The 53,938-nt window shown below is 71.5% G+C and carries 60 protein-coding genes, 1 pseudogene, 1 riboswitch and 1 other annotated feature (1 of these 63 only partly in view); of the genes and pseudogenes, 46 read left to right on the forward strand and 15 right to left on the reverse strand.

Going from position 1 to position 53,938, the window contains the following annotated elements; translation table 11 throughout:
- The 16 genes from K5O09_RS18710 to K5O09_RS18785 form a co-directional block, all read left to right on the forward strand.
- Nucleotides 1-266, forward strand: partial view of a hypothetical protein gene (locus K5O09_RS18710; protein ID WP_168631439.1) — the 3' portion only. 76 nt of this gene lie to the left of the window's left edge; the window shows 266 of its 342 coding nt (coding positions 77-342); the start codon falls outside the window, past its left edge; its stop codon occupies nt 264-266.
- 16 nt (nt 267-282) lie between these two features.
- Nucleotides 283-678, forward strand: coding sequence for a hypothetical protein (locus K5O09_RS18715; RefSeq protein WP_168631438.1), 396 nt, complete (start codon nt 283-285; stop codon nt 676-678).
- 100 nt (nt 679-778) lie between these two features.
- Nucleotides 779-1,033 carry a hypothetical protein gene (locus K5O09_RS18720; protein ID WP_168631437.1) on the forward strand — a complete coding sequence of 85 codons (255 nt, stop codon included), beginning with the start codon at nt 779-781 and terminating at the stop codon, nt 1,031-1,033.
- Between the two features lie 508 nt (nt 1,034-1,541).
- Nucleotides 1,542-3,143 (forward strand): ParB/RepB/Spo0J family partition protein, encoded by a 1,602-nt coding sequence (locus tag K5O09_RS18725; RefSeq protein ID WP_168631436.1) that lies wholly within the window; start codon nt 1,542-1,544, stop codon nt 3,141-3,143.
- Nucleotides 3,144-3,643: 500 nt separating this feature from the next.
- Nucleotides 3,644-4,468, forward strand: a complete 825-nt coding sequence (locus K5O09_RS18730; RefSeq protein ID WP_222172915.1) for a hypothetical protein — start codon at nt 3,644-3,646, stop codon at nt 4,466-4,468.
- A gap of 395 nt (nt 4,469-4,863) precedes the next feature.
- On the forward strand, nt 4,864-5,763 hold the full coding sequence (locus tag K5O09_RS18735; protein ID WP_222172916.1) for an ArdC-like ssDNA-binding domain-containing protein: 900 nt from the start codon (nt 4,864-4,866) through the stop codon (nt 5,761-5,763).
- 414 nt (nt 5,764-6,177) lie between these two features.
- Nucleotides 6,178-6,507, forward strand: a complete 330-nt coding sequence (locus K5O09_RS18740; RefSeq protein ID WP_222172917.1) for a hypothetical protein — start codon at nt 6,178-6,180, stop codon at nt 6,505-6,507.
- Nucleotides 6,504-6,917: a DUF6573 family protein gene (locus K5O09_RS18745; RefSeq protein WP_255596435.1), complete on the forward strand. Its 414-nt coding sequence runs from the start codon at nt 6,504-6,506 to the stop codon at nt 6,915-6,917. Before K5O09_RS18740 ends, K5O09_RS18745 begins: the two co-directional genes overlap by 4 nt.
- 720 nt (nt 6,918-7,637) lie before the next feature.
- The gene (nrdH, locus tag K5O09_RS18750; protein ID WP_168631521.1) at nt 7,638-7,919 is read left to right on the forward strand and encodes a glutaredoxin-like protein NrdH; all 282 of its coding nucleotides are present in this window, start codon (nt 7,638-7,640) and stop codon (nt 7,917-7,919) included.
- Nucleotides 7,916-8,446, forward strand: coding sequence for a hypothetical protein (locus tag K5O09_RS18755; protein ID WP_168631520.1), 531 nt, complete (start codon nt 7,916-7,918; stop codon nt 8,444-8,446). The genes nrdH and K5O09_RS18755 overlap by 4 nt, the downstream gene beginning before the upstream one ends.
- Before the next feature lie 11 nt (nt 8,447-8,457).
- Nucleotides 8,458-8,799, forward strand: a complete 342-nt coding sequence (locus tag K5O09_RS18760) for a hypothetical protein (protein WP_168631519.1) — start codon at nt 8,458-8,460, stop codon at nt 8,797-8,799.
- The gene (locus tag K5O09_RS18765) at nt 8,796-9,485 is read left to right on the forward strand and encodes a ParB/RepB/Spo0J family partition protein (protein WP_168631518.1); all 690 of its coding nucleotides are present in this window, start codon (nt 8,796-8,798) and stop codon (nt 9,483-9,485) included. The genes K5O09_RS18760 and K5O09_RS18765 overlap by 4 nt, the downstream gene beginning before the upstream one ends.
- Nucleotides 9,482-10,423: a DUF3560 domain-containing protein gene (locus K5O09_RS18770; protein WP_168631517.1), complete on the forward strand. Its 942-nt coding sequence runs from the start codon at nt 9,482-9,484 to the stop codon at nt 10,421-10,423. Before K5O09_RS18765 ends, K5O09_RS18770 begins: the two co-directional genes overlap by 4 nt.
- 537 nt (nt 10,424-10,960) lie before the next feature.
- Nucleotides 10,961-11,410: a hypothetical protein gene (locus K5O09_RS18775; RefSeq protein WP_168631532.1), complete on the forward strand. Its 450-nt coding sequence runs from the start codon at nt 10,961-10,963 to the stop codon at nt 11,408-11,410.
- On the forward strand, nt 11,407-12,405 hold the full coding sequence (locus K5O09_RS18780; protein ID WP_222172918.1) for a zeta toxin family protein: 999 nt from the start codon (nt 11,407-11,409) through the stop codon (nt 12,403-12,405). The genes K5O09_RS18775 and K5O09_RS18780 overlap by 4 nt, the downstream gene beginning before the upstream one ends.
- A gap of 78 nt (nt 12,406-12,483) precedes the next feature.
- Nucleotides 12,484-12,837: a hypothetical protein gene (locus K5O09_RS18785; protein WP_222172919.1), complete on the forward strand. Its 354-nt coding sequence runs from the start codon at nt 12,484-12,486 to the stop codon at nt 12,835-12,837.
- 19 nt (nt 12,838-12,856) lie between these two features.
- Here the strand turns inward: K5O09_RS18785 and K5O09_RS18790 are convergent, their stop codons facing one another.
- From K5O09_RS18790 to K5O09_RS18800, 3 genes are all read right to left on the reverse strand, one after another.
- Nucleotides 12,857-13,606: a Fic family protein gene (locus K5O09_RS18790; RefSeq protein WP_222172920.1), complete on the reverse strand. Its 750-nt coding sequence runs from the start codon at nt 13,604-13,606 to the stop codon at nt 12,857-12,859.
- Nucleotides 13,603-13,797, reverse strand: a complete 195-nt coding sequence (locus K5O09_RS18795) for an antitoxin VbhA family protein (RefSeq protein ID WP_168631513.1) — start codon at nt 13,795-13,797, stop codon at nt 13,603-13,605. The genes K5O09_RS18790 and K5O09_RS18795 overlap by 4 nt, the downstream gene beginning before the upstream one ends.
- Nucleotides 13,798-14,034: 237 nt before the next feature.
- Entirely contained in the window at nt 14,035-14,385 is a 351-nt protein-coding gene (locus K5O09_RS18800) for a hypothetical protein (RefSeq protein WP_168631512.1), read from the reverse strand.
- A 231-nt stretch (nt 14,386-14,616) separates the two neighbouring features.
- Here K5O09_RS18800 and K5O09_RS18805 point away from each other — a divergent pair, with 231 nt between their 5' ends.
- The 4 genes from K5O09_RS18805 to K5O09_RS18820 all read left to right on the forward strand — a co-directional run bounded on the left by K5O09_RS18805 (nt 14,617) and on the right by K5O09_RS18820 (nt 18,622).
- Nucleotides 14,617-15,048 carry a MobC family plasmid mobilization relaxosome protein gene (locus tag K5O09_RS18805; RefSeq protein ID WP_168631511.1) on the forward strand — a complete coding sequence of 144 codons (432 nt, stop codon included), beginning with the start codon at nt 14,617-14,619 and terminating at the stop codon, nt 15,046-15,048.
- Entirely contained in the window at nt 15,048-16,655 is a 1,608-nt protein-coding gene (locus tag K5O09_RS18810; protein ID WP_210732625.1) for a relaxase/mobilization nuclease domain-containing protein, read from the forward strand. Before K5O09_RS18805 ends, K5O09_RS18810 begins: the two co-directional genes overlap by 1 nt.
- 86 nt (nt 16,656-16,741) lie before the next feature.
- Nucleotides 16,742-17,650 carry a hypothetical protein gene (locus K5O09_RS18815; RefSeq protein WP_168631509.1) on the forward strand — a complete coding sequence of 303 codons (909 nt, stop codon included), beginning with the start codon at nt 16,742-16,744 and terminating at the stop codon, nt 17,648-17,650.
- A 156-nt stretch (nt 17,651-17,806) separates the two neighbouring features.
- Nucleotides 17,807-18,622 carry a hypothetical protein gene (locus tag K5O09_RS18820; protein WP_168631508.1) on the forward strand — a complete coding sequence of 272 codons (816 nt, stop codon included), beginning with the start codon at nt 17,807-17,809 and terminating at the stop codon, nt 18,620-18,622.
- On the opposite strand, the gene K5O09_RS18825 is transcribed toward K5O09_RS18820, so the two are convergent.
- From K5O09_RS18825 to K5O09_RS18835, 3 genes are all read right to left on the reverse strand, one after another.
- On the reverse strand, nt 18,608-18,895 hold the full coding sequence (locus K5O09_RS18825; protein ID WP_239073687.1) for a glutaredoxin family protein: 288 nt from the start codon (nt 18,893-18,895) through the stop codon (nt 18,608-18,610). The genes K5O09_RS18820 and K5O09_RS18825 overlap by 15 nt on opposite strands.
- Nucleotides 18,896-18,938: 43 nt before the next feature.
- Nucleotides 18,939-20,252, reverse strand: coding sequence for a peptidoglycan DD-metalloendopeptidase family protein (locus K5O09_RS18830; RefSeq protein WP_222172921.1), 1,314 nt, complete (start codon nt 20,250-20,252; stop codon nt 18,939-18,941).
- A gap of 92 nt (nt 20,253-20,344) precedes the next feature.
- On the reverse strand, nt 20,345-20,566 hold the full coding sequence (locus tag K5O09_RS18835; protein WP_146840867.1) for a hypothetical protein: 222 nt from the start codon (nt 20,564-20,566) through the stop codon (nt 20,345-20,347).
- Between the two features lie 217 nt (nt 20,567-20,783).
- Between K5O09_RS18835 and K5O09_RS18840 the strand changes: the two genes are divergently transcribed.
- Nucleotides 20,784-22,007, forward strand: a complete 1,224-nt coding sequence (locus K5O09_RS18840) for a YibE/F family protein (protein WP_255596436.1) — start codon at nt 20,784-20,786, stop codon at nt 22,005-22,007.
- Between the two features lie 43 nt (nt 22,008-22,050).
- Here K5O09_RS18840 and K5O09_RS18845 read toward each other — a convergent pair whose 3' ends face one another.
- Nucleotides 22,051-22,839 carry a prolipoprotein diacylglyceryl transferase gene (locus K5O09_RS18845; protein ID WP_168631505.1) on the reverse strand — a complete coding sequence of 263 codons (789 nt, stop codon included), beginning with the start codon at nt 22,837-22,839 and terminating at the stop codon, nt 22,051-22,053.
- Nucleotides 22,840-23,030: 191 nt separating this feature from the next.
- On the opposite strand from K5O09_RS18845, the gene K5O09_RS18850 reads away from it, so the two are divergent.
- From K5O09_RS18850 to K5O09_RS18885, 8 genes are all read left to right on the forward strand, one after another.
- Nucleotides 23,031-23,762 carry a response regulator transcription factor gene (locus K5O09_RS18850; protein ID WP_168631530.1) on the forward strand — a complete coding sequence of 244 codons (732 nt, stop codon included), beginning with the start codon at nt 23,031-23,033 and terminating at the stop codon, nt 23,760-23,762.
- A complete protein-coding gene (locus tag K5O09_RS18855) occupies nt 23,759-24,892 on the forward strand; it encodes a cell wall metabolism sensor histidine kinase WalK (protein ID WP_168631504.1) in 1,134 nt (377 codons plus the stop codon). The genes K5O09_RS18850 and K5O09_RS18855 overlap by 4 nt, the downstream gene beginning before the upstream one ends.
- Before the next feature lie 79 nt (nt 24,893-24,971).
- On the forward strand, nt 24,972-25,286 hold the full coding sequence (locus K5O09_RS18860; protein WP_203767597.1) for a glutaredoxin: 315 nt from the start codon (nt 24,972-24,974) through the stop codon (nt 25,284-25,286).
- Complete coding sequence (locus K5O09_RS18865) at nt 25,286-26,257, forward strand: cytochrome c biogenesis CcdA family protein (protein WP_222172922.1); 972 nt, start codon at nt 25,286-25,288, stop codon at nt 26,255-26,257. The genes K5O09_RS18860 and K5O09_RS18865 overlap by 1 nt, the downstream gene beginning before the upstream one ends.
- The gene (locus tag K5O09_RS18870) at nt 26,254-26,880 is read left to right on the forward strand and encodes a peroxiredoxin (RefSeq protein WP_168631502.1); all 627 of its coding nucleotides are present in this window, start codon (nt 26,254-26,256) and stop codon (nt 26,878-26,880) included. The genes K5O09_RS18865 and K5O09_RS18870 overlap by 4 nt, the downstream gene beginning before the upstream one ends.
- Before the next feature lie 25 nt (nt 26,881-26,905).
- Nucleotides 26,906-27,043: a hypothetical protein gene (locus tag K5O09_RS18875; RefSeq protein ID WP_168631501.1), complete on the forward strand. Its 138-nt coding sequence runs from the start codon at nt 26,906-26,908 to the stop codon at nt 27,041-27,043.
- A gap of 45 nt (nt 27,044-27,088) precedes the next feature.
- Nucleotides 27,089-27,706, forward strand: coding sequence for a DUF305 domain-containing protein (locus K5O09_RS18880; RefSeq protein WP_168631500.1), 618 nt, complete (start codon nt 27,089-27,091; stop codon nt 27,704-27,706).
- Between the two features lie 174 nt (nt 27,707-27,880).
- Nucleotides 27,881-28,165 (forward strand): hypothetical protein, encoded by a 285-nt coding sequence (locus K5O09_RS18885; protein ID WP_203767594.1) that lies wholly within the window; start codon nt 27,881-27,883, stop codon nt 28,163-28,165.
- 105 nt (nt 28,166-28,270) lie between these two features.
- Here the strand turns inward: K5O09_RS18885 and K5O09_RS18890 are convergent, their stop codons facing one another.
- Nucleotides 28,271-29,281: a D-alanyl-D-alanine carboxypeptidase family protein gene (locus K5O09_RS18890; RefSeq protein WP_168631499.1), complete on the reverse strand. Its 1,011-nt coding sequence runs from the start codon at nt 29,279-29,281 to the stop codon at nt 28,271-28,273.
- Between the two features lie 604 nt (nt 29,282-29,885).
- Between K5O09_RS18890 and K5O09_RS18895 the strand changes: the two genes are divergently transcribed.
- The 3 genes from K5O09_RS18895 to K5O09_RS18905 all read left to right on the forward strand — a co-directional run bounded on the left by K5O09_RS18895 (nt 29,886) and on the right by K5O09_RS18905 (nt 34,678).
- Nucleotides 29,886-32,591 (forward strand): heavy metal translocating P-type ATPase, encoded by a 2,706-nt coding sequence (locus K5O09_RS18895; protein WP_168631498.1) that lies wholly within the window; start codon nt 29,886-29,888, stop codon nt 32,589-32,591.
- Between the two features lie 85 nt (nt 32,592-32,676).
- Complete coding sequence (lnt, locus tag K5O09_RS18900; protein ID WP_168631497.1) at nt 32,677-34,239, forward strand: apolipoprotein N-acyltransferase; 1,563 nt, start codon at nt 32,677-32,679, stop codon at nt 34,237-34,239.
- A gap of 37 nt (nt 34,240-34,276) precedes the next feature.
- On the forward strand, nt 34,277-34,678 hold the full coding sequence (locus K5O09_RS18905; RefSeq protein ID WP_168631529.1) for a hypothetical protein: 402 nt from the start codon (nt 34,277-34,279) through the stop codon (nt 34,676-34,678).
- Between the two features lie 79 nt (nt 34,679-34,757).
- Here the strand turns inward: K5O09_RS18905 and K5O09_RS18910 are convergent, their stop codons facing one another.
- Nucleotides 34,758-35,471 (reverse strand): C40 family peptidase, encoded by a 714-nt coding sequence (locus K5O09_RS18910; RefSeq protein WP_255596437.1) that lies wholly within the window; start codon nt 35,469-35,471, stop codon nt 34,758-34,760.
- Between the two features lie 77 nt (nt 35,472-35,548).
- Nucleotides 35,549-35,727, reverse strand: a riboswitch (cyclic di-AMP (ydaO/yuaA leader).
- Nucleotides 35,728-36,038: 311 nt separating this feature from the next.
- On the opposite strand from K5O09_RS18910, the gene K5O09_RS18915 reads away from it, so the two are divergent.
- The 5 genes from K5O09_RS18915 to K5O09_RS18935 all read left to right on the forward strand — a co-directional run bounded on the left by K5O09_RS18915 (nt 36,039) and on the right by K5O09_RS18935 (nt 42,013).
- Complete coding sequence (locus tag K5O09_RS18915) at nt 36,039-37,433, forward strand: multicopper oxidase family protein (protein WP_168631495.1); 1,395 nt, start codon at nt 36,039-36,041, stop codon at nt 37,431-37,433.
- Entirely contained in the window at nt 37,430-37,927 is a 498-nt protein-coding gene (locus K5O09_RS18920) for a DUF2752 domain-containing protein (protein WP_168631494.1), read from the forward strand. Before K5O09_RS18915 ends, K5O09_RS18920 begins: the two co-directional genes overlap by 4 nt.
- Before the next feature lie 185 nt (nt 37,928-38,112).
- Nucleotides 38,113-38,391 (forward strand): metal-sensitive transcriptional regulator, encoded by a 279-nt coding sequence (locus K5O09_RS18925; protein WP_168631493.1) that lies wholly within the window; start codon nt 38,113-38,115, stop codon nt 38,389-38,391.
- A gap of 281 nt (nt 38,392-38,672) precedes the next feature.
- Nucleotides 38,673-39,910, forward strand: a protein-coding gene (locus tag K5O09_RS18930) for an IS3 family transposase (RefSeq protein ID WP_239073683.1) whose coding sequence is annotated in 2 segments (ribosomal slippage) — nt 38,673-38,952 and nt 38,952-39,910 — 1,239 coding nt in all. Because the reading frame shifts where the segments join, the coding sequence is not laid out codon by codon here.
- Nucleotides 38,951-39,064, forward strand: a sequence feature (AL1L pseudoknot). It overlaps the preceding gene by 114 nt.
- A gap of 96 nt (nt 39,911-40,006) precedes the next feature.
- On the forward strand, nt 40,007-42,013 hold the full coding sequence (locus tag K5O09_RS18935; protein ID WP_255596438.1) for a heavy metal translocating P-type ATPase: 2,007 nt from the start codon (nt 40,007-40,009) through the stop codon (nt 42,011-42,013).
- 352 nt (nt 42,014-42,365) lie between these two features.
- On the opposite strand, the gene K5O09_RS18940 is transcribed toward K5O09_RS18935, so the two are convergent.
- Together K5O09_RS18940 and K5O09_RS18945 are read right to left on the reverse strand one after the other, a co-directional pair.
- Entirely contained in the window at nt 42,366-42,590 is a 225-nt protein-coding gene (locus tag K5O09_RS18940) for a DUF2188 domain-containing protein (RefSeq protein ID WP_168631492.1), read from the reverse strand.
- Nucleotides 42,591-42,660: 70 nt separating this feature from the next.
- On the reverse strand, nt 42,661-42,936 hold the full coding sequence (locus tag K5O09_RS18945) for a hypothetical protein (protein ID WP_168631491.1): 276 nt from the start codon (nt 42,934-42,936) through the stop codon (nt 42,661-42,663).
- Nucleotides 42,937-43,126: 190 nt separating this feature from the next.
- Between K5O09_RS18945 and K5O09_RS18950 the strand changes: the two genes are divergently transcribed.
- A complete protein-coding gene (locus K5O09_RS18950) occupies nt 43,127-44,590 on the forward strand; it encodes an ATP-dependent endonuclease (RefSeq protein WP_168631490.1) in 1,464 nt (487 codons plus the stop codon).
- Nucleotides 44,591-44,932: 342 nt separating this feature from the next.
- Here K5O09_RS18950 and K5O09_RS18955 read toward each other — a convergent pair whose 3' ends face one another.
- Together K5O09_RS18955 and K5O09_RS18960 are read right to left on the reverse strand one after the other, a co-directional pair.
- Nucleotides 44,933-45,271, reverse strand: a complete 339-nt coding sequence (locus K5O09_RS18955; protein ID WP_168631489.1) for a metalloregulator ArsR/SmtB family transcription factor — start codon at nt 45,269-45,271, stop codon at nt 44,933-44,935.
- 4 nt (nt 45,272-45,275) lie between these two features.
- A complete protein-coding gene (locus K5O09_RS18960; RefSeq protein ID WP_255596439.1) occupies nt 45,276-46,499 on the reverse strand; it encodes an MFS transporter in 1,224 nt (407 codons plus the stop codon).
- Nucleotides 46,500-46,714: 215 nt separating this feature from the next.
- Between K5O09_RS18960 and arsB the strand changes: the two genes are divergently transcribed.
- From arsB to K5O09_RS18975, 3 genes are read left to right on the forward strand one after another with little or no spacing between them, the layout of a single operon-like run.
- Nucleotides 46,715-47,818: an ACR3 family arsenite efflux transporter gene (gene arsB / locus K5O09_RS18965; protein WP_168631488.1), complete on the forward strand. Its 1,104-nt coding sequence runs from the start codon at nt 46,715-46,717 to the stop codon at nt 47,816-47,818.
- Complete coding sequence (locus K5O09_RS18970) at nt 47,815-48,843, forward strand: metalloregulator ArsR/SmtB family transcription factor (RefSeq protein WP_222172923.1); 1,029 nt, start codon at nt 47,815-47,817, stop codon at nt 48,841-48,843. The genes arsB and K5O09_RS18970 overlap by 4 nt, the downstream gene beginning before the upstream one ends.
- 18 nt (nt 48,844-48,861) lie before the next feature.
- A complete protein-coding gene (locus K5O09_RS18975; protein ID WP_168631486.1) occupies nt 48,862-49,281 on the forward strand; it encodes an arsenate reductase ArsC in 420 nt (139 codons plus the stop codon).
- Nucleotides 49,282-49,385: 104 nt separating this feature from the next.
- On the opposite strand, the gene K5O09_RS18980 is transcribed toward K5O09_RS18975, so the two are convergent.
- Together K5O09_RS18980 and K5O09_RS18985 are read right to left on the reverse strand one after the other, a co-directional pair.
- Nucleotides 49,386-49,532 carry a hypothetical protein gene (locus tag K5O09_RS18980; RefSeq protein ID WP_239073680.1) on the reverse strand — a complete coding sequence of 49 codons (147 nt, stop codon included), beginning with the start codon at nt 49,530-49,532 and terminating at the stop codon, nt 49,386-49,388.
- Nucleotides 49,529-50,688 (reverse strand): annotated as a pseudogene (locus K5O09_RS18985) (IS3 family transposase). The gene K5O09_RS18980 and the pseudogene K5O09_RS18985 overlap by 4 nt, the downstream one beginning before the upstream one ends.
- Between K5O09_RS18985 and K5O09_RS18990 the strand changes: the two are divergent.
- From K5O09_RS18990 to K5O09_RS19010, 5 genes are all read left to right on the forward strand, one after another.
- A complete protein-coding gene (locus tag K5O09_RS18990) occupies nt 50,644-51,294 on the forward strand; it encodes a molybdopterin-dependent oxidoreductase (protein ID WP_255596442.1) in 651 nt (216 codons plus the stop codon). The pseudogene K5O09_RS18985 and the gene K5O09_RS18990 overlap by 45 nt on opposite strands.
- A gap of 12 nt (nt 51,295-51,306) precedes the next feature.
- Nucleotides 51,307-51,528 carry a hypothetical protein gene (locus tag K5O09_RS18995; RefSeq protein WP_168631482.1) on the forward strand — a complete coding sequence of 74 codons (222 nt, stop codon included), beginning with the start codon at nt 51,307-51,309 and terminating at the stop codon, nt 51,526-51,528.
- 217 nt (nt 51,529-51,745) lie between these two features.
- Nucleotides 51,746-52,429: a Crp/Fnr family transcriptional regulator gene (locus K5O09_RS19000; protein ID WP_168631526.1), complete on the forward strand. Its 684-nt coding sequence runs from the start codon at nt 51,746-51,748 to the stop codon at nt 52,427-52,429.
- Between the two features lie 130 nt (nt 52,430-52,559).
- Nucleotides 52,560-52,799: a heavy-metal-associated domain-containing protein gene (locus tag K5O09_RS19005; RefSeq protein WP_168631481.1), complete on the forward strand. Its 240-nt coding sequence runs from the start codon at nt 52,560-52,562 to the stop codon at nt 52,797-52,799.
- A 469-nt stretch (nt 52,800-53,268) separates the two neighbouring features.
- The gene (locus tag K5O09_RS19010; RefSeq protein WP_168631480.1) at nt 53,269-53,688 is read left to right on the forward strand and encodes a hypothetical protein; all 420 of its coding nucleotides are present in this window, start codon (nt 53,269-53,271) and stop codon (nt 53,686-53,688) included.
- The last annotated feature ends 250 nt before the right edge of the window (nt 53,689-53,938 follow it).

The following is a 53,938-nucleotide window of genomic DNA, read 5'->3' on the forward strand; positions in this document are numbered from 1 at the left end:
CGCTGTCCTACTGCACGGGCACCGAACGCAGCGGCGTGTCGGCGTGCCGGTCCGTCGAGGACCTCGCGACCTACCTCGCGATCAGCGGGATGCCCTGGGACCCAGAGACGTTCGTGCTCGTCGAGGTCGACGCCGACCTCGCGGACGTCGAGGACGAAGACCACGACCTCGGCGCCCGGCTCGTCATCCCCACCAAGATCATCGCCGTCACGCCCGTGATGGACACCGGCCTGCTCGACCTCATCGACGCGGCCTTCGCCGCCTGACCTCCCGGAGACCACCATGCAGGAACACGAGCTGCGCGCCCTCCTCGGGCCCGCCTACGACGACACCGACATCGAGCAGCGCCTCCGCATCGACGAGGCCCAAGCTGCCATCGCCCGCCGCTGGCCCGAGCCCGACCTCGCGGACACCCGGCGGGAGGCGCTCAACGGGGCAATGCTGGTCGTCCTCGGCGACGCCACCCTGGAGGACGTCGCCAAACAGATGCACACCGCCCGCGCGGCCTACGAGGACGCCCTGGCCGCCCTCACCGGAGCGCTCATCGTGTCGGCCGGCCGGCCCGTGCAGGTGCGCGACGGGCGCGGTGGCGGGTACATCCGCGACGGCTCCGAGGTCGACCTCGCCGCTCGGGCAGGCATCTCCCGCCTCACTGTGCGCAAGGCCCTCGGGAAGTAACCACGCGGGAACGGTGGCAGGCCCGGCTCGAGGAGGCAACGCGGTTCCTCGAGCGAGAGGCCCGGCGTCCGATGTCAGACCCGGAAGGCAGAATCGGCACATGACCCAGGCGGCCGCGGGAACCCCGACGCTCAAGTTCCGGATGCGACGCGTGATCGGCCGGACCATCTGCCGAGTCCGCGGACACCGCCCCGTCCTGATGCTGCAGGGTCGCGTCGTCGCGACCGGACCTGCCGAAGTCATCGGGTCGATCGACACCGGCCCCGGCGCAACGCCGCTGTGGGGAGCGCCCACGCAGACCGTCGAGGACACCGTCGCCGGCTGCCGGCGGTGCTGGTCGCGCGTAGGCGACTAGACAGACACCAGACCTAGCAGCGGATGCAAAGGCCGGCACCACATCGCGTCCAGCTCGAAGATGATCTACGCGACGTCGCGCCTGCCGCCCCTCGTATCCCTCGCAGCGACTCGCGCTCCGCGCTCCTAGCTGCTCGCCTCACCACGAGCTGGTGGGGGAGCGGGGCGCACAGCATTCGCGCGCGCGCCCTGGGGGCGCCCACTGGTGCCGGCCCGCGCCTGCGGCGCGTCTGTTTGATCGGGCGCCCGAGCTGGCCTCCCACCACGCAGCCATCGCGTCCCACCTGGGCCGGTATCAGACCTGCGCTCCCCACCCGATGCCTGCGGGCCATGACGTAGCCCACGCCCTCGCTGCGCTCGGTCATGCGCGACGTCACAGCCCTCCGGCCTCGCGCGGGGGCCCCGTCGCTCCGGCCTGATACCTCGCGCCTGCCGGTGAGGCCCGAAAGACACGGGCGCTCACCGGCCGACCCACCCGGGCCGACCACCCACCGAGCGAGAGGGTCACCATGACCACCAGCACCACCACCCGCCCCGTCGACACCATCGCCGAGGCCCTGGCCACCGAAGGCGCACCCGCCGCCGAGTTCGCCCACCTCAACCCGCGCGACCTGGTCATCGAGGCCAACGTGCGCGGGGACGAGTCGGTCGACCTGAACCCCGGCTTCATCGGCTCGATCCGCCAGTACGGCGTCCTCATGCCGATCTTGGTCGTCCGGCAGGCCGACGGCACCCTGCACGTGCGGGCGGGCAAGCGCCGCACGCTCGGCGCCGTCGCTGCCGACGCCCCGACCGTCCCTGCCCGGATCATCGACGCCGGTCCCGGCGCCGAGCGCCTGGTGCAGCAGATCATCGAGAACGACCAGCGCAAGGACTTCACCGAGGCCGAGCGCGTCGCCGGGTACGCGCAGATGGCCCTCGACTTCGGCATGAGCGCCGGGCAGATCGCTGGACGCCTCGGGCGCACCCGGCGCGAGGTCACCAACGCCCTGCGCGTCGCCAAGAGCGAGCCCGCCCGCCAGGCCGTCGCCGCCGGGCTGACGATCGACCAGGCCGCGACCATCGCCGCCTTCGAGGACCACCCCGAGATCGTGGAGCGGCTGACCGGGATCGCCCTGAACGACCCCGACGACCTCGCCCACGAGGCCCAGGCCGAGCGCGACGACCTCGCCACCGCCCGCGCCCACGCCGCCGCCCGCGCCCGGATGATCGAGGACCTGACCGGCGACGGCATCACGATCCTCGACGCCGGTCCGACCAGCGACGACACGCAGATGCGGCACCTGTCCCACCTGCGCCAGGACGACGGCCGCACGCGGATCAACCCCGAGGACCACGAGGCCTGCCCCGGGCACGCCGCCTACATCGGCACCCCCTACTGGTCCGACGAGCCCGTCACCCACTACGTGTGCACCGACTACCAGGCCTACGGCCACAAGATCCCGTCCTACGAGCAGCACACCATCACCGCCTCGGGCGGTGGCATGACCGACGAGCAGAAGGCCGAGCGCCGCCGGATCATCGACGGCAACAAGGCCTGGCGTTCCGCCACCACCGTCCGGCGCGAGTGGTTGGCCACGTTCGCCGCCCGCAAGAGCGCCCCCAAGGGCGCCGCCGCGATGCTCGGCTACGTCGTCACCCACCGCGCCGACGACCTGATCCGCGCCTCCCGCGAGGGCCACCGGATGGCCCGCGACCTGCTCGGCCTGAACGCCCAGGCCTACGGCGGGCGGCAGGCGATCAGCGACGCGCTCGACGCCGCCGCCCCCGGGCGGCAGCAGGTCATCGCCCTGACCGTGGCCCTGGCCGCGATCGAGGACGCCACCGACGACCACACCTGGCGCCACCCGGTGTCGCACGTCGCCCGGTACCTGACGACCATCGAGTCCTGGGGCTACACCCTCGCCGCGATCGAGCGCGAAGCGATCACCGGACGCCAGCCCACCACCGACGAACCGGCACCCGCCGCCGAGCCCGACGTCGACGAGCCCGACGCGGGCAACGACGCGACCCTGACCGACGACGAGCCGCAGGACGTTTCCGACACCGACGACCTGGCCGACGGGGCGACCGACGACCTCGACCTGGGCGAGTACGAGGACCAGGACTAGCCGCCACGGTCCGGCCCTGGCTGAAGCAAGCAGCCAGGGCCGGACCCAGGGGGAGGGTCGCGACCGCTTGAAGCGACCCGACCCTGAACGTACCCGGCAGCACCCACACGCGGAGGCCGAACGGGCCGGCCGGCTGCGGTGGGTGCCGGGCGCGTCGAGCGCCGGCACCCACCCCGGGGCCCCGGGCCCCGGACCCCGGCCCGCTGGGCGGTCGCGCCTGCGGCGCGCGAGACCCGACCGCGCGCAGCTCGTCGACGTGGCCGGCCGGGCGTGGCGGCTCACCGGGCCGGTATCAGACCCGGCACCCCACCCGATGCCGTCCGCCATGACGTAGCCCACGCCCTCGCTGCGCTCGGTCATGCGCTACGTCACAGCTCCCGGCCCCGCCCGGGGCCCCTAGCCGGGCCCGATACCTCGCGCCTACCGGTGAGGCCGGGCAAGCCCAGCGCTCACCGGCCGACCCACCCGGGCCGACCACCACCCAGCGAGAGGCACCGACCATGACCACCACCTACGCCGACGACTGCGCACGCGCCGCGACCCAGCAGGGCATCGCCGCCATCGCGCTGGCCCTGGCCGTCCGCGAGATCCCCGCCACGATCGAGCAGACCGGCGGGATGACCATGGTCGCCACCGTCCACCTGCCCGACGACACCGTCCTGACCTTCACCCAGGACGGCCCCACGACGCTGGCCGCGCAGTGCACCAGCGCCCAGTGGGAGGGCAGCCAGGACGTCGAGGACCAGCACGTGCACGAGTTCCCCACCCTCGACGACGCGGTCACCTGGGCCCAGACCCGGCGCGCCCACAGCGAGGCCGCGGCGTGGCTCACCCTCATCACCCGCGTGGCCACCGGGATCGGTCTGACCGGTGAGCGCACCCGAACCGGCGCCGACGGCGAGGTCGAGGTCGCGTGGACCTGGCCGTCCGGCAACACCCACTGCGCCGTCACCATGGGCATCGACAAGTGCTGCGGACCGACGTTCAACGTGCGCGCCTACGACGACCAGGAGTACGCCGAGCCGCACTTCGAGCGCACCGTCCACGACCCGCGCGCCGTGCTGCACGCCCTGGCCGACGCTCGCCGCGTCGAGCGGTCCGTCCCGTTCGGCATCGCCAGCGACCACGACGGCGAGCAGACCGTCGTGGTCGTGTTCGACGTGTTCGCCACCACCCACCACGACGCCGCCGTTCACGTCCTGCGCCGCCTCACCGACGCCGAACTCACCGGCCACGACATCGACGCCTACTGGTTCCCCGAGCCGCAGGACAAGCCCATCGACGGCAACGACCGCGACGCGATGACCTTGCGCCCGCTCTCCTAGCCACGACCCCGCCCGGGCCTCGGCACACCCGGGCGGGTCGCCTCGGCTGTGGTGGGTGCCGGGCGCGTCGAGCGCCGGCACCCACCCCGGGGCCCCGGACCCCGGCCCGCTGGGCGGTCGCGCCTGCGGCGCGCGACACCCGACCGCGCGCAGCTCGTCGACGTGCCCGGCCAGGCCGTCGCGGCTCACCGGGCCGGTATCAGACCCCGGCACCCCACCCGATGCCTGCGGGCATGACGTCGCCCACGTCCTCGCTGCGCTCGGTCATGCGCGACGTCACACCCTCCGGCCTCGCGCGGGGCCCCTGGCCGGGGCCCGATACCTCGCGCCTGCCGGTGAGGCCCGAAAGACACGGGCGCTCACCGGCCGACCCACCCGACGCGAGAGGACCCGCCATGACCCGCAAGATCACCAGCACCCTGACCGCCGAGCAGAAGCGCGAGCGCGCCCGCGAGCTCCAGGCGTCCATCGCCGAGAAGGTCGACGCGCTGCGCGACAGCGACCAGTGGCAGGCGTTCCTCGACCTCGCGCGCGGGTTCCACTCCTACTCACTGAACAACCTCATGCTGATCTGGTCGCAGTACCCCGACGCGACCCAGGTCGCCGGGTTCCGGCAGTGGCAGGCGCGCGGACGCCAGGTCCGCAAGGGGGAGAAGGCCATCCGGATCTTCGGGTACGCGACCAAGAAGATCACCGAGGACGACGACGCCCAGGACGGCGAGCAGGTCGAGACCGACGCCACCGGGCAGCGGCGCCGCGTCTACTACCCGATCCTGTCCGTGTTCGACGTCTCGCAGACCGACCCGACCGACCCCGAGCAGCCCTCCGGCGCGCTCACCCGGACCCTGACCGGCGACGACCCGCTCGGCATCCTCGCGGCCGTCAGCGACTACCTGGCCGCCGACGGCTGGGCCGTCGAGCGCGAGTACCTGACCGGCGGCCGGCGCGGCACCGACTTCCTGGCCCGCCGGGTCGTCATCGCCACCGACGTCGAGCCCGCCCAGGCCGCCAAGACCGCCCTGCACGAGGCCGCTCACGTGATCCTGCACACCGACCTGCAGCCGGGGGAGTACCACCAGCACCGCGGTACCTACGAGACCGAGGCCGAGTCCGTCGCGTACGTCGTCGCCGGGATCCTCGGCCTCGACACCAGCGCCTACACCATCGGCTACGTCGCCGGATGGTCCGACGCCGACGTCGACCTCATCCGCTCCACCGCCGCCAACATGCTGCGCGCCGCCCACCAGATCGCCGCCGCGATCACCACCGACCCCGCCGAACCCGCGGCCGCCTGACACCCCACCCGGTGCCCGGCGCGACGGCCGGCGGGCACCGGGTGGGCCGGCCCGCTCGCGGTGGGTGCCGGGCGCGTCGAGCGCCGGCACCCACCCCGGGGCCCCGGGCCCCGGACCCCGGCCCGCTGGGCGGTCGCGCCTGCGGCGCGCGAGACCCGACCGCGCGCAGCTCGTCGACGTGGCCGGCCGGCCGTGGCGGGTCACCGGGCCGGTATCAGACCCGGCACCCCACCCGATGCCGTCCGCCATGACCTAGCCCACGCCCTCGCTGCGCTCGGTCATGCGCGACGTCACAGCTCCCGGCCCCGCGCGGGGCCCCTCGCCGGGCCCGATACCTCGCGCCTGCCGGTGAGGCCCCAAAAGAGGGGCGCTCACCGGCCCGCCCAGGGCCACCGAACAGACAGGAGCCCCACCATGCAGAACACCACCAGCGACGGGTACACCATCGCGACCGTCGACGACCGCGGCGACGTCTCCGTCATCGCCCAGGTCGACCACCACGACCTCACCGGCCCCAGCCCCGAGATCGTCCGTGCGGGCAACCGGATGCTGCTGCTGGCCGCCGTCGCCCGGCAGATCATCTGCCCGTTCACCGACACCGTGCTCGACGTGTCCAGCGCCGTCCTCATCACCGTCCCCGCCGGCCGCTCCTTCGTGATGAACGCCGACCACTGGGACCAGCGCGGCCCCGCCTTCCTCGCCGCCCACCCCGGCACCGAGGTCATCGACGGGCGCGCGCTGTGAGCGCCCCGCACCAGGCGGGCGCCCCGACCGACCTGTTCGGGCCCCCGATCCACGTCTACACGCGCGCCCAGGCGATCGCGGACGGTGTCCTGCACGACGTCACCACCGACGCGACCGAGGCCGGGTTCCGCCACCCGGCCGCGCTCACCGCCGCCGCCTGGGCCGACGCCGTCGAGTGGAGCACCGAGCACGGCGCCCTCCAGGACGAGGCCGGGCGCCTGTGGGACGTGCTCACCATGGCCCGCGTCTACGCCCATCGGGCCCGCACCGACCGCGTGCCGTTCCGGGTGCTGCGGGTGCCGAACCGGCCCCGCGCCAGCCGGCCGCAGTACACCGACCTGGTGCTGCACGTCGGCCCCGGCGACCACGGCGAGCCCGTCCTCACCATCATGCTGCCCGGCGAGGACTGACCACGGCGCCCGCGCACCGCCCGGCGGGGCGGTGCGCGGGCGCGAGCTCCCAAGCCGGAGCGGGCGGCGTGACCCCGGCGGACGGCCGCGCGGGCGACCGGGCGCATCGAGCGCCGGCCGCCCGCACCGGGGCCTCCGGCCCCGGACCCCGGCAACGCCCAGCCCGTGGCCAGCAGCGGTGAGGGCCCCTCGCCCACCTGGGCACGCCGCGAGCTGGCCCCGCTGCGCGGCTCGCGGCGCACACAGGCTGGACGACGGGACCCAGCAGACCGCCCGCACACCCCCCGCGCCCCTCACCTCGAGGTTGGCGGGTCGCCGCGCAGCCGGCGCGGGCGTGCACGGGCTCCCACCCGAACCTCCCGGGCCGGGGTGGGGTCGCGGCCGCCGCGGGCGGCGCACCCCACCCCAGGGCCTCCGGCCCCGGACCCCGGCGACGCACGCGGGGGCCGTCCGCGGCCGGGTCGACGTGGCGTCTCACCGGGGCCTGTCCATCGATCCGAGCCGGCTGATCGTTGTCGCGCCGCCGTGGGCGTCAAGGGCCGATCACCTGCCGTACGGGGTCGGGGACGGTGCTCCGCACCAAGGTCCAAGCCCTGGTCTGTCAGGCCCTTGACCCCCACAGCTCTGCGACATGGGCCTCCGGCTAACGAAGCGATGGCCGGGCCTACCGAGCACAGCGAACACCGCACCAGTGCCCGCCGCAGACACCAGGAGGACGACATGACCACCACCCCCAACCCCCACACCCCGCCGGCGACGCTGACCGTGTACTCCAAGCCGGGGTGCGTGCAGTGCCGGGCGACCACCCGCGCACTGGACAAGGCCGGGGTGTCCTACGCCGTGGTGGACCTCACGACCGACGACGACGCCCGGGCCTACGTGATGGCACTGGGTCACCGGCAGGCGCCGGTCGTCGTCACCGAGACCGGGGACCACTGGTCGGGGTACCGGCCCGACCAGATCACCGCCCACCTCCAGCGCCAGGCTGCGAGCAGGGCATGAGCACCGAGCCGGCCGTCTCCGAGGCCGACCTCGTCGACGAGCTCGCCCACCGTGCCCTGTGGTCGGCCGAGGACGCCGCGACCCTGCGCACCGCGGCGCCGTGGTGGCCGTTCGGAGGACGCGCCCTGCGGCCAGCCCTGGCAGCGCTGATCTGGGACCACGACCTCAACCGCCCGGGCGCCCCCGAGAACGGCGCGCAGCGCCTCGCGTCGGTCTGGGCGTGGATCCAGGACCGCGCGCTCGACGTCGACGCCGCACACACGGCGCACCAGAACTGGCTCCGGGACCAGCGATCGGGAGCGCGCAACGAGCCCGAGCCCGTCGACCCGTACCGCAGCGCGGCCGCGAGCTACCGAGCCGAGCGCGACTGCCTGCCCGACCCCGGGCTGCTGCGCCACGCCGCCACTGTCCTGGGCGTGGTCCCCGACCTGGGATTCCTCGACCCGCACAGCACCGCCACCACCCACGAGCTGCTCGAGCAGCTCACCAGCCTGCGCGCGGCGAACCTCGCCGCGGCACCTCGATGAAGGGAACGACCATGACCACCAGCACAGCGCCCGGCCCGTGGCCGGCTTGCCCCACCTGCGGCTCCACCCGCCGGCGTTGCCGGCGCCCGTCCGGGCACGACGCGCCCGAGTGGCACGCCGCGCGCCTGGCGCTCTGGGAGGCACTGGACGACGAGACCAAGGCGCGCCTCGAGCGGATCGTGGACCGCCCCATCGTGCGCGTGGAGCCCACCCCGGGCGACGAACACCGCTACGCGATGTGGTGCGAGCACTGCACCGGCACCTACTCCAACACCGTCAAGACCGACGTCCAGCAGGCCGCCGCGCGGCACCGCGACCTGCACCGCAACGGCGCGCTCGAGGTGACCCGATGACCGCGCGCCTGGTGCCGATGAACGCCCTGTACCCGAACCCCGACAACCCCGATTCCCGGCTGCGGGGGATCGAGGAGCTCACCGCCTCCATCCGCCTGTACGGCGTGCTGAACCCGCTGATCGTCACCCCTCGTCAGCGCGGCGGGCTGCTCATCCTCGACGGAGGGCGCCGCTACGCCGCCGCCGAGCGCGCCGGCTTGCAGGCCGTGCCCTGCGTGGCCGCCAAGACAGCGACACGCGCCGATCGGCTGTTGCTGATCCTCGCCGCCGGGCTGGGGGAGCGGCTCAGCCCGCTCGAGGAAGCCCGCCTCATGGCCGACCTGCGGTCCGAGGGCATGGCGTTCGCCGACGTCGCGCGGCGCACCGGCCGCTCGATGACGACGGTGCGCGAACGCCTGCGACTGCTTGAGGCCCCGCCCGAAGTCCAGAAGATGGTCACCGCCGGCACCCTCAGCGTGAGCGCCGCGAGCGAGCTCGCGCGCCAGACCGCCACCACCGGATCCGGGGCCGTGGCTGCCCGCACGCCCGCCAGGCCGGCGTGGTTCACCAGGGCCCACCCGCTCGCCGGCGAGGTGCGCCAGGCGTGCACGCACCGCGACACCCGCAAGGTCGTCGGGGGCGCGGGCTGCGGGCAGTGCTGGGAGCAGGCCATCGTCGACCACGCCCGCCAGGGGCAGCCGGCATGAGCGCGCTGACGATCACCCACACCCGCGCCGAGGGCACCGTCCTGGAGGGAACCGCTGCCGGCGACGGCGCCGCGGGGATCCTCACCGCGTGCGGCTGGCGCTGGTCGCGGGATCGGGGCACCTGGTACGTGCCCCGATCCCGGGACCAGCATGCCCGCCACGACCTGATCGAGGCGACCAGGTCTCAGCTGCAGCGCGCCGGCCACGACGTCGAGGTGCACGTCGACGAGCAGCCCCGGGACTTCGCGGACATCGAGGTCGACCTGCTCGCCCGGCGCCGGGCACGCGCAGCCGCGCTCAAGCGACGCGCGGTCACGGCCAAGGCACGAGCGGACGCGGCCGCCGGCGCCGAGGAGGCCGCGGTGCGCGCGCTCCCGCCCGCCGGCGAGCCCATCAAGATCGGGCACCACTCCGAGAACCGGCACCGGCGGTCGATGGACCGGGCCCACCGGGCGACCGGGAAGAGGATCGCGGCGGACGACCGCGCCCGCGAGCTCGAACGGCAGGCGCAGGCCGCGACGCAGTCCGTCGCCGCGCGGTACGCCCCGCGTCCGGTCGCTGCCCGCATCGACCGTCTCGACGCCGAGCTGCGGCAGAAGCTGCGAGCCCTGGCCCGCCTCGAGGCGGGCGAGCCCGGCACGGTCGACGCCCGCACGCGCAGCCTCCTGCAGGAGCAGATCGCCCTCCTCGAGCAGGAGCTCGAGCACTGGACGGCCACCCGTGCCGCCCAGATCGCCGACGGCCTCGCCGTCGACTACGGGCCGCACAACGTGCGCCCCGGCGACCAGGTGCAGATCTCCGGGCACTGGTACCGCGCCGTGCGCGCCAACCGCGCCACGGTCACCGTCGACATGGCCGGCGGCCGCCGAACCGCGACCGCCCCCTGGCGGAACGTCACCGACCACAACCCCGCGAACCAGCAGCAGGAGGACGCATGAACACCACATCCAAGCGCGCGCGGAGCTCCGTCGGGCACCGGCCCGGGACCCCCCACCGCGATGCCTCCACGCCGCCGGCGCCGGCTGCGCCGGCGCAGCGGGTGCGCCCGCACCCCCGCGGGCGCCGCGACCCGCGCACCGCCCACGGGCGCCTGCGCTGACCCGGCACCGCTCGCTGGCCGCCGCGTGTGCCGCGTGCTTGGCGCAGGACACGCGGCGGCCCGGCATAGTCATCGCCGCGCGACGGCGCGATTGCACACGGGGCAGCGCCAGCAGTCGACGTCGTAGACCATCGTCGCCGCATGCTCGGGGCAGTCCGGGACGGTGTTGCCGTGGGTGCTCATCGTTCCTCCTGTTCTGACCGCCGTCCGTCGGCGATCGCGACGGACCGTGCCGGGGGCAGCCGGCCTGGCAGTCGCAGGAGGTAGATGTGCGGCGGCCGTCCTCGCCCTCTGAGGGCAGGGGGCGAACCGCTGTGACCGACGGCCACAGCGGGTATAACCTTGGTTATAGAAGGAGGTGGTCGGCGTGAGCACGATGGTTCCGCACCGTGAGGTGGTCGACCGCGCACGGCGGTCGCGACTGCGCGCGCACCTGGCGCAGTTGGACTACCTGCGCAGCCTGAACGAGGCGCGCGTGCTCGGCGTCTCGCAGACGGAGATCGCCCGCGAGCTGCGTGTCACGCAGCCGGCCATCAGCAAGTCGATGAGCGCGGCGTCCTCGACGCCGCCAGTCCCCGAGGGGTTCCACGGGGGGAGTCCGTACGAGATCGCCGAGCGGTACGCCGCGGGGGAGATCTCGCGCGAGGTGCTCGTCGACGAACTCGCCCGGTGGCCCTACACGCCGCGCGACGCCGGCGACGGCATCGACTGGCTGACGTACGAGCCGGGCACGTTCGAGGACGTCGTGCGTGCGCGCCGTGACGGGCTGCTCGACACCGCGACCTATGACGCGGTGCTGGCCCGTCAGGACGAGCTGGAGCGTTGAGCCGGCCCGACGACCTCGCCGTCAGCCGGCACCGCGACCTGGTCCGCGAGCTGTCACGCCCCGGCGGTCCTCTGGCCGCTGACGGGCCGAACGCCACGGTGAACAACCCGGCCTGGTTCCGGACGCCGAACCAGCCGCGCGGTGCTCGCGGCGAGCTGCACGACCGCCTCGTCGACGCGCACCGCGAACGCTTCGCCGACGTGCTGGCCGACAAGCAGGCCATCGTCCTGGCCGGCCCGCCAGGGGCGGGCAAGTCCACCGTGCAGCGGGCGATCCTGGGTGACCGGGCGGGGGAGTGGCTAGTCGTCGACGCCGATGAGTTCAAGCACGCGCTGCTGCGAACCGCGCTCGAGGATGGGTCGTACCGGAACTTCCTCGTCCCGGACCGCGTCCGTGAGCTCGAGGCCGACGGCGAACGGTTCGCGCCACTCGAGCTGGCGTCCCTCGTGCACGAGGAGTCCTCGCTTCTCGCGCGCCAGCTGCGCGCGGAGGCGATCGCCGACGGGCTGAACATCGTGGTCGACACCGTCCTGTCGAGCGAGCGCGCGGCGCTCTCGCTCGGCGCCGACCTCGAGGCCGCCGGCTACCGCGTGCGCGTCGTCGACGTCGAAACGACCTACGAGATCTCCGCGGCCCGCGTCGAGCAGCGGTGGCGCAACGTCACCCGCGAGTTCCTGGCCGACGAGCGCGCCACCGGACTCGGCGGCCGGTGGGTCCCCAGTGAGTACACCCGCGCGCTGTTCCCGCCCGAACTGGCCGGCACGTCGGTGTGCGAGGGCGTAGCCCGCACCCTCGCAGAGCAGTGCCCCGCGGTGAGCCGGCTCGAGGTGTACCGCGTCGTCGACCCGACGCAGGCGCCGTACCTCGAGGTGGTGCTCGAACGCGGCGCTCGGCGCGGCGCCCTGGTCGATGCCAGTGCCGCCCGCGCTGCAGCGATCGCGGACGTCAGTCGCGCACGTCCGGGCCGGCGCAGCGACCCTGCCGTTGAGCGCTGATGGGTCGCACCCGCTGGGCCCGTAGTCGCGGCTGAATGACCCGCTCGGGGCGTCGCGGGATTGCTAGCGTGCGTGAGCATGGGACGGAACGCGCGGCGACGCAAGGAAGCGAAGCAGGCCGGACGCACGCCGTCGACGGCCGGCACGTCGGGGGCGACCTCGGTTCGATGGCTCGACGACAACGACGTGGCGGCCGCGGTTGCGACACCAGGTGCGTTCTCGCGACTCGCTCGGCGCAAGTGCGATGAGTGCGGGGGGTCCGATCTCGCATGGACCGACCTCAACGGGCTGCGCGAGGCCGTCAGCGATGACCAGCGCGCCCGGGTGGACGAGGTCGCCGGGTTCGTGGGTCCTGCCTCGGAAGCCTGGCTCTGCCGGACCTGCGGCAACTTCGGCGTCCTCGGCGGGTTCGAGGCATCCGCCGGGTGGTGACACCTCGCCGGGCCCGCTCCTAGCGCTCGAGGTCGAGCGCCAGACCGTTCGCGCGGGTGCGCCGGCGATCGGGCGCGCTCACGCGCCCGGCGGCCGACGAGCGACTGAGGTTCGCCAGGCGTAGCGCCTCGGCGGCGTGCGGGTCGAAGTCCCGCACGCCGGCGCGTGACACGACCCGTTCGAACAGCTCGCGCATCGGGGCGCGGTCGCCGGTGCGGGCGGCGTGGCTGACGTAGTCGTTCTGGTCGCCGCTGACGGCGAGCCAGTCGATGTGGTGTCCGGACTCGCGGGCGAGCGACGTCAGGTACTCGCGCTGGGTGCGGCCGTTGCCCTCCCGGAACGGGTGCGCCTGGTTGACGACGGCGTAGACGTCGGCGAGCGTGGCGGGCACGTCGGCCGGCGCGACGTCGCGCAGGTGGTCGGTGGCGGCGAGGAAGTCGGCCACGTCGCGCATCGCGGGCGCGATGCGGTCCACGCGTGCGAAGAACGCATCGCCCTTGCGGATCTCGACGGTGCGGACGTCACCGGCCCAGGCGTAGATGTCCTGGAACAAGTGGCGGTGGATCGAGCGCAGGCCGTCGAGGTCGTAGGTGGCCGGCAGCGCGTGCTCGCGCATCCCGAGTGCGCGGGCTTCGACGAGGGCGTCTTCGATGTAGCGCAGCTCGGCCGGCGTGCGTGCACCGACGAGGTTGCGCAGCGTCCGGCCGTCGGGCATGAGGTAGCCGTGCCACCGCTCGCGCTCGTCGCCGGTCTGCCACGGGTGAGTCACTCGTGGGCCTGCCGCACGACCAGGTCGCGGGTGAGCGCGGCGAGCTCGTCGGCGGTGATCTCGCCGGCGACGTAGCGGTCCTGCAGGGCGCGGACCGCGGGGTCCGTGCCGCCGCGCTCCATCTCGCTGGAGTGGCGGATGCGGGCGGCGTCGGCGGCGCGCTGCGCGCGCTCCTCGTCGCTGATGGGCATGCTGTTCCTCCTGCTGCCTTTCGCTGTTCGGCTTCCGGTCCCCCGACTGGTCCGAACTGGTCGCCGTGCGCGGCGACCGGAAGCCCGTGCACATCCGCGACTTGCGGAGCGTGACCGTTCAGCGTGTGGTGACGGTCGCGGTTGTGCGCGGGCGCACTTTGGGTCCCGTCGTCCACCTGTGGGCGGGCGGAGCCGCGAAGCGGTGGAGCTCGGGCCGTCCACAGGTGGGCGAGGGGCTCAGGAGGCGAGCGGCTCGCCCACCTCACCGGTGCCGCCCTGCGGGACGGCGGCCGGTGCGAGCGGCGTGGCGCTCGCACCGCGCGAACGTCCGGCGCGGCGGGTTCCGGTGCCGCGCGCGGCCGTCGGCGCGGCGAGGCCGGCGTCGCGCAGCTCGCGCTCGGTCCACCCGGCGCTGAGCGCGGCGCGGTACTCGCGCGCGTAGGACGCCTCCGCCTCGTCGAGCGCGACGAGGGCGGCGTTGCGGCTCGCGGCGGCGGTCGCGAGGCCGTCGACGAGGGTCATGCGCGCGTCGATCGCGGCGCGCAGCTTGTCGCGGTAGGTCTGGGTGTCGGTGCTGAGGCTCGCCATGTCGGCGAGCGTAGCCGCGCCCGTCAGGGCGCGGTGGCGGCGTCGCTTCGCGTCACTCTGCTGGCCGTGCCGCGCAGCCGCGCGTCACCCACCCAGCGGAGCCCCAGACGGAGCAAGCTATACACTTAGGTGCCCTAAGTGGCTTGGCCTCTCGACCTGTCGCGGTCGGAGGCTGCACACTTCGTGTGGTCCCCGCAGGGTGCGGGGTCGCTGCGCTGGCCGGGAGGACGCATGAGCGAGCAGGAGCACCGCAGTGTCGGGCGTGCTCGCGTGCTCGGTCGTGCGCGCCGGGAGAACGTCGAGGGCGGCCGGCGAGGACGGTTCGTGGTGAAGTCCACGCCGGAGGAGGAGCTGCGGCTTCGGACCCTGGCCGCTCAGCACGGTGTGAGCGTTCCGCGGCTGCTGGTGGAGTCGACGCTGGCGGCGCACGCCGGGCCGGCTGACGACGCGCCTCTGACGATCACCGAGCGCCGGCAGGCTGCCGCCGAGCTGTTCGGCATCAGCCGCCTGCTCGGCACGGTCGCGAACAACGTCAACCAGATGGCGCGGGCGACGAACGCGACCGGCGAGCTGCACGAGGACCTCGAGGCGACGCTGCGGTACGTGCGTGAGGTGCTCGGCCCGCGCGTCGAGCGCGCGGTCGACGAGGTGGTCGCCCAGTGATGCCGAACGTCACCCGCGGCGGGCGGATGCCCGGCCTGCTGGTGTATCTCGCCGGCGACGGACGGCACAACGAGCACCGCGATCAGCACGTGGTCGCCGGTGACCCTGCGCTCATGGCGTGGCACGCCGACGAGCAGCTGGACCGCGCTTCGGCCCTGGCGATCGCCAAGCACCTGGACGCCCCGAGCCGGGTGTTCGGGACCGAGGTCAACGCCCCCCTGTACGAGTGGAGCGAGGAACGTCAGCAGCGCGTGAAGGTCGGCTACGGCGACGCGCACGTGTGGCACTGCTCCCTGTCGCTGCGCGCCGAGGAAGGCGTGCTGCCCGACTCCACGTGGTCGCAGATCGCCGAGGACTTCGTGCGCCAGATGGGGTTCACCGACGACTCGGGGAAGGCGCCCTGTCGGTGGGTCGCGATCCGCCACGGCGTGTCCCAGGCCGGCAACGACCACGTCCACATCGCGGTGAACCTGGTTCGCGAGGACGGGACGAAGGCCACGACGTGGAACGACTTCCGCCGGGCACAGGAGATCTCGGGCCGCCTGGAGAAGGCGTACGGGCTGCAGGTCCTCGAGTCGCGGGAGCTCGGCCTCGGCAGCCGCGGCGTGCGCCCGGCCGAGCTCGGCCGCGCCGAGTCGCGCAGCGCGCGCGACACGCAGCGCGCCGCACTCGCGCGGCGGGTGCGAGCCTCCGCTACCGCGAGCCGGGACGAGGCGGAGTTCGTGCGCCGGCTGCGGCGCGAAGGGCTTCTCGCGAGGCCGCGCTACGCAGCCGGACGCGACGACGTCGTGCTCGGGTACTCCGTCGCCCTGCGACCGAACGCGGGGGAGCGACCCGTCTGGTTCGGTGGCGGCACCCTCGCGAAGGACCTCACGCTCCCGCGGCTGCGGTCGACCTGGCCCGACAGCCCTCAGACAGCCAGCGACGCCGTCGCTGAGTGGACCGCCGCAGGCCGAGGACAGCGCCCGGTGCGCCCGGGCATCGAGGTCGACGCGCCCGATCCTCGGCTGTGGGACCAGTACGCCGAGCAGATCGGTGAACTGAACGAGCGCCTGCGCAGCGTCGCGCCGGACGACACGGCGACCTGGACCCAGGTCGCCCGCGAGACCTCGGGTGCGTTCGCGGCCTGGTCGCTGCGCACCGAGGCCGAGCCGGGGCCGCTCGCCGACGCCTCCGACGCGCTCGCCCGCTACGCCCAGGTGCGCGCCGGTTCGGCACCGAGCAAGCAGATCACCACGCCGGCGATCCTCGGTCTGTCCCGGGTGCTGCTCGTCGCGGCCGACCGGGGCCAGTCGCGCACGTCGCAGGCGTACATGGTCCGGCAGCTCGCGAACACGCTGCACGCGCTGTTCCAGATGCAGCAGGCCATGCGCCACGCCCAGGCCGCCGCGGTGACCGAGTGGGCGGTGCGCGAGCGGCTCGCCGTCGTCGCTGCACGCTCGGCGGCGCCGGCAGCCGCGCGGCCGGCTCCCGTCCCGGGCGCGCTATCGGTCGAGCAGGCGACCGGAGGCGCCGGGCCGCGACTGCGCTCCCCGCTGCCGAACCCACTGGAGCCGCGGCCGCGCACGACGTCAGCGGCGCAGCGCGACGACGGGATCGAGCGATGACGCGCAGATAGGCGCACGCCGGCGGCCGCGGCCGGCCTCGAGGGCTACCAGTCGGGGGACCAGGAGCCATCACGAGGGAGAACGACATGAGCGAGAGCGACGGGGTCGACGAGACGATCCGCGGCGGCATGCGCACCGCCATCACCGCTGCCGGCTACGCCGGCCAGCAGGTCGCACAGGTGGTCACTGACCGAGCGCGTGCGGCCGCGCAGGAGCGCGAGCTGGCCGCGCGCGACCTGCAGGAGCGCTACGACGCCGAACGCGCGTCCGCACGTGCACACGTCGCGGTGGTCGACCGGCAGGAGTGGTGGGAGACCGCCACACAGGCGAAGGTCGCCAGGGTGTGGGAGACGGCGAACGCATGGCGCGGGCAGGATCCCGACATCGACCGTGCCGCGCAGACCATCGACCGGCAGGTTCAGGAGCGCTACGGCGTCGACCCGGCGCAGCTAGCCGAGCAGGTCCGCGCCGAGCGCGTCGCCGAGCTGCGCGCCGCCGCCGCCCAGCAGTCCGAGTACGAGCACGCTCGCCAGTGGGCCCACGAGCACGACCCTGGCTTGCTCGCCGACCACGACCGCGAGCTGATGGGGTCGGACAACGCGCGCGACGACGCGCGCACGCGCGAGCGGTTCGTCGAGACCTGGCGGGACCGCACCGGCGCCGCCGTCGACGGCGGCGCGCACCGCGCGGCCGACCGGGTCGACGAGCTGTCGGCAGCGGCCGTGCTCGCCGAGCCGGGCGAGGGGCGTGTCGCTGCCAGGACCGAGCTCGCGCGTGAAGCGGAAGTGCCCTACGACTCCGCGGAGCGCCGCCAGCAGCTCGCCGCGCGCCTGGATGGCGCCGGCATCGACAGCGAGGCCAAGGAGGCCCGTCTGATCTCCGATGCGTCCCAGGCCGTGCCGGCGAACGAGGCGATCGTCCGCCGCAGGGCAGCCCCCAAGGCGCGCCGCGCACGCCCCCAGGGCCGGCAGCAAGACAAGTCCCTCAGCCGGTAGTACGCGCTGCTGGCTGCGTTCGGACGGTCCATCTCGGGCAGGCCGAACGCAGCCAGTGCGTACGCATCGTGGTGGCACCTACGACGCGCGCGGCGGCGCTACGAGCAGACTGGCAGGTTCACCTACAGCCAGTTCCGGAACGTCTGGGTGCGCCTGATGGCGGTGACCGCCTTCCTCGTCTGGCTCGACGAGAACGGCGCCGAGCTGGACGCCCTGGAGCAAGCCACGCTGGACCGCTGGCTCGACGACGTCACGAGCGACCAGCGCAGCGCGACCGGGGACTTCCTGCGTTGGGCCGGCCGGCGTCGCCTCGCCCCACGCCAACTGGCGGTCACCTATCCCGAGGCACGTGAGCCGACCATCGTGCTGACCGACGACGAGCGATGGGCTGAACTGCGACGGTGCCTCACCGACCGGACGATCCCCGTCGACGTCGCGACGGCGGGCGCGATGTTGCTCCTCTACGGACTGCCCCTCATCCGCATCGCCGAGCTCACGAAGTCGAACCTCAACTCCGACCCCCGCACGGGCTCCGTCGACGGGTTCCGCCAGACCGCGGGCGGCCACCTGATCGAGGTCCCGCCAAGGCTCGGGCGCATGCTCGCGCAGCTGCCTGCCGACGTGGCGTCGAGGGGGACACCCCTGATCGAGTCGAGGGCGGGCGGTCCGGAGTGGCTGTTCCCCGGCAGGGGCGCCGGCGGCCACGTCACCTACACAGGCCTCGCTGAGCGCCTGCGGCGCCACGGGATCTCGGTGCGACAGTCCCGCAACGCAGCCCTCATCGGGCTCGCCGCCGACCTGCCCGCACCCGTGCTCCACGACCTGTTTGGACTCAGCATCGCCGCCTCGGTGAGATGGGCTCGCCGGGTCGGGCGTGACTGGACCGGGTATGTGGGCATCGTCAAGAAGAGCCAGAGCCAACGAGGAGGTCCGGCCGTCAGGAGTCCGTTCAACGCGTCAGGCGGTCGGTGACCCGGTCCGGTCCCGGAGCGCCTTCGCCAGCTTCTTGCGGGGCAGACGGCCGGAGGAGAAGTACTGCCCGTCGAGCAGGACCAGCGGGTTCATCGCCGGCCGGTGCCCGGCGATGAGTGCGCGCCCCTCGTCACTGTCGATGTCGACGACGCGGATCACGAGCGGGGTCTGCTGGGACATGGCGGTCAGGGCGTGCTTCGCGTCGTCGCAGAAGTGGCACGCGGGGGCCTGCACGACGGTGATGACGGGCAGGTCAGACGGCGTGGTGGACACGGGACTCCTCGGGCTGGGTCGGATCGACGGGCGGTTCATGTGGTCAACGCAGGCCCAGGAGCGGGGCGGGGTCGACGGTCTTGCCGCCGACGTACACCTCGAAGTGGAGATGACACGCCCCGGACAGCCCGGTGTTCCCGGAGTAGCCGATGAGCTGGCCCCGGCTAACCTGCTGGCCCGAGGACACGACAGATCGGGTCAGGTGGTTCGAGCTGCTCATCAGCGACTGCCCGTTCACGGTGCCGTAGTTGAGCATGACCTGGTTCCCGAAGCCGTTGCGCCATTCCGACCACTGGACCGTGCCGTCGCGCGGGGCGTAGAGCGGGGTGTTGCAGTAGGTGCGCAGGTCGATGCCGGCGTGCAGCCGGTAGTACCCGAGGATCGGGTGCAGGCGCATGCCGTAGTTCGACGTGACGTACATAGGGTCGATCGAGGTCGGGTTGGAGAACAAGACGCCGCTGGACGCGGGCGGTGCGACCGGCTGTGCCGCCTGCCCGGGGGCGGGATTCGGAGCGGGGCGGACCGGTGCTGCGGGCGCTTGCTGCCGCGCCGCCGCCTCCTCCTGCGCGGCGATCTGCGCGATCTCGGCCTCGGCGGCCGCGCGGATCGAGTCGGCCGCAGCCTGCTCCGCCTGCGCCTGGCCGCGCATGCCCTCGATGCGTTGCGCTGCGGCACTCTGGTCTGCGACCGCCTGCTGCAGTGCGATGGTCTGGGTCTGCTGCTCGGCTCGTGCAGCTTCAGCAGCCTCCGCCTGCGCCTCGGCCGCCGCCTCCATCTCGGTCAGGGTGCCGACGACGGCAGCCAGCCGGGCCTGACCTGTGCGGGCGTTCGCTTCGAGCACGACGAGCTCCTCGAGCGCACGACTCTGCAGTCGCTGTGCGGTCGCGACCGTCTCCGCGCGGTCGACGAAGTCCTCCATGCTCGCCGCGCCGACGACGACCTCGAGCGCCGCGGTCGATCCCGAGCCCTGGTAGGCGCTCCTGGCGAGCTGTGCGATCGTCGAGCGGACTTCCGCGCGGCGCGCGGCGTCGGTGTCCAGTTCGTCCTGGAGCGTCTCGCGCAGACCCACGGTGTCCTCGAGTCTGCTCTGCGCGAGAGTGGCCGTGCGTTGGGCGGAATCGGCCTGGACGGTCGCGGCGTCGAGTGCCGCCTGCGCGGCGGGAAGCCGCGCCTTCGTCTCCTCAAGGGTGAGCACCGCCTGAGCGAGATCCGCCGAGAGCTCCTCGACCGACTCCTGCAGCAGCTCGTACTGGCGCTCTGCGGCGTCGGCGCGCTGCTGAGCGGCGCGTTGCTTGTCGTCGAGGGTGTCCCCGGCCGCGCTGTCGACGGGCGCGAGAGCCGCGGTGAGCGTGAGCACCGCGGCCGCGGCGAACCCGGCGGGCGCGAACCTGCGCTGGCGAGTGCGCCGGGCGCCAGATGCTGCCCTGCAGGTGGGCTCTCGAGCGACCATCACCATCGGTTCACCGGGGCATTCGAGGCGGCTGCGTCGAGATCCGCCCGCAGGCGCCGGTACAGGTCGATGTCGATCTCACCCGAAGCCAGCCACTCATCGAGCGCGGCACGCGGCGTGCTCGCAGCGCGGGACGGGAACAACCGCGAGACAGCCCACACCGCCAACGCGACGACCGCGACCCACACGCAGCCCATGACGACCCATCCGAGGGCACTCATCTGGCACCACCACATCCCCCCGCGCTCCTCACCGGTCGACTCCTGCTCCGCATGCCCTCAAGCCTCTCGGCGCGCGGTCAAGTCTTCGCGGTCGCGGCATGAAGGTCTGATCAAGATGGCCGGTTCCGGGACCAACGGCACGGCCGGTGACCGGGTGCGGCTCCCTACCGTGTGCCCGCCGCCGGGCGCCTGACCCGGGGCTGGATGGGGTCAAGTTGTGAGTCGCCCTCGGAACCGGCTGACGGTCGTCGTCAGCGCCGTGCTCATCCCGCTGCTGGTGCTGGCCGTGGCAGCCATGGCCGCGACCTGGCCCGGTGAACGACGCCAGACCGCGCGGGTCATCGAGCCCGTCGAGGTGCAGTACCCGACGGCCGTGGTCACCGGGACCGCCCAGGAGAGCTGCCAGGGGACCGTCGAGGACCAGCGACCGGACGGCAGCATCCCGGAGACGGTCACCTGCCTGCGCGTCAGTGCCGACGTGACCAGCGGCCCGCAGGCCGGACGGAGCATTCAGATCTGGGCCACCGCCACGTTGACCCCGGACGACGTGGGCGCGGGCACCCGCATCGTGGTGGAGTGGTATCCCGCGACCCAGACCGACGACGAGGTGTGGGCGTGGCACGACTTCCAGCGCAGCCTGCCGCTCGGTGCGCTCCTGGCTCTCTTCGCGATCTCCATCGTGCTCGTCGCCGGCTACCGAGGAGCCAGGGCGCTGCTGGGCCTCATCGCCGCGTTCGCCGTGATCGGCGTCTACGTCCTGCCAGCGCTGCTCGCCGGCGAGAACGCGGTCGTCGTGGCGCTGGCGGCCTCGACCGTCATCATGACCGCCGTGCTGTACCTGGCGCACGGGCTCTCGCTGCGCACCTCCACCGCGCTGATCGGGACGCTGGCCGGCCTGGCCCTGACCACAGGGCTCGGCGCCCTCGGGGCGCGATGGGCGCACCTGTCCGGGGTGACCAGCGAGGACGACTACCGGCTGGCGCAGCTACTCGGCGACGTCGGCGCTGTCTCCCTGCGAAGCCTGTTCCTCGCCGGGCTCGTCCTCGCAGGCCTCGGCGTGCTCAACGACGTCACCATCACGCAGGCCTCGGCGGTCTGGGAGCTGCGCGCCGCGTCCCCGCACGCCACGCGGCTCGAGCTGTTCCGCGGCGGGATGCGGATCGGGCGCGACCACATCGCCTCCACGGTCTACACCATCGCGTTCGCGTACACCGGCGCATCGCTGCCGGTCCTGCTGCTGCTGCTCATCTACCAGCTGCCGCTGCTCTCGACCCTGACCAGCGGGCAGTTCGCCGCCGAGATCGTGCGCACCGCGGTGTCCTCCGTCGGGCTCGTCCTGGCGATCCCGCTCACGACGGCCATCGCCGTCGTGGTCGTGACAGCGACCGGCGCAACCGTTCCCCGACACAGCCTCAGCCACGGCCACAGCCACGCGATGTGAGAGCGGTGGGGCGGCTCAGCGCACCGGGGCTTCCGCTGCGCTACTAGCGCACGACCGCAGGCGCCGCGTCGTCGCTGTCGTCGCTCGACTCGATCGGCCGCGGCGGGTTCGAGCGGCGCGAGAGCAGCACGATCACGGCGCCCGCTGCCACGCTGAGCACCGACCACAGCTGCGGCTGCGTGAGCCCTGCGACCACGGGGGTGTTGACCCGCAGGTACTCCACGGCGAACCGGGACAGACCGCTGAGCACCAGGTACCCCCCGAACAACCCGGCACCCGGGAGCCATCGGCGAGCCGACCACAGCACCCCGGCGATCACGAAGGCGGCGATCGTCTCGTACAGCGGGGTCGGGTGGACGGGCACGGTGCTGGGAACCGCGCCGTGCGGGAAGGCCATCGCCCAGGGCAGGTCGCTCGGCCTGCCGTAGGTTCCGTCACCGGCGAGGAAGCAACCCAGACGACCCACGCCGTACGCGACCGTGAGCGGGATCGCCGCCGCCCCCGCGACCTGCCCGAGCGGCAGACGGTGCCGGCGGATCACGACGAGCGCGGACGCCACGCCGGCGATGAGCCCCCCGTACCAGGTGAACCCCATGCCGCCCAGATGGTGCCAGCTCAGGTCGTCGACGTTCTCCAGCAGGAAGTAGACCTTCGCGCCCACGAACCCCCAGATCGTGGCCCAGAACACCAGGGAGTGCGCGCTGTCACGCTTGAGCCCCAACCGGGTGAACCCCCGTCCCAGCAGATAGGCGGCGATCAGCGCGGCCGCGGCCTTGCTCACGCCGTAGGTCTGGATGTCGAGGCCGAAGATGCTGAACAGGACGGGGCGCACGTCGGGTCTTCCTGTCGTCGGGATTCGCCGACAGGGGAGCCGGCCCGGCCACGGTCTCGCGGTCAGGTTGAGAGCACCCCGCGAAGTCGGTTGACGTTGGATCAAGCAGGCCGTGACCGGCTCGAACGTTCGATCAAGGTTCGATGAAGCCACCGACCGGTGCGACGCTCTCGCTCGAAGCCGGCGACACAATGGCCCGCATGAACCCTCCTGTCGCCCTGCGTGCCGTGGTCGTCGATGACGAGAAGCCGCTCGCCGCCGTGATCGGCGGCTACCTCGAGCGCGAGGGCTTCGAGGTCACGCTCTGCCATGACGGGACCGAGGCCGTCGCCCTGCTGCGCGAGGTTGACCCGGACGTCGTGGTCCTCGACCTCGGGCTCCCGGGCCTGGACGGTATCGAGGTGTGCAGGCAGCTGCGGACCTTCTCCGACTGCTACGTCGTCATGCTGACCGCGCGTAGCGAGGAGGTCGACACCCTCATTGGTCTGTCGGTCGGCGCCGACGACTACATGAGCAAGCCGTTCAGCCCGCGCGAGCTGGTCGCGCGGATCCGCGTTATGCTGCGCCGACCCCGGCACCCGGCACCACCCGCACCGGACGCCGTGCCCGCCTCGGACGCGCGCGTCATCTCGATCGGGGGACTGCGGCTGAACCTCGATGCCCGCGAGGTCGACGTCGACGGCGAACGCGCCCTTCTCACCCGCCTGGAGTTCGACGTGCTCGCGGCCCTCGCCTCACGTCCGGGCATCGTGTTCTCGCGACCTGCCCTGATCCGTGCGGTCTGGGGTGAAGGCTGGGTCGGCGACGAGCACCTGGTCGACGTCCACGTCCTGCACGTGCGCCGCAAGCTCGGGGACACCGCACAGGAACAGCGGTTCGTGCGCACCGTGCGCGGTGTCGGCTACAGGATGGGCCCCGGATGAACACCCGCGACGCGATCGGCCCCGGCACTCTCGGCCGTCGCCTCTTGGTCTCGATCGCCCTGGTGCTCCTCGCTGCCGCGGTCACCGCCTGGATCGTGGCGACCCTCGTCGGGCCCGCGCTGTTCCACGAGCACCTGCTGCAAGCGGGCGTCCAGGACCACGAGCTCGCCGACCTGCACATCGAGGAGGCGTTCCAGTCAGCCAGCACCATCGCCCTCGCCCTGGCGATCGTGGTCGCCGGCGTGACCGCGCTGGCGGTCAGTGTGCTGCTCACCCGCCGCATCGGACGCTCCGTGGCGCAGATGTCCCGCGCCGCCGCGCAGATTGGTGCCGGACGCTTCGACGCGCGCGTCCCGCTGCCCGGGATCGGCACCGAGTTCGACACGCTGGCCGCCGCGTTCAACACCATGGCCGCGCACCTAGAGGATGACGCGCGACTGCGCGAACGGCTGATCGCCGACGTCGCGCACGAGCTGCGGACCCCGGCGGCGACCATCGCCGCGTACATCGAGGCGATCGAGGACGGGGTGCGCGTGCTCGACACCGAGACCGTCGCCGTCCTGCACGACCAGGCTCAACGGCTCAACCGCCTGGCGCGCGACCTCGCGGCGGTGACCCGCGCCGAGAGCGGCGAGCTGGACCTGCAGCTGGCCGACGTCCCGGCCTCCGACCTCCTTGACGCCGCGGCGCTGGCCGGACGCGAACGCGCCGACACCGCCGGCGTGAGCATCGAGGTGCAGGCAGCCCCCGGCGCCGGGACGGTCCGGGTCGACCGGGTCCGGCTCGCCCAGGTCCTCGACAACCTGGTCGTCAACGCGGTGCGGCACACACCAGCCGGCGGGACGATCACCTTGCGCGCCGCACCGAGCGCGCCGGACACCGTCGAGCTGACGGTCGCCGACACCGGAGAGGGGATCCCCGCCGAACACCTGGAGCACGTCTTCGAGCGGTTCTACCGGGTGGACAGCGCGCGCGATCGCGGCCGCGGTGGATCCGGCGTCGGTCTGGCGATCTGCCGCGCGCTGGTGCACGCCCACCACGGCTCGATCCGCGCCACATCCGACGGCACCGGCCACGGCTCGACGTTCATCGTCCGGCTTCCCGCCGCACCCCGGAACACCACCCCCTAGTGAGCAGCACCCTCGAGGCTTCATCGGAAATCAATGCACCCCTGACCGCCACGCAAGAACCGCACGGCACCGTTGAGGCATGCTCGAGTTCTCCGGGGCCTGCCCAGGTGCGCCCACCCCGCGTGTCACGGTGGTCCGTTCACCCGCGTGCCACCTGTGCGACGCCGCGCTGCAGACCCTCGGGCGGCTGCGCGAGGTCGTCCCCCTGGACCTCGAGGTCCTCGAGATCAATTCCGAGGAGGGTGCGCGGCTCGTCGCTCAGCACCGGCCTGCGATGAGCCCGCTCGTCCTCCTCGACGGCGCGTTCGTGAGCTCGGGCAAGCTGCGTTCTGGCCGCCTGCTGGACCTGCTGCGCGAGCGCGGCAGCGACGTCCACCTCGCGGCGGTGCGCTGATGGGGTCCCAGCTGCTGACCACGGGCAGCGTCCTGGCCGCGTTCTTCGCCGGCGGCGTCGCCCTGTTCGCTCCCTGCTGCATCGTGTTCCTGGCGCCCAGCTACCTCGCCGGGGCGGTGAAGAACCGTCGCTGGCGCCTGCTGCCCCTGACCTTCGTGTTCGCGGCCGGGCTGGCCACGGTGCTGCTGCCCATCACCCTCGGCGTCAGCATGGTCGCCGGGGCGATCGCCAAGTACCACGCACCCCTGTACTACGCCGGCGGGGCCCTCATGCTCGCCCTGGCGGCCCTGGCCCTGTCGGGGCGGATGTGGTCGCTGCCGAGCGCGTTGCGCACCCCGGACACGCGCCGCGGCGACACCGGCAGCTTCTACGCGCTCGGGGTGTTCTCCGGCATCGCGTCCAGCTGCTGCGCGCCGGTCCTGGCCGGCGTGATGACGCTGTCGGCCCTGTCCGGGTCAGCGGCCGGCGGGCTGCTCCTGGGGCTCGCGTACGTCTTCGGGATGGTCTTCCCGCTGTTCGTCATGGCGTTGATCTGGGACAAGGCCCGGCTGCGCGACCGGCGCTGGCTGAGCCCCAAGCTCGTGCGTGTGCGTCTGGCCGGACGAACCCTCGTCACGAACTCGCTGAACATCGCCGTCGCGGTCGGCTTCACCGTCATGGGAGTCGCCGTCATCCTGCTCGCCGGCAGCCCCGACATGACCCGGGGGACCGAGGCGCAGGCGGCGATCGGCCGCGGCCTGACCACGGTGTTCTCCCGGTTCGAGGACTGGAGCTCACCCATTCCCGAGCCGGTCCTCGGACTCGGACTGGTGGCACTGGCCGCGCTGTTCGTCTGGGGCACCCTGTCCGAGCGGCGACGCTCCAGGACCACGAGCTCGCCCGCGGCCGAGACCACACCCCAGGACACCCACGAGCCGCACGCCGCGGCGGAGAACAGCTGCCACGGCGACCACGAAGGAGCCGCACGATGACGTCCGCCAAGGTTGCCCGGGAACGACGGGCCGTCGCACTCGCGCAGGTCCGCGAGGACCAGCGCCGGCACGACCGGCGCCGCAAGCTCGTCATGACCGGCGCGTCGGCGCTGATCGTCGTCCTGATGGTCGCGGTGGTGACCGCAGCCCTGCTCAGCGCCCGCGAGACGACCTCCAGCGACCTCGGGCCGGCACCGGACTTCACGCTGCAGGCCAGCGACGGATCGAGCGTCACCCTCTCGGACTTCCGCGGTTCGCCGGTCGTCCTGTACTTCAACGAGGGCGCCGGCTGCGGGTCCTGCCTGCAGCAGATGGGCGAGATCGAGAAGGACCCCGCCTTCGCGGAGGCCGGCATCACCGTGCTGCCCATCGTGATGAACACCGCCGAGCAGATCAGCGCTGACATGGACACCTACGGCGTCACCACCCCGTTCCTGCTGGACGACGGCACCGTCTCCGAGGAGTACGGGACGCTCGGCACCGGCATGCACGAGGGGCTGCCCGGACACAGCTTCGTCCTGGTCGACGCCGACGGCGAACGCGCGTGGTCCGGCAACTACCCGTCCATGTGGCTCGCGCCCCAGGACCTGCTCAAGGAAGTCCAGGCCCGGCTGCCTGACTGACCACCCACCGACCACAGGAGACCCCATGAGCGACAGCTGCTGCCAGTCCAGCACCGCCGAGACGACCGCCCCGGCCCACGAGTGCTGCGGCGGGACCCGCTGCAGCGGCGCCACCGCCGACGAGCACACCACGACCGACAGCACGACCACGCCCGTCGCCTGACCCCCGGCACGCGACGAGCCCTCAGCCGACCGAGGAGCACCCCTCATGTCCCCGAAGATCCCCCGAGCCGTCGCCGCCGTGGCAGCGACCCTCACACTCGGGCTCCTGCTCAGCGCCTGCTCGACCGGCGAGCAGACCTCGACCGACCAGCAGAGCCCCTCCGGCGCGACCAGCACGGCGGCAACGTCCGTCGAGCACAACGACGCCGACGTGGAGTTCGCCCAGATGATGATCCTGCACCACCAGGGCGCACTCGACATGGCCGTGCTCGCCGAGGGCCGCGCCCAGAGCGAGCCCGTGCAGGAACTCGCCGCGCGGATCCAGTTCGCCCAGCAGCCCGAGATCGACCTCATGACCTCCTGGCTGCAGACCTGGGGCGAGCAGCCGGCCGAGGCCGACGACTCCATGGGTGGCATGGACCACTCCGGTGAGCACACCGGCATGGCCGACGACGGCCAGATGCAGCAGCTCCAAGACGCCGGCGCCGACTTCGACCGGATGTTCCTGGAGATGATGATCGACCACCACACCGGCGCGATCACCATGTCCGAGGACTACCGCAACCGCGGGCAGAACGAGGACGCACTCGAGCTCGCCGACACGATCATCGCCGACCAGACCACCGAGATCGCCGAGATGAAGGCACTGCTCGCGGACATGTGAGCCGCCCCGCGATCGCGGCGCCACCGGTGCACCCCCGTGCCGGTGGCGCCGCTGTCTGCGTCCGGGCCAGATCCTTGATCGAGCCTTGACCGCACCCGCGGCCTGACCTTCACCCCGGGTGATCACGATGGGGAACGACCCAGTCCCGCACCAGCGAGCGAATCGGAGCACGACGTGATCAAGCACCACCTCAAGCACATGGCGATCGGGGCGGCCCTCGTCCTGGCGCTGCTCCTGGCCTTCGGAGTGGACCTGTCCCGGGCACTGCCCTACGCGCTGCTGCTCGCGTGCCCGCTGGGCATGGTGGCGATGATGTTCTTCATGGGCCGCGGCAACGGGCACGTCCACGGCCCGCACGACGGACCCACCAGCCACGACCACGACCACGACCACGACCACGAAACCACGCCGCCCGCCGGCGGTGGGCTGACCCGCGAGGACCACGAGCGGATCCCCTGAAGGACGCCCAGCCGACAGGGAAAACGGCGCCGCGCCACGGTCGCGCGGCGCCGTTCGTCCTGCTCGGCACCTGAGTGACGCGTCCGGCAGTATCCCCGGCTGCGCTCAGCCGACGTACTCCCAGTGCCACGGCTCCGGCTTCGAGCCCGAGGCGCGCGCCCAGCTCGGCAAGGTCCACCCGTACTCGCCGGCGTGCTCGAGCAACCACTCGTGCTCGCTCGTCCCGAACGACGACGCCCCGCCCCCGAAGTCGACCGCGACCCCGGTCCCGTGGTTCGAGGTCCCGGGCGTGGCGCACAGACTGCCCTTGTTCCGCCGGCAGGCGACCTGCGCCGCGTAGGACCGGTAGGAGTCGGTCACCACCAAGCTGGTCGAGAACACCCGCTCGAACGCCGTGTTCAGCTCCTCGAGCGCGTCTGTGGCATCGCAACGCTGCTGATGGCCGGGCGCGAAGTCCAGCTCACACAAGGCGCTCAGCGGGATCTCGCCGTTGGCGTACTGGTCGAGCGAGGTCCGCTGCGCCTGCTTGCGCGCTGCCGCCTCCTGCTCAGCCACCCGCGCGGCAGCGGCCGCTACCGCGGCCTCCTGCGCCTGCGCGGTCACGACCTGGAGCTCGGCCGTCAACGCCGCGACCCGGTCGGTCCGAGCCAGGAGCAGCGACACGGCTGCGTCCACGCTCGCCCCGGATCCACCATCGGAGCGGACAGGCGCGGCCACCACGGCGTCGGAGGCCTCCGGCAGGGACTGCGACAGGGCGGTCGCCGTTGTGGTGGGCGCGGGTTCTGCCTGCTCACCGGGCGTCGAGATCACTGCATCCAGGGGCCGCACCGGGGAGGGGGCCACAGGTGGCTGAAGCGCCAGGACCGCGGGTTGGGCCGCCTGAGTCACCGTGATAGCGGCCCGCAGGTCGCCGATCGCCTCGTCGAGCTGCCACGTCGCCTCGGCGGGGACCGAGGCCGCAACGGCCGCCGTCTTGACGGCCTGCGCCGCGCGCAGCGTGCCGCTGGCCTCGATCACCGCCGCCTGCCGATCCTCTACGACGCGGGCCGGGGGGAAACCCGGCCCGCCCGGCGCCGAGGCCGCCGGTGTGGGCATGGGCTCGATCGTCCCGGCCACGCCCTGTTGCACCCCACCCAGGGAGGCGGTGGCGAACCCGGCCACGCCGAGCGCGACGGCGGCGGCGACAGCGGCCTTGGCCGCTCCGCGTCGGCGCCGGGCGCGCTCCTGCTCGCGGCGGGCGGAACGCGATACGACGTCCCGCGGTCGGCGGACCCCTGCCGCGGGCGCTCCAGGAGCTGACGACTCCGCCTTCAGTGCGTCGTCGGCAGCATCGCTCGGCAGAGCGTGTCGCCCTCGAGCTGGTGGGCGGTCCGCAGCCTGTGGACGCGTGTCCGGATCGACCTCCGCGGCCGACTGCGGAGCTGCGCGGTGACGCGCCATGCCGGCGTGCCGAGCCGTCACCGGGTGGACCTGCAGGGCGCCGCATCGGGGGGAACTCGCACCGCACCAGCGTCGAAGAGAACTGCCCAAGCCTCGGTTGGCTCTCGGTGAAGATTCGATCAGGGGCACCGGGAGGGCGAGCTCTTGACCCAACCTCAACCCGGGGCTCACCGAATCGCAGGGAGCATCGATCTAGTGTCGACTCATACCCCCAGGGGGTATGGCCGATGCCGGCGGAATGAGCGGCCGGCCGCTACGGGATCTTCCAAGGGGTCAAGCCATGGTCGCGTTGATCGTGATTTTCACAGCCGCCGTTCTGACAGCAGGACTGGGGTGGTACTTCTTCGGGCCGCGCACCAGCAGCCGCGCCGAGCTCCGCGACGGAAGACAGGTCGCCACCATCGTCGTCAAGGGCGGCTACTCACCGGACGTCATCGAGGTCGTCCGCGGAACGCCCGTGCGGTTGCGCTTCGACCGCCAGGAGACCGGCGACTGCTCCTCGCGCCTGGTCCTGCCCGAGTTCAAAGTGAACGCCGCCCTCGCGGCGCACCGTGTCACCGAGATCGACTTCATACCGACCCAGTCCGGTGAGTTCGGCTTCGCCTGCGGGATGAACATGCTGCACGGCACGCTGCGGGTGGTCGACGACCCGACGGACCCCGAGAGCACCCTCGTCGAGCCCGACCACCGCACGGGCCGCAGTTCGGAGCCCGAACACGACCCCCTGGTCCAGGGCGCCATCGACACCGAAGCCCGGGAACGCGCCGCGGAGGTCAAGGACTTGCGCAACCGCGTGCTCGCCGGGACGGCATTGACCACCCCCGTCCTGCTCGCGGTCATGGCGACCACGCTCCTCGGGGCTACCTGGGTGCCGCCGGTCTTGCTCGACCCGCTCGTGCAGCTCCTGCTGATCGCGCCGGTCATGGTGTACACCGGGGCGCCGATCCACCGCACCGGATGGCTCGCGTTGCGCCACCGCGCGGCCGACATGAACTCCCTGATCACCCTGGGCACCATCGCGGCGTTCGGGTTCAGCCTGATCGCGACCTTCACCCCGGGTCTGCTACCCGCGGAGTCCCGGGAGGTCTACTACGAGGCGGTGGGCGTGATCATCACGCTCATCCTGCTCGGGCGGCTCCTGGAGACACGCGCGAAGGCGGGCACCGGCGAGGCGATCCGGGCACTGATCGGGCTCCAGCCGCGCACCGCGCGCGTCGAGCGCGGCGGGACGCAGATCGACGTCGAGATCGAAGACGTGCAGCGCGGCGACGTGGTGATCATCCGCCCCGGCGAGAAGCTGCCCGTCGACGGCGAGGTGCTCGAGGGAGCCTCAGCCGTCGACGAGTCCATGGTCACCGGCGAGCCGATGCCCGTGGCCAAGTCGGTGGGCGACACGGTCATCGGCGCGACGATCAACCAGACCGGTTCCCTGCGCTACGTCGCGACCCGGGTCGGGGCCGAGACGATGCTCGCCCAGATCATCCGCCTGGTCCGTGAGGCACAGGGCTCGAAGGCACCCATCCAGCGCCTGGTGGACAAGGTCTCGAGCTACTTCGTGCCCGCGGTCATGGCGGCAGCCGTGTGGACGTTCGTCGCCTGGTACCTCGTGGGGCCACCGCCGTCCGTGGTCTACGCCCTCGTCGCGGCGGTGTCCGTCTTGATCATCGCCTGCCCGTGCGCCCTCGGGCTCGCGACACCACTGTCGATCACGGTCGGCACGGGCAAGGGCGCCACGAACGGCATCCTCATCCGCTCCGCCGAGGCCCTCGAGACCGCGCACAAGCTGGACACGATCGTCCTGGACAAGACCGGCACCATCACCAACGGCGCGCCCGTGCTGACCGACGTCCTGCCCACTCCCGACTTCCAGGCCGACGAGCTCCTGGCACGTGTGGCCTCCGCAGAACAGGCTTCCGAGCACCCCCTGGCGTCCGCGATCGTTGCGGCAGCTCTCGAGCGTGGACTGCGCCTGAGCCGCCCGCAGCAGTTCGACTCCGTCACCGGACAGGGCATCATCGCCGTGCTCGACGGCTCCCAGGTCCTGGTGGGCAACGAGCGTCTGCTTAGCGGACACGGGGTGGCCGCGGGTGCGCTGCTTCGCGAAGCCGGCCGGCTCGCCGCGGAAGGCAAGACGGCGATGCTCGTCGCGATCAACCGGATGCCCGCCGGGGTCATCGCCGTCGCGGACACGGTCAAGGACACCTCCGCCCAGGCGGTCGCAGCCTTGACCGCCCGCGGCATCGACGTGGTGATGATGACCGGCGACAACCGCGTCACGGCGGGTGCCATCGCCCGCCAGGTCGGCATCGCACGTGTCGTCGCGGAGGTTCTGCCGGAGCACAAGGCCAGCGAGGTGCGACGCCTCCAGGCCGAGGGGCGAGTGGTCGGCATGGTCGGCGACGGGATCAACGACGCGCCCGCGCTCGCCCAGGCCGACGTCGGATCCGCGATCGGCACCGGCACCGACGTGGCGATCGAGTCCTCCGACATCACCCTGATCTCCGGATCGCTGACGGGACTCGTCACGGCGATCGACCTGTCGCGCGCGACGATGCGAAACATTCGCCAGAACCTGGTGTTCGCGTTCGGGTACAACGCCATCGGCATCCCGATCGCCGCCGGCGTGCTCTACCCCGCGTTCGGACTGCTCCTGAGCCCCATGCTCGCAGCGCTCGCGATGGCGCTGTCGTCGCTGTCCGTCGTCGCGAACGCCAACCGCCTGCGCCGGTTCACCCCGCGCGCCCTGGCCGTCAGCACCACCAGCACACCGCACGCCGAACCAGCCGTCCACGTGACGGCCGAACACGAAGGGCACACCACCATGACCCCCAGCTCCCAGGCACCCGTGGTCGACCCGGTGTGCGGCATGACCGTCGATCCTGCGGAAGCGGCGGCCACCCGGCAGTGGCGGCAGCAGACGTTCTCCTTCTGCTCGACGCAGTGCGCAACCACCTTCGACGGCGAGCCTGCCGCCTACGCATCCTGACCAGCCGCGCCACATGCCCGCAGCGACTGCGCCCGTCCTCCCGTCCCCGGTGCCCCGAGCCCGCGCGCTGCGTCCAGGAGGCTCAGTGCGCTGGCTCGGGGCGGCCGCGGCCGGAGGGCTGATCACCGCGGCGGCCTTCCCTGATCTTGGCTGGTGGCCGGCAGCGCTCGTCGGGGTCGCGCTGCTTGCCGCGCACCGTGAGGTGGAGTCGGTGCGCGCGGTCACCGCAAGGTGGTTCGTCTGGGGCCTGAGCTTCTTCCTCGTCCACGTCTCCTGGGCCCAGCAGGCCGCCGGCGCAGTGGCATGGTTCGCCCTGGCCACTGTCGAGTCGATCCTCGTCGCCGCGGTGGGAGCAGCCTGGGCGGCGGCCAGGCGGGCGCGCTGGGTGACTAGCCGCACGACGGTCCAGGCTGTCGTCTTTGCGTCGGTCTGGGTGGCGGGGGAGCAGCTCCGCGCGGTCTGGCCATTCGGCGGCTTCCCCTGGGGCAGGCTGGCCTTCTCGCAGACCGATGGCCCGCTGCTGGGTCTGGCGTGGCTCGGCGGCGCGCCGTTGGTGTCCTTCGCCGTGGCGCTGATTGCGTACCTGCTGACCGCGACGCTGACAGCCTGGCGCCGGGGCGAGGTCCGCACGGGTGTCTGGCTGACGGCCCTGGCCGCGGCGGCGGTGCTGGTGGGACCGGCCGTGCCGCTGGACACGAGTGCGCAAGCCGGGACGCTGCGAGTCGGTGTCGTCCAGGGGAACGTGCCCGAACCAGGCACGGACGGGGCCGCCCGGGCCTGGCGAGTGCTCACCAACCACGTCGAGGGCACCAAGTCGTTGGCCACGCAGCCCGGAGCGGAGCCTGTCGACCTGGTGATCTGGCCCGAGAACGCCACCGACATCGACCCGCGTCAGGACCCGCGGGCTGCAGCACTGGTGCAAGAGGGGGCCGCGGCGATCAACGCCCCGATCCTGGTCGGCACAGACCGCGACACCCCCGCAGGGCGCTACAACGACATGGTCGTGTGGGATCCCCGGCGGGGGCCCCTGACGTCCTACTCCAAGCAGCAACCGGCTGCGTTCGGCGAGTACGTCCCCCTGCGCGCGTTGGTCCGCGTGTTCTCCCCCGAAGTGGACCGCGTCAGCATCGACATGATCCCTGGGACGAAGCCCGGGGTCCTGTCCGTTCCGGCCCCCCGCCTCCACCGCGACATCCCGGCCGCCACCGCGATCTGCTTCGAGGTCGCCTACGACAACCTCGTGCGTGATGCAGTGGTCCGAGGTGGGCAGTTCATCGCGGTGCCCACCAACAACGCCTCGTTCGGACGCAGCCCCCAGTCGACCCAGCAGCTCGCCATGTCCCGCCTGCGGGCGGTGGAGCACGGGCGCGCCGTCATCCAGGCGTCCACGGTGGGGGTGAGCGCCGTGATCGCTCCCGACGGCACGATGAACCTCCGGACGTCGCTGTTCACCGCGGAGACCCTCACTGCGCAGATCCCCTTACGCACCGCACTGTCACCAGCGGACCGCGCACGGGACGCCCCGGTGGCGGTGGCGACGGTCGCGGCACTGATCGCCGTCGGCTCGGGCGTGGTGACCAGCCGCCGACGCCGACCTCCCGTGCACCCGTCTCGGCCCGGGACTTCGTCGGACCTTCATGAACCCTGAACGGAGCATTCAGCACACCGGGTCGAGCCTGGTGGCCATGCCACCGGAACCGGTCGACACGCCTGCCCAGCTCGCGGACGCGACGAACCCCCGATCCCGCACCCGAGCGCTGTGGTCCGCAGCGAGCAGCGCGCTCGGTGCGGTGGTGGGACTGGCACCGCACGTCCTGCACCACGTCGGCCCGTTGGTCGGTACTGCGATTGTCGCGGGTTCCGGCGGGACCGCCCTCTTCGGCGTGCTCGGGCTGGCCGCCACCGTCCCCATGCTGGTCAAGCTGCACAGGCGCAGCGGGTCGCTCTGGCTGCCAGCCGGCGCTCTCGTGCTCTTCGCGATCGCCTTCGCGTTCTCCACCTTCGTCCTCGGGCCGCTCATCAGCGGTGAGGAGCCGACGGTCCCCAGCAGCGACGTGCACGAAGGGCACCATCCCGCCGACAGCTGAAGCTCCCGACGGTGCACCTCCACGCCGCCCGTCGGCACAGCGCTGTACGGCGCGACCGCGACGCCGCACAGCGCTGGCGTCAGCCGACCCGGATGAACACCGGCGAGGTCTGCCAGATCTCGCGGATCTGCACGGCCTTGCCCGGAACCGGCGCATCGACCTGCAGGTTCCCGCCGGCGTAGATCGAGATGTGCCCCGGCGACCAGATCAGGTCGCCGGGCTGAGCCTGGTCCCGCGGCACCTCGACCCCCGCGTACCGCTGCTGCGCGGACGTCCGCGGCAGCGTCACCCCGACCTGCGCGTACACGTACGAGGTGAACCCCGAGCAGTCGAAGCCGCTGGGCGTGGTGCCGCCCCACACGTAGGGCACCCCCACGAGGCTCGATGCTGCCTCGACGATCGCGCTGCCGTTCGCGCTGGCCGGCGCGGGCGCCCCGATCCCGGGCGACGGTGCAGGCGTCTCGTCCCGGGCCGTGCTGCGAGTCGCAGCCGGGGCCTGCTCGGGCTGCGGCTCCGGCTCCGGCTCGGGGGCCGGCGGTGGCGTTACCGCCGTAGCAACGGGATTGTCGAACGTCCAGGTCGCCTCGGCCGGAGTCGCGACGACCGGCCCGGACTCGATCACCGCTCTGGCCGCCGACGTGAGTCGTGCAGTGTCCAGCAGCGCGATCCGGCTCTCGTGATGGGAGGGCACCGCCGCGGACGCCGGGGCTGCCACCAGGGAGACGACCATGCCCGACGTCGCCACGGCAGCTCCGGTGCGGCGCCCGGCGGCAGACAGACCGGAGGCGGCCACGGCCTGTGCGTCGGTCAGGGGCGTTCGGCTGCGCCCGGCCGCGCGGTGGCGCGCTCGGGCGAAGGGGCGTGCGGGCATCGACGACTCCTGCCGCCTGCGAGGTGAGCTGTCGGGTTCGGGCCGGAGCAGCCCGGCCGGTCCATCGAGACCGGCTTCACCCCAAGGGCACGACGTGCCCGTCCATCCTGGTTCCCCCGCTCCTGCCCGTGCGGTCTGCGGGTCGTCGAGCAGCGGCAGGACTCGGCGTTCTGCTCGACCCACCCAGTCGGCGCCTGGGTCGCGACGATGCTAGGCAGCCCATGCGGTGCTGTCATCGCCCACCGGCGCAATCCTGGCGTGCGAACAGGTCTCGAGACCGCCGCACGGCGCCCCGCAGGGCGGGCGAAGTCGCTGGTCGCGAGCGTTCGTCTCGCGCACGGTGTGTCGTGGACGCACGCACCGCCTCGTCGGGAACTTCAGCGAAACTTCATGGAAGCCGCTGAAGCGGCTTGATCTACACAAGCGACGCTAGACGGGAGCCGAGGGGTCCCCAGACCCCGGATCGATCGCCTGAGGAGCACCCCGAGCATGATCCGCCGTCGTCCTGTCGTCGTCGCAACGACCGCCGTCGTCCTGGCCGCGGGCGGTGCTGCGTTCGCGGTCAGCCGTGCGCTGGCTCCCGCCGCAGACACCGCGGTCCAGGAGAGCATCGATCTCCCCGCGGTCGACCGGTACGACATCACCGGAGCGACCACGCAGGGGGTCGTCGACCTCGACATCACCACCGCAGAGATGACGCTGGGTGGTCGGTCCGTCGAACGGTATCTCTACGCGGACGCTGCAAGCGAAGTCGTCCACGGGGCCGGGGTGCCGATCGTCGTCGACGTAGGGCAGCGGCTGCAGATCGACGTCACGAACTCGACCGACACCGCGACCAACATCCACTGGCACGGGATGAGCGTGCCCGCCGACCAGGACGGTCCAGGCATCCTGATCGACCCCGGACGAGAGCACCGGTACGAGTTCACCGCTGCCCGCCCAGGAACGTACTGGTACCACTCACACGAACGACCGGTGCGCGACCAGGTCGATCGCGGCATGTATGCACCGTTCATCGTCCGCGAACCCGCGGACGCGCGCTACGACCTCGACCAGGTCCTCGTGCTCGACGACTGGGTCGTGGATCGCACCACCGGTCACATGGAGGTCGTCGGCGACGTCGACACCGTCAACGGCCGCACCGGCCAGGACATCGAGCCGATCAGCATCACCGGCGGGCAGATCGCCAAGCTCCGGCTGGTGAACGCCTCGACCGCCAAGACCCAGGACCTGACGTTCCCACTCGACGTGCGCGTCACCCACACCGACGGCGCACCCCTCGTCGAGCCCTACAACACCCGCCGGCTCAGCATCGCCCCAGGCGAGCGCTACGACGTCGAGGTCGCCCCGGTCGGCCACCTGGGGTCGGGCTTGTCGATCACCAACGAGCGCGACAACGGAATGACCATCCCCGTCCACTACACCGCCTCGGACGCTCCCGCGGCCGTCTCGCCCTTCATCCCGCCCGCACCCAGCGACCTCGACCCCGACCTGCTGAGCCGCGAACCGGACATCGAGATGGTGCTCGCCGACGCGATGACGATGTCCGCAGGCATGGGCATGGCCTGGACGATCAACGGCGACGTCTTCCCCGACGCTGAGACGTTCGACGTGCAGGTCGGGCGCACCTACCTCGTGCGTTTCCGCAACGCCGGGCAGCACCGAATGGACCACCCGATGCACGTGCACGGCGCGCACTTCCGGGTGCTATCCACCGACGGCCAGGCCCTCGAGCGGGAAGTGTGGAAGGACACCGTGGCGGTGCCACCGGACAGCTACGTCGACGTCGCCGTGACCTTCGAGCAGCCCGGGACCTGGATGGTCCACTGCCACATCCTCGATCACGAGGACGCCGGGATGATGACCAGCATCACGGCGACATGAGACGGCGCGACCGGCGCCCGCCGCGGCAGCCACCCGGCCCGACCCACGTCGCCACCCCGCCGGCGTCGCGCTCGTGGATCACCGTCAGCCTCGACGAGCGAGACCGGTGGCCGGCGCTCGCGCCCGTCGCAGCGCTCGGTCTAGTGGCCGCAGGGCTGATGGCCTGGCTGGGCCTGCCGCCGGTGGACCTTCACGGGCCGCTGCACCGCTGGTTTTCTGTCATGGACCCCCTGTGCGGCGGAACGCGGTCCGTGCGGCTCGCCGCGATGGGCGATCTCGCAGCAGCATGGAAATACAACCCGCTCGGCCCGATCCTGATGACCGGGGCCGCGCTGGCTGTGCTGCGGTGGTGCGCCGGCACCGCGACCAGCAGATGGCTCGGGCTCGACCTCGCCGACCGCCGGCCTGCGCGTGCCGCTGCGGGGCTGATCACGACACTGCTGCTCGCCTTGCTCGCGGTCCGCCAGCAGCTCAACGTCGAGCTCCTGCGGTAGCCCGCGCCCGACCGCGTTCATCAGACCTTGACCGCATCGTGAGCGCGCCTCGACGGCCAGCCCATAGCGTTGCTGCCGAGTCGGTTCCCCCGCGCGCAGCGGAGGAGTTGCCGTGCACACGCGCGGACGAGACCCCCGCGCCGGCGCACAGTGTGCGCCGGGCGATACCCCGACGGGAGGCCGCCATGAGGACCACGGCTGAAGACGAGGCCGTTCTCCGGCGCCTGCGCCGCCTCGAAGGGCAAGTGCGCGGCGTCGCGACCATGATCGAGAGCGGTTCGTACTGCATCGACGTGCTCACGCAGATCGCCGCCGCATCCGGTGCCCTCCAGGCAGTCGCGCGTCAACTCCTCGACGACCACATCCGTCACTGCCTCTCGCAAGCCGCGCAGGCGTCCGCAGACGTGCAGGACGAGCGTGTCGACGAGGTATCGCAGGCGATCGCCCGCCTGCTTCGCGCCTGACACCCGAGAGCGTGCCTGGAGCGCGGTTCGTCACCCGACGATCCCGCAGACCGCAGACCGCGAACCGCAAGGACGAGACACATGCATCGTGGAGTCGGAATACCCTCGGGGGGTATGCCGTTTGAGCGGGCGAAGCCCCACTCCGGGTCGGATCACGAGAGAGGACCACCGCGATGAGCCTCGAGGACCACACCGGGCACGGGCCCGTCGATGCACCGAGTACGGCCCACTGAACCGCCCCGGGTTCCATGGAGGCTCTCAATCCACGGAGGATGAGGGTCATGGCTGCACCGAGGAAGTACCCCGACGAGCTGCGTGAGCGCGCGGTCCGGCTCGTGCTGGACGCGAAGAGGGACCCGGTGACCCGTCCGGCGGCGTGCCGGCGGATCGGTGAGCAGCTCGGGATCAATCCCGAGACGCTGCGTGGGTGGGTGAATCAGGTCGAGATCGACGCGGGCGACCGGCCCGGGACCACCACGAGCGACGCGCAGCGGCTGGCCGAGCTGGAGCGGGAGAACCGGGAGCTGCGGCGGGCGAACGCGATCCTGCGTAGCGCGTCGGCTTTCTTCGCGGCGGAGCTCGACCGCCCGTCACCCAGGTAGTCGCGTTCATCGACGCCCACCGTGCCGAGTTCGGGGTCGAGCCGATCTGCGTCCAGCTGCAGGTCGCCCCGAGCACGTACTACTCCGCCAAGGCCCGCCCGCCCTCGGCCCGGTCGGTCACCGACGCCGCGCTGAGCGAGGTGATCACGGTCGAGCACGCCGCGAACTACGGCGTCTACGGCGCGCGGAAGATGTGGAAGCACCTGCACCGACTCGGGCATTCGGTCGGGCGCTGCCCGGTCGAGCGGCTCATGCGGGCTGCTGACCTGCGCGGAGCGGTCCGCGGTCGAGCCAAGCGCACGACGATCCCGGGCAAGGACGGGGTCCGGGCCGGTGATCTGGTCAACCGGGCGTTCACCGCGACCGCACCGAACCAGTTGTGGGTCGCGGACTTCACCTACGTCCGCGCGTGGTCGGGGTTCGTCTACGTCGCGTTCGTGATCGACGTGTTCTCGAGGATGATCGTGGGCTGGAAGGCCGACACGAACATGCGCGCGGCCCTGGTCACCGACACCTTGGAGATGGCCACCTGGGCACGCGGCCGCACCGGCGTGACGGACCTGACCGGGCTGATCCATCACAGCGACGCCGGGTCCCAGTACGTCTCGCTGGCGCTGACCGAGCGCCACGCCGCACACGGCATCCGGGCTTCGATCGGCACGGTCGCGGACGCCTACGACAACGCCCTGGCCGAGTCCACGATCGGGCTGTTCAAGACCGAGCTGATCCGCCGCCGCGGGCCCTGGCGGACCCTGGACGACGTCGAGATCGCGACCCTGGAATGGGTCGACTGGTTCAACAACCGCCGCCTGCACACCGAGCTCGGCGACATCCCGCCAGCCGAGCACGAGACGAACCACTACCGTCAGAACCACACGTCAACGACGCTGGAGACCAGAGAACCGAGCCTCCACTGAACCCGGGGCGGTTCACACCACGGACATGGAGGGCACACGCCCGACGGGCAGACGACGCAGGAGCACCATGGGCACCCCGCGACCGTGACTGCAGCGGTGCCGCCTGACCACCAGGACGCGCACGGTGGCCACGAGGGGCATACAGGCCACGGCAGCCATGCCGGTCACGTCGACCGGTTCCGCCGCCTGTTCTGGGTCATGCTCGTGCTCGCGGTCCCGGTCGTCGCCGCCAGCGCCATGTTCGCGATGCTCCTGGGCTACGAGCTGCCCGACGCAACCTGGGTGGCGTGGGTCTCGCCCGTGCTCGGCACGGTCATGTTCACTTGGGGCGGCGCGCCGTTCCTGACCGGTGCCGCCCAGGAGCTGCGCGCCAAGCGCCCCGGGATGATGCTGCTCGTCGCGTTGGCGATCACCGTGGCGTTCGTCGCGTCGTGGCTCGCGACCCTGGGTGTCGTCGCCCACGGACTCGACTTCTGGTGGGAGCTCGCGCTTCTCATCGTGATCATGCTGCTCGGGCACTGGATCGAGATGCGCTCGCTCGCTCAGACGACCTCCGCTCTCGACTCCCTGGCCGCTCTGCTGCCCGACGAGGCCGAGCGCGTCGAGGGCAACGACGTGGTCCGGGTCGCCCCGTCCGACCTCGCGGTCGACGACGTGGTGCTCGTGCGACCCGGAGCCAGGGTTCCCGCAGACGGCGCGATCATCGACGGCGCCGCCGAGATGGACGAGTCGATGGTCACCGGTGAGTCCCGCACCGTGCGGCGCTCCGCCGGGGACCGGGTTGTCGCCGGCACCGTCGCCACCGACTCCGCCCTACGGCTGCGGGTGACCGCCGTCGGAGACGACACCGCGCTGGCCGGCATCCGCAGGCTCGTGCTCGAAGCGCAGAACTCGACCTCGCGCGCGCAGCGACTGGCGGACACGGCAGCCGCGCTGCTGTTCTGGTTCGCCCTCGGTGCGGCCGCCGTCACCGCCGTCGTCTGGTCGATCGCCGGCCAGCCCGACGCTGCCGTGATCCGCACCATCACCGTCCTGGTGATCGCCTGCCCCCACGCCCTCGGCCTGGCGATCCCCCTCGTGGTGTCCATCGCCACCGAGCGCGCCGCCCGCGGCGGCATCCTCGTCAAGGACCGCCTGGCCCTGGAGAGCATGCGCACGGTCAGCACCGTGGTGTTCGACAAGACCGGCACCCTAACCAAGGGCCAGCCGACCGTGACCGACGTGCGGCCCACCCCCGGTTTCGACCGCGACGAGGTTCTGGCGCTGGCCGCGGCCGCCGAGGCCGACAGCGAGCACCCGCTCGCGCAGGCGATCGTCTCGGCCGCGAGCGACCTGCACGTGCCGGCCGCCGCCGAGTTCACCTCGTCCCCAGCGGTCGGCGTCCGCGCCCGCGTCGGCGGCCGGACCGTCGAGGTCGGAGGCCCCAGCCTGCTGCACCAGAGCGGTGTCGACGAGCTCGATGGCATCGACCAATGGCGCAGCGAAGGAGCGATCATTCTGCATGTGCTCGTCGACGGCCGCCCGGCCGGGGCTCTGAAGCTCGCCGACGAGATCCGCGAGGAGTCCCGGGCCGCAATCCGGCAGCTCCACGACCGCGACGTCGACGTCGTGATGATCACTGGCGACGCGGAGGCCGTCGCCCGCACCGTCGCCGCCGAGATCGGCATCGACCGGGTCTTCGCCGGTGTCCGGCCCGAGGACAAGTCCGCCAAGGTCGCCGAGCTCCAGCGCGAGGGAGGCACCGTGGCGATGGTCGGCGACGGCGTCAACGACGCCCCCGCCCTCGCGCAGGCCGATGTCGGCATCGCCATCGGCGCCGGCACCGATGTCGCGATCGCCTCCGCCGGCGTGATCCTCGCCAGCGACGACCCTCGGTCCGTCGTCTCGGTCATCGATCTGTCCACTGCCAGCTACCGCAAGATGAAGCAGAACCTGTGGTGGGCCGCTGGCTACAACCTCATCGCTGTGCCGCTTGCCGGCGTGCTCGCACCCATCGGTTTCGTCATGCCGATGTCCGTCGGGGCCATCCTCATGTCCGTGTCCACGATCGTCGTCGCCCTGAACGCTCAGCTCCTGCGTCGACTGGATCTGCGGCCACGTTGACAAGAGCCGAGCCAAGTCGGCGCCCTCGGTGCCGGAGTACCGACGGTCATCAATATGGGACGCCGCCAAGTGCTCGAGCGGACCTGCCGGTTGACGAGGTCTCAGCTCCGCGCTGAGTCCTCCCCGAAGCCTGGCGTGCCGTCAGCGACGTCGACGCCGTACATCTGTGGGCGTCGGTTCGCCGCCGGCTGCTGCGACGGGTGCCACGCGAACGTGTACCCCGCAGCCCCCAGGGCGTGCATCGAGGCCATCGCACAGACGCCGGTGTCGAGGCTCGTCGCGGCCTCGCGCGGCACACTGTAGATGGCCCCCGGCCACCAGGAGCAGCCAGCCGCCGCGGCCGGGGGTTGTTCTAGCCGGGGATGTTCCTTGGATCGTTCCCGTACGAGTTCTTCTCGTGCACCAGGCCGTCGAGACCATGGATGTGGTGCTCCAGGCCGCGCTCGATCGCGAGCTGCCGCCCTTCGGCCACGGCGGGGTCCTTAGTTGAGTGGGTCGAGCCCACTTGTGACCCGCCGATCTCGTTGAGCCATGAATCGTCCCGGTGGACGGTGTGCACCCCGTTGCCGTCGCTCACGGTCACTCCCTTCGTCGACGTCGGAAGTCTCGCGCGGGCGGGTCGACCTCGCACGCCGGCATCGCGGCCGTCACGTGATCTTGTCGCGCCTGGCCGCCAACTCGGGACCTGGGTACAGGCAGTTCAGCAGGTCGGTCACCCACTCGTCGCCGACGTAGCCCCGCGCGGCCGCTAGGCTCTCGCCGCGCAGCCCGGCCAGCTGGAAGATCTCGTCGGCGGCGGCGTCCAGCCGGTCCGCGATCCTGGCGTTCCAGCCGGCCCCCATGTTGCCTTCGGTGCCGCGCACGATGCGCGCGAGCGCGTTGAGCACGTGGCCGCCGTCGCTGGCTGTCGTGTCGTTGCTCATCGGTCTTGCCCCTCTCGTCGGAACCGACGGTAGAGGGCTATGGCAGGTGCCGTGCTGCGAGGCACCAGCGACTGGTACAGCGACGTGTCGCGATGAGACGAGTACGTCTCGGGACAGGCGCGAGAGATTGTCGGCGTGCGACGTCCTGGTTTGGGCGTGCGCCGGCGTAGTCAGCACTACGCTCGGCCACATGACCGAGATCAGCCCAAATAGTCTGCAGAGCCTCGCTGACAAGGTTGCCAAGCAATCCTATTCGAAGTACCTGCGGCGTGTGGTCCTCCGCAAGGTGCGCGGTTTTGTGGACAAAGAGGTGCGCTTCGACTTTCCGGTCACGGCACTCATTGGACCAAATGGCGGCGGCAAGTCCACTATCCTGGGCGCGGCCGCTCTCGCATACAAGGACGTCAAGCCGGAGCGATTCTTCGCCAAGAGCGGGCGCTACGATTCGAGCATGGTCAAGTGGTCGATCGAACACGGCGTCATAGACAAAGCGATCGGTTCGGCTTCGGAGGTGCGACGCAGCGTAAACTTCCCCACCTCCAAGTGGAACCGAAAGCCATTCGTTCGCGACGTGCTCGTATTCGGCGTAACGCGCACAGTTCCGGCTACCGAGCGGTCAGACCTTCGACTTGCCCGGGGGAGTCGGTTTAAAGCCGTAAGCGAGACGAAACTCCCGGCATCAGTAATCGAGGCCACGCAATCCATCCTCGGAAAAGCCGTGGGTGGCTACTCGGAACTCGACGTAACCACACGAGCCACCCTCTACACCGCACAAGATAGCGGTTCTGGAACATCGTACACGGAATTTCACTTTGGAGCCGGTCAGGCAAGCATAATCCGAATTGTGTCAGGGATTGAGGCTGCACCCGATAACAGTCTGATCCTGATCGAGAACGGCCTACACCCAGTCGCGACCAGGCGACTGGTGGACTACCTGCTCAAGATCGCGATCCGCAAGAAGTGCCAAGTGATCTTCACGACCCACTCATCCGAGGCCATCGAGGCGCTCCCGCCAGGTGCCGTGTGGGCCGCTTTTGACGGCGAGGTAGTGCAAGGGGCCTTGAACATCGAGGCGCTCCGGGCGATTACAGGAACAATTCCCGCTCGCATCGCCTTCTTTGTGGAAGATTCGCTCGCAGAGCTAGTGATTGCGGCAGCCCTGCGCCACTACGGCGTCGACATTGCAGCCGTGGCAATCCACGGACTAGGCGGAGCCGAGCAGGCCATTAAGGTACAGCACACCCGGAAGGTGGACCCGACTGCGCCGGTTCCGAGTGTCGTATTTCTCGACGGAGATAAGTCCGATAAGATCGATCCAGCTTCGCTGATCTTTGCGCTCCCAGGAGACGACGACCCTGAGGCGCACATTTATGATACGGTGATGGGCGACTTGGACAATCTTGCGGCCAAGCTGACCGCCGCACTGAATCTGCCGATCGACCAGCAGGGCCGGGTAAAGGCTGTGGTTGCCGAGACAGGTCTGACGAATCATGACCGCCACACCATTTTTCGCCAGATTGGCGAGAAGCTCGACTTGACAGCTGAACTGGTAGTCGCGAACGCCTTCATCGGGCTGTGGGCGCAACTACGGTCCAACGAGGTTGAGGCGTTGCTCTCACCAATCCGCGCGATGCTACCGATGAAGACCGACTAGGCCGAAGAGACCGAGTGCCTCACGCGGGGTCGGCGCTCGACTCGGTTCGGCGCCCGCAGGTTCCGCGTGCGGCCTACGTCTACGCGAGAAACTCTCATCTGATGAGAGAACCGGATGCTGAACTGGTGCAACGTCATGACCCTCCAGTGATGCCGCCGCATCGAGGCGCCCTCGACGTGGCGACTGAACTGCGGAGACGCTGCGTCGCACGGTGAGACGAGTTCTCTCATCTCGTCGCTACTCGTCCTACTCGTTGTCCGATAATCAACATTATGTCCGTTTGTAGTCTGCGTATCCCTCTGACCTGCGACGATGCCGCACCCCCCCTGCCGCGTCGGCTGGTCAGAGGTGGTGCGGTGGGGTGTCGTAGCGGAGGTGCTCGGCCTGGTGGAGGACGTTGAGGACGAGCGCGTCGATGTGCTCGTTGGTCAGTCGGTAGTACACGGTGGCGCCGTCGCGGCGTGTGGCGACCAGGCGGCCGGCTCGGAGCTTGGCGAGGTGCTGGGACACGCCGGGCACCGGCCGTGCGAGCCGGTCGGCGATGGCCCCGACGGAGAGCTCGCCGTCGTGGAGCAGCGCGAGGATCGCCAGCCGGGTCCGGTCGGCGAGCAGGCGCAGCACCTCGACGGCGGTGTCGAGCTCGGCGTCAGGGACGGCCGCCCGGGTGGTCTCGGCGCTCACGTGCTCAGCCTGCCACGCGCGCGGCGCGATCCTGGGCCGGCCACAGCGCGGCGGTCGCCAGCAGAGCGGCTGCACTGAGTGCGGCCAGGACGAGCGCCGCGGTCCCGAGCCCTCGGCTGCCGATCCAGCCGGCCAGTGGGTAGGTGATGAGCCAGCACGCGTGGGACAGCGAGAACTGCGCGGCGAACACCGCGGGCTGGTCCTGCTCCTGGGTGGTGCGCGTGATGATGCGTCCCACCGGCGTCTCCGCGGCTGCCCACCCCGCCCCGACGAGCAGGAACAGGGCGCCCACCAGGACCAGTCCCCCGGTCCCCCGGATTTGCACCGCCGCCGCGACCGCTGCCGTGGCCACGACGAGCAGCCCGCCACCCCTCAGCATCAGCGCGCGCTCCGGCAGCGCCTCGAGCGCCCGCGGAAGGAGCAGCGCCACGATGATCGATCCCGCCCCGAGCGCGGCCATCAGCAGCGCCGCCGCGCCCTCGCCTCGGCTGTAGGTCTCCCTCGCGACGACGACGTACTGCACCAGCACGAACGCTCCCCCGGCCGCGACCGCCATGTTCAGCGCGAGCACGGCCCGCAGGGCCGGCGTCCGGAGCATCTGCGCGATGCCCCGGCGCGCACGCTCGGTGAAGGGCGCGACGTCGTCCGCCAGAACGACGGGCCGGCCCAGTCGCAGACGGGCGACGAGCAGCGCGGACACCGCGAACCCGACCGCCGTGCCGACGAACAGGTCAGAGCTCGGCACGACGAGCAGCAGCCCCGCAGCGAGGAGCGGTGACAGGACCATCTCCAGGTCCTCGCTCATCCGGGACAGCGACAGCGCCTCGGTGTACCGGCGCTCGTCCTGCAGCACCTGCGGCAGCGCGGCCTGGTAGGCCGGGGTGTGCACCGCCGACGCCGCCTGCAGGACCAGGACCAGGACGTAGACCTGCCACACGGACGACACCAGCGGCAGGCCGAGGACCACCACGACGCGCACCAGGTCCGCGGCGACCAGCACGGCCCGAGGGGGCGCCGCGTGCACCACGGCGGCCGCCACCGGCGCGACCGTGACGTACGCCAGCATCTTGATCGCGAACACCGTGCCCAGCACCAGCCCCGCCCGGGCGCCCGCGAGGTCGTAGGCGAGCAGGCCCAGGGCCACCGTCGTCAGACCGGTCCCCGCCAGGGAGATCACCTGCGCGGAGAACAGGCGGCGGTACGTCGGGACGGCAAGAGCTGTCAGCACTCGAGCATCTTTGCACGGTTGCAGTAGTGCGCAAGCGCGCATGTGCGGTGCGCGTGCATGCACGCCCACCGATCCGTAGGCCCGACGACGCCGGGAGACGCCTTGGCCGGCCGGTGCGCCACTCTCGACCTGGTCATCTCGCCGCCACCGCCGTGATGGTGCGCGTCGGCGACGATGCGCGTGGGGATTGATTCGACATGTGTCAAAGTAGCCACATGCCAAATCAGGTCCCGCCCAGCTCGACCCGGCGACTGTCGAACCTGGACCGGTGGCTGCCCGTGTGGATCGGGCTGGCCATGGTCGCGGGCCTCGCGGTGGGCCGGTTCGTCCCGGCTCTCGGAGGCGCGCTGGCTGATCTGGAGCTGGGGGGCATCTCGCTGCCGATCGCGCTCGGTCTGCTGGTGATGATGTACCCGGTGCTGGCGAGGGTCCGCTACGACCGGGTCGCTGCGGTGACCGGGGACAAGCGGCTGCTGGGGAGCTCGCTCGCGTTGAACTGGGTCGTCGGCCCCGCGCTGATGTTTGCCCTGGCCTGGGTGTTCCTGCCCGACCTGCCGGAGTACCGCACGGGCCTGATCGTCGTGGGCCTGGCGCGGTGCATCGCGATGGTGGTGATCTGGAACGACCTGGCCTGCGGTGACCGGGAGGCGGCTGCGGTGCTGGTCGCGATCAACTCGGTGTTCCAGGTGGTGGCGTTCTCGCTGCTGGGCTGGTTCTACCTGAGCGTGCTGCCGGGCTGGCTCGGCCTGGACTCCGCCGGCCTGGAAGTCTCGGTCGGGCAGATCGCTGTCAACGTCGCGGTCTTCCTGGGAGTCCCGCTGCTGGCCGGGTTCGCCTCGCGGTGGATCGGTGAGCGCACCCGCGGACGCCAGTGGTACGAGGAGCGGTTCGTCCCGCGGGTGGGTCCGTGGGCGCTGTACGGGCTGCTGTTCACGATCGTCCTGCTGTTCGCGCTGCAGGGTGAGGCCGTGACGTCACGGCCGCTGGACGTCGCGCGGATCGCCCTGCCGCTCCTGGCCTACTTCGCCGTCATGTGGGCCGTCGGCCTGGCCACCGGGCGGGGCTTGGGGCTGGGGTACGCGCGGTCGACGACGCTGGCGTTCACCGCGGCAGGCAACAACTTCGAACTGGCGATCGCGGTGGCGATCGGGACGTTCGGTGCGACCTCGGGGCAGGCGCTGGCCGGTGTGGTCGGCCCGCTGATCGAGGTCCCGGTCCTGGTCGCCCTGGTCTACGTCAGCCTCTGGGTCAGGGACCGCTGGTTCCGCCCGTCCTCGACCTCCCCCTCCACCGCCGAGCTGCAGGAGGCACGCTCATGACCACCACCGCCCCCGACGCCACCACGACCGCCACCGGCGGCTGCACGCCGCAGACCTCACCGGCGGACCACGCGATCGGCGCCGACGCCGCGGCGCACGTCGCCGGCACCCTGAAGGCCCTGGGTGACCCGCTGCGGCTGCGGATGCTGTCGCTGATCGCGACCTCCCCGACCGGCGAGGCGTGCGTGTGCGACCTGGCCACGGTCGCCGAGGTCAACGCTCCGACGGTGTCGCACCACCTGAAGCTGCTCAAGGACGTCGGGTTGCTGACCTCCGAGCGGCGCGGGACCTGGGTCTACTACCGGGTACAGCCGGCCCTGCGCGGCGCGGTCACCACCCTGCTGGACTCCTTCGCCCTCGCAGCCGCGGACGCCGCGAACGCGGTCCCGCTCGCCGGGCTCACCGACGCCGAGGACGCCCTGGTCCGGATCGCCGACCGCCTCGCCGTGGCGTTCCCCGACCGCGACCCCGGCGCGGTCCTCAGCGTCGTCAGGGAGTCCTACACCGGACTGGCGCGGTCCTCGGCGATCCGCTCGCACCTGGTGGTCAACACCGAACGGTTCGCCCGCCAGCGCCTGACCGACACCGCCCGGGCCCTGGACGCGGCGGACACACGCCCGCAGGTGCTGTTCGTGTGTGTCGCGAACGCCGGCCGTTCCCAGCTCGCCGCTGCCCTGCTGCGCCACTACGCCGGCGACGCGATCACCGTCCGGTCCGCGGGGTCCGCACCGGCCGCCGACGTGCACGCCGCGGTCCGGCCGCTGCTCGCCGAGCTCGGCGCCGACGGCGAGGCGTTCCCCAAGCCGCTGACCGACGACGCAGTCCGCGCCGCGGACGTCGTCATCACGATGGGCTGCGGCGACACCTGCCCGATCCTGCCCGGCAAGCGCTACGAGGACTGGGTCGTCGGCGACCCTGCCCTGGCCTCCGAGACCGGGGTGCGGGCGATCCGCGACGAGATCGACCGCCGCGTGCGCGCCCTGCTCACCGACCTGCTGCCCGACCTCGCCCTGCCGACCGCCTGACCTTCCGTGGAGACCGAGATGACCGAGACCACGCCGTCCGCCCTGTTCGTCTGCGTGCACAACGCCGGCCGCTCGCAGATGGCCGCGGGCTACCTGCGGGCGCTGTCCGGCGGCGCCGTCGAGGTCCGCTCGGCCGGGTCGATGCCCGCCGAGCAGATCAATCCGGTCGCAGTGGAGGCGATGCTCGAGGAGGGCATCGACATCCGCGCCGAGCGACCCAAGGTGCTGACCACCGACGCGGTCAAGGCGTCCGATGTCGTCATCACCATGGGCTGCGGCGACGCGTGCCCGATCTTCCCCGGCAAGCGGTACGAGGACTGGGCCCTGGCCGACCCCGCCGGGCAGGGCATCGAGTCGGTCCGCCCGATCCGCGACGAGATCCGCGGCCGCATCCTGACCCTGCTGACCGAGCTCGGGGTCGAGCCCGTCACCACCTGATCTCCCAACGCCACGAGGGCCGCACCCCGCCTGGGGTGCGGCCCTCGTGCGTGGGCTGCTCAGGCTGTGGATCGCATCGCTTGGTGGCGTGCTTCTGGTAGCGGTCAGTGGCCGATGAGGAGGGCTTCTCTGGCGGCGTCGACGAGCTCTGGGGTGAGGATGTGGAGGTCGTTGATGGTCTGGACGCGTTCGATCTGGGTGATCAGGGGAGCCTGACCCGGTTTCCCGGACAGTTGCGGTGTGGTGATCATGCCGCCGCGGTGGCGGCGGTGTGCAGGTCCTCGAAGTCGTTCGGGGACCGGTAGCCGAGTCCGGAGTGGCGTCGGACGGGGTTGTAGAAGCCCTCGATCCACTCGAAGATCGCCGAGGCGAGCTCCTCGCGGGATGACCAGGCGTGGCGGTCGAGCAGCTCGCGCTGCATGCTCGACCAGAAGCTCTCCATCATGGTGTTGTCGACCGAGGACGCGACTCGGCCCATCGAGCCGAGCAGGCCGGCCTCGCGCAGCCGGTGCCCGAAGATCCACGACGTGTACTGGCTGCCGCGGTCCGCGTGCACGATCGCCCCTGGTGCGGGGTGGCGCCGCCAGATCGCCATCTGCAGGGCGTCGACGACCAGCTCCGAGCGCATGTGGTCCGCGATGGACCACCCGACGATCTTGCGGGTGAACACGTCCAGGACCGCGGCGCAGTAGACCTTCCCGGTGCCCGTCGGGTGCTCGGTGATGTCGGTGCACCACAATCGGTCCGGGCTGTCGGCGGTGAACCGCCGCTGGACGAGGTCGTCGTGCGGTGCTGGCAGCGGTCGTTGCCCGCAGCGTTTGCGCCGGTGGCAGACCCCTATCAACCCGGCCGCGCGCATCAGCCTCGCGACGCGTTTGCGTCCGCAGGCGACCCCGAGCCCGAGACGCAGCTCGGCATGGACTCGCGGGGCGCCGTAGGTCGCCCGCGAGCCGTGATGGATCGCCGTGATCGTCGCGGTCAGCGCCTGGTCGGCGATCGCGCGGGTGCTCGGCGGTCGGTTCATGGCGTCGTAGAGCCCGGAGCGGGAGATCCCGAGGACCCGGCAGGTCGCCGCGACGGGCACCCCGTCAGCGGCCAGCTCTTGGACCAGCCGGGCGCTCATTTTGGGAGCACGTTCTCCCGGGCGAAGTACGCCGGGGCCCGCTTGAGGATCTCGACCTCCATCTCCAGCACCCGGTTGCGGCGCCTCAGCTCGACCAGCTCGCGGCGCTCGTCGGAGCTCACGCCCTCACGGCGACCGGCATCGACGTCGTCTTGGGCCATCCACCGGCGCAGACACGACTCGCTGATCCCGAGATCGGACGCGACCTTCGCGACCGGCTGCCGACCCGAGCGGGCCAGATCCACTGCTCGACGCCGGAACTCCGGCGGCTTGGCTGCAGGCATCCCAGACTCCCTTCCCGAGACGATCATCGCCTCGGACCAGGTGTCCGGAGAAGCGGGTCAGGCTCCTGGCTCGCCCACCGGGACAGCGGCTTCCGTGACTCGCGCCTCGAGCTCGGTGGTGAGCTGAGCGGTAAGACGCTGCAGCTGAGCGTGGGGGACTTGCGTCAGCTCCCGAAGACCGAGTACATCGCGGTCCACACCTGCATGCAGGGCTGGTCGGCCACCTCCAAATGGGCCGGCGTCCGGCTCCGTGACCTCCTCGAGGTCCTCGGACCTCCCCCGGAGGGTGCCAACTACGTGATGATCACCTCCCACGGCCTGGCCCAGGAGATGTGGGACCACCGGCCGCGGGAACCGTTCTACGCGGTGCTGGACCTCGACACGGTCGCCGAGGACGACACGATCCTGGCGTACGAGCGCAACGGGCACCCGTTGGAGGTGCATCTGGGCGCGCCGCTGCGGCTGCGGGTGGAGTCGAACCATGGGTACAAGATGGTCAAGTGGATCAAGTCCATCGAGTGGATCACCGACTACGCCGCGTACGGTGACGGTCGTGGCGGCACCCGTGAGGACGCCGCGATGCAGGCGTTCAACGGCCGGATCTGACAGGAGCAGGGCATGATCAGCACTATCTACACCGTCGCCGGCATGACCACAGCCGAGGATGCGCGGGCCATCAAGGACAGGCTCTATCTCGTGGCAGGTATCGGTGCCGTCGCCACCGAGATCATTCCCGACGGCGAAGCGCGCATCATCCTCAAGCACAAGGACGACGTCGAGCTGAACCGCTCGGCCATCGAGGCAGCCGTGCAGGAGGCGGGCGAATACACGCTCGCCTGACCATTACGGCTACCAATAATGAGACGAAGCACGTGCTTATTCGTCTCGGCGCATCTAGCATCACTTTCAGGAGGCAATCGTGAGCAGCGAACCCGGCTCCGCCGCATCGCACGGTGCATCCTCCCCGGTCAATTCGGCTACCGGCGCACCTGGCCGACGACGAGTCCCGCTGCGCTCGACCTGCGCCCAGCCCCATCACTGTCCATTGCCGGCACGCATGAAGGTTCTCGGCCAGGTGCCGCTCTTCGCCGGTCTGTCCCACGAGGATCTTGTCGGTATCGACCACCGCATGGTCTCGCTGTCCTGGGCTGAGGACGACCCGCTCTACACAGCCGGCGACGTGGCCGAACATCTCTACGTCATGGCAGCCGGGCGCGCCAAGGTCTCCCGCCCGACCCCGAACGGCCAGGACGTCGTCGTCGATCTCCTGGCCCCTGGCGACCTCTTCGGAGGCATGCACACCCTGGGCCAGCCCACCTACCCCGAAACCGTTCGCGCCCTGACCACCACCTGCGCGTTACGCATCGACACACGCGCTTTCCGCGATGTCATGACGCAACACCCCGAGGTCGCCCTACGGGTGGTGGACGACGTCACCGCGCTGCTAGCGCAAGCGCGTGCGGACGTCACCGCGCAATCCACCGCCACCGTCGCCCAGCGGGTAGCGACCACGCTGTTGCGCCTAGCCGAGAAGTTCGGCCAGGACAGCTCCTCCGGTGCCACATTGATCCAGTTGCCGCTGTCTCGCACTGACCTGGCCGGCATGACCGGCTCGACACCGGAGTCCGTCTCCCGGGTAATGAGCCAGCTCCGCAAGGACGGCATCATCGACTCCGGCCGCAGATGGACCGCCATCCTGGACGGCGACCGTCTGCTCGCCACCGTGGCCGCCAGTGCCTGAGGGGCGAGGACTCTCTCACGTCTGCTGCGGTTGATTGATGCACGTCATGGTTCGGTTCCTGGCCCGCTCGTAACGTCGTAGTCAGCACCCAAGAAGGGTGAGACCTCGTCAGAGAAGGAAGGAACACACCATGAGCACCACCGCTCCCGCCACCACCCACACGACCCTGCGCGCCGAAGGCTTCTCCTGCCCCTCCTGCGTGGCGAAGATCGAGAAGCGTGTCGGACGCCTGGACGGCGTCAGCGCCGTGAAGGTCCAGTTCGCCTCGGCACGCATCGAGGTCGACCACGACCCGGCCAAGGCCAGCGTCGAGGACCTGATCGCCGCTGTGGGCAGGGCCGGGTACGTCGCCAAGCCTGCCGCGTTCTGACGCCCGCCGCGCCAAGGAGAAGGACAGTGAGCGTCATGGCACAGGCGGCGCACCTGCAGCTGCGCCTGGGCGATTTTTTCTGCCCCTCGTGCGCCACCGACATCAACCGGCACCTGAAGCGTCTTCCGGGGTGCAGGCCGTGCACATCGATCTGCACTCGCACCGGGTTGACGTCGACTACGACCCCCGACGCTTGGACGTCGAGGACATCCTGGTGACCGTCGGCGGTGCCGGCGTTACCGCAAGCGTTATCTCGGAGGACAGCTAGGACCCGCCTCCACTAGGGCGACCAGGGACGTCGACCGGTGCCCAGACCAAGCGCGAGCGCACTGCCCGGGCGTCATCCCGCCACCCATCAGGGCCGCACCGGGCCGCCGGGCCCGTCAATGATCAGCGGAAGCCTGCCCGCTGCATTCTCACGTGTGAACCGCTGGTAGACCCACGTCCCAAGAACTCAGGAGAGATTGCTATGAGCGTCAAGCTTCACCATGTCCCGCCGCGCCTGGCGAGCGGGGCCTTCATATTGAACACCGGAATCACTAAGCGGTCATTGCACGTCGACGGGGCAACGGGGCTGCGGGACCAGGCCGCCAACGCGTTCCCGTTCTTGAAGAAGATGGACCCGGTCCGCTTCGGGAAGGCGTTGTCGACCTTCGAGATCGCTCTGGGCACGGCGCTACTAGCCCCGATGGTACCCACCCGGGTGGCCGCGGCCGGCCTAAGTGGATTCTCGGCCGCATTGATGGCCGTGTACCTCAAGACGCCAGGGTTCACCCGTGATGACGGAATCCGTCCAGCGCCGGCTGGCATGGGGATCGCTCGGGACGTCTTCATGCTCGGTAGCGGTCTGGGCCTGATGGTGGAGGAACTGGCAACCAGGCGAAACTGACGGGGCCGTCCCGCCATGCGCGTGACACCCGGCCCCACGGGCCCCGCGGACTGGGGTGTGGTCATGGACGCCCGCGGGCCGAGGCTACGTGGCTCGTCCGGCCGCATTCTGAGCCGGACCAGCTAAGCGTCACCGCCGATCAACTCGGCGGTGACGCTCTTCATTGCGCCAGCACGCTAGAGCAGCCCCGGCGGCGGTGCACGGATGGGTGTGCGGTTGATTGACGCCGGTCATGGTTGCCCGGTGCCGA

The sequence above is a fragment of the Cellulomonas sp. C5510 genome (assembly GCF_019797765.1).
Classification (GTDB): Bacteria; Actinomycetota; Actinomycetes; order Actinomycetales; family Cellulomonadaceae; genus Cellulomonas.

Excerpts from the sequence above, each read along its gene's own strand:
- K5O09_RS18715 (WP_168631438.1), top strand. The coding sequence starts at position 283 with ATGCAGGAACACGAGCTGCGCGCCCTCCTCGGGCCCGCCTACGACGAC.
- K5O09_RS18720 (WP_168631437.1), top strand. The coding sequence starts at position 779 with ATGACCCAGGCGGCCGCGGGAACCCCGACGCTCAAGTTCCGGATGCGA.
- K5O09_RS18725 (WP_168631436.1), top strand. The coding sequence starts at position 1,542 with ATGACCACCAGCACCACCACCCGCCCCGTCGACACCATCGCCGAGGCC.
- K5O09_RS18730 (WP_222172915.1), top strand. The coding sequence starts at position 3,644 with ATGACCACCACCTACGCCGACGACTGCGCACGCGCCGCGACCCAGCAG.
- K5O09_RS18735 (WP_222172916.1), top strand. The coding sequence starts at position 4,864 with ATGACCCGCAAGATCACCAGCACCCTGACCGCCGAGCAGAAGCGCGAG.
- K5O09_RS18740 (WP_222172917.1), top strand. The coding sequence starts at position 6,178 with ATGCAGAACACCACCAGCGACGGGTACACCATCGCGACCGTCGACGAC.
- nrdH (WP_168631521.1), top strand. The coding sequence starts at position 7,638 with ATGACCACCACCCCCAACCCCCACACCCCGCCGGCGACGCTGACCGTG.
- K5O09_RS18755 (WP_168631520.1), top strand. The coding sequence starts at position 7,916 with ATGAGCACCGAGCCGGCCGTCTCCGAGGCCGACCTCGTCGACGAGCTC.
- K5O09_RS18760 (WP_168631519.1), top strand. The coding sequence starts at position 8,458 with ATGACCACCAGCACAGCGCCCGGCCCGTGGCCGGCTTGCCCCACCTGC.
- K5O09_RS18765 (WP_168631518.1), top strand. The coding sequence starts at position 8,796 with ATGACCGCGCGCCTGGTGCCGATGAACGCCCTGTACCCGAACCCCGAC.
- K5O09_RS18770 (WP_168631517.1), top strand. The coding sequence starts at position 9,482 with ATGAGCGCGCTGACGATCACCCACACCCGCGCCGAGGGCACCGTCCTG.
- K5O09_RS18775 (WP_168631532.1), top strand. The coding sequence starts at position 10,961 with ATGGTTCCGCACCGTGAGGTGGTCGACCGCGCACGGCGGTCGCGACTG.
- K5O09_RS18785 (WP_222172919.1), top strand. The coding sequence starts at position 12,484 with ATGGGACGGAACGCGCGGCGACGCAAGGAAGCGAAGCAGGCCGGACGC.
- K5O09_RS18795 (WP_168631513.1), bottom strand. The coding sequence starts at position 13,797 with ATGCCCATCAGCGACGAGGAGCGCGCGCAGCGCGCCGCCGACGCCGCC.
- K5O09_RS18800 (WP_168631512.1), bottom strand. The coding sequence starts at position 14,385 with ATGGCGAGCCTCAGCACCGACACCCAGACCTACCGCGACAAGCTGCGC.
- K5O09_RS18805 (WP_168631511.1), top strand. The coding sequence starts at position 14,617 with ATGAGCGAGCAGGAGCACCGCAGTGTCGGGCGTGCTCGCGTGCTCGGT.
- K5O09_RS18810 (WP_210732625.1), top strand. The coding sequence starts at position 15,048 with ATGCCGAACGTCACCCGCGGCGGGCGGATGCCCGGCCTGCTGGTGTAT.
- K5O09_RS18815 (WP_168631509.1), top strand. The coding sequence starts at position 16,742 with ATGAGCGAGAGCGACGGGGTCGACGAGACGATCCGCGGCGGCATGCGC.
- K5O09_RS18820 (WP_168631508.1), top strand. The coding sequence starts at position 17,807 with ATGGCGGTGACCGCCTTCCTCGTCTGGCTCGACGAGAACGGCGCCGAG.
- K5O09_RS18835 (WP_146840867.1), bottom strand. The coding sequence starts at position 20,566 with ATGAGTGCCCTCGGATGGGTCGTCATGGGCTGCGTGTGGGTCGCGGTC.
- K5O09_RS18850 (WP_168631530.1), top strand. The coding sequence starts at position 23,031 with ATGGCCCGCATGAACCCTCCTGTCGCCCTGCGTGCCGTGGTCGTCGAT.
- K5O09_RS18855 (WP_168631504.1), top strand. The coding sequence starts at position 23,759 with ATGAACACCCGCGACGCGATCGGCCCCGGCACTCTCGGCCGTCGCCTC.
- K5O09_RS18860 (WP_203767597.1), top strand. The coding sequence starts at position 24,972 with ATGCTCGAGTTCTCCGGGGCCTGCCCAGGTGCGCCCACCCCGCGTGTC.
- K5O09_RS18865 (WP_222172922.1), top strand. The coding sequence starts at position 25,286 with ATGGGGTCCCAGCTGCTGACCACGGGCAGCGTCCTGGCCGCGTTCTTC.
- K5O09_RS18870 (WP_168631502.1), top strand. The coding sequence starts at position 26,254 with ATGACGTCCGCCAAGGTTGCCCGGGAACGACGGGCCGTCGCACTCGCG.
- K5O09_RS18875 (WP_168631501.1), top strand. The coding sequence starts at position 26,906 with ATGAGCGACAGCTGCTGCCAGTCCAGCACCGCCGAGACGACCGCCCCG.
- K5O09_RS18880 (WP_168631500.1), top strand. The coding sequence starts at position 27,089 with ATGTCCCCGAAGATCCCCCGAGCCGTCGCCGCCGTGGCAGCGACCCTC.
- K5O09_RS18895 (WP_168631498.1), top strand. The coding sequence starts at position 29,886 with ATGGTCGCGTTGATCGTGATTTTCACAGCCGCCGTTCTGACAGCAGGA.
- K5O09_RS18905 (WP_168631529.1), top strand. The coding sequence starts at position 34,277 with ATGCCACCGGAACCGGTCGACACGCCTGCCCAGCTCGCGGACGCGACG.
- K5O09_RS18915 (WP_168631495.1), top strand. The coding sequence starts at position 36,039 with ATGATCCGCCGTCGTCCTGTCGTCGTCGCAACGACCGCCGTCGTCCTG.
- K5O09_RS18920 (WP_168631494.1), top strand. The coding sequence starts at position 37,430 with ATGAGACGGCGCGACCGGCGCCCGCCGCGGCAGCCACCCGGCCCGACC.
- K5O09_RS18925 (WP_168631493.1), top strand. The coding sequence starts at position 38,113 with ATGAGGACCACGGCTGAAGACGAGGCCGTTCTCCGGCGCCTGCGCCGC.
- K5O09_RS18945 (WP_168631491.1), bottom strand. The coding sequence starts at position 42,936 with ATGAGCAACGACACGACAGCCAGCGACGGCGGCCACGTGCTCAACGCG.
- K5O09_RS18950 (WP_168631490.1), top strand. The coding sequence starts at position 43,127 with ATGACCGAGATCAGCCCAAATAGTCTGCAGAGCCTCGCTGACAAGGTT.
- arsB (WP_168631488.1), top strand. The coding sequence starts at position 46,715 with ATGCCAAATCAGGTCCCGCCCAGCTCGACCCGGCGACTGTCGAACCTG.
- K5O09_RS18970 (WP_222172923.1), top strand. The coding sequence starts at position 47,815 with ATGACCACCACCGCCCCCGACGCCACCACGACCGCCACCGGCGGCTGC.
- K5O09_RS18975 (WP_168631486.1), top strand. The coding sequence starts at position 48,862 with ATGACCGAGACCACGCCGTCCGCCCTGTTCGTCTGCGTGCACAACGCC.
- K5O09_RS18980 (WP_239073680.1), bottom strand. The coding sequence starts at position 49,532 with ATGATCACCACACCGCAACTGTCCGGGAAACCGGGTCAGGCTCCCCTG.
- K5O09_RS18995 (WP_168631482.1), top strand. The coding sequence starts at position 51,307 with ATGATCAGCACTATCTACACCGTCGCCGGCATGACCACAGCCGAGGAT.
- K5O09_RS19000 (WP_168631526.1), top strand. The coding sequence starts at position 51,746 with ATGAAGGTTCTCGGCCAGGTGCCGCTCTTCGCCGGTCTGTCCCACGAG.
- K5O09_RS19005 (WP_168631481.1), top strand. The coding sequence starts at position 52,560 with ATGAGCACCACCGCTCCCGCCACCACCCACACGACCCTGCGCGCCGAA.
- K5O09_RS19010 (WP_168631480.1), top strand. The coding sequence starts at position 53,269 with ATGAGCGTCAAGCTTCACCATGTCCCGCCGCGCCTGGCGAGCGGGGCC.